This is a genomic window from Vallicoccus soli, assembly GCF_003594885.1.
GTDB lineage: Bacteria > Actinomycetota > Actinomycetes > Motilibacterales > Motilibacteraceae > Vallicoccus > Vallicoccus soli.
Genome location: NZ_QZEZ01000006.1, coordinates 222,842 through 277,343, shown reverse-complemented (window position 1 = coordinate 277,343; position 54,502 = coordinate 222,842). Strand labels below are relative to the sequence as shown.

Sequence of the window (54,502 nt, the reverse complement as noted above, 5' to 3'; positions counted from 1 at the left end):
GTCCTGGTGCGCGGGGCGACGGGCACGGCGGTGGCGGCCGGCCTGGCGCTCGTCGGGGCGGACCACCCCGGCGCGCTGGACCGGGCGATCGGCGCGGCGCTCGCCTGGGCGGCGGAGACGGGCTTCGAGGTCCTCGACCTGTTCGGCGACCGGGACGAGGTGGCGGCCGAGCTCGCCGCCGAGGAGCTCCTCAAGGGCCTCGACCTCCTCCCCGACGACTGGGCGGGCGACGGGACCTGGCCGACGCCGCCGGCGCAGGTCGCGCTGCGGTCCCTGCGCGCGTGGGCGCGCTTCCCCGCCGCTGCGGTCCCGCGCCCCGCCGTCGTCATCGGCGGGGTCGAGCACGGGCTCGACGGCGACCACCTCGTCGACGACGTCGTCCACGCCCTGCGCCGCGGCGAGGCGGACCCGTCGGTGCCGGGCGGGCGTGCGGCGCTGCTGCACGCGCTGCCCGACGGCGCGGTCCTGGAGCGCGTCCTCGTCGACGTGCTCACCGACCGTGGCCCGCGGTCGCTGCCGGGGACGCGCGTCGGCGTCCCGTGGCTGCGCGAGCCCGCCCTCGTCCTCGACGAGGCCGCCGCGCCGCTCGCCTGGCGCAGCGACGCCCTGACCCTCGCCACCGACCCGCGCGGCGCGCCGGTCCCGGCCGTCGAGGGGGTCGACGGCGACCCGCTGCGGCTGCGGGTCCCGTTCTGAGCGACGAGGGGGACGTCACCGACCACCCGTACGCGCGCGTCCACGAGAGCCCGAGCGCCGTCACGTACCGGCCCGTCGCCCTCCACCGCACCGGTCCGGACCTCATGGCGTACGGCGAGTCCCTGCGCCACGTCGACCTCGTCCTCGACCGCCCGCTCGGCGGCCGGGTCCTCCTCGACCCGCACGGCCGCGCCCTGCCCGTCCTGCCCGCCGGCGACCCGCTCCTGCAGCCTCCGGCGCCGGAGCCCCGCCGCCGGACGGCACCGCAGGCCGGCTGGCCGCGGCAGGGGGGTGCGAGCTCCGGCAGCGGCTGGTGAGCTGCGCCCGCCGCCGCGGCCTAGCGTGGCCCCCGTGGACCGACCGAGCCTCGCCGTCACCGGCGCTACCGGCCGCCTCGGCGGCCGGGTGGCGCAGCGCCTCGCCGCGCGGGGCGTCCCCCTGCGCCTGCTCGTCCGCGACGTCGAGCGCGCCCCGCGGCTGCCCGGCGCCGTGGCGGCCAGGGCCCCGTACGGCGGGCCGGAGGCCGCCCGCGGCGCGCTGCAGGGCGTGCGGACCCTGCTCATGGTGTCGGCGTCCGAGTCGGCCGACCGGCTCGCCCAGCACCGCGCGTTCGTCGACGCGGCGCGGGAGGCCGGCGTGGAGCACGTCGTCTACGTGTCCTTCCAGGGCGCCGGCCCCGACGCGACCTTCACCCTCGCCCGCGACCACGGCGCCACCGAGGAGCACCTGCGCGCGTCGGGGATGCGCTGGACGTTCCTGCGCGACAGCCTCTACGCGGACGTCCTGCCGGCCTTCGTCGGCGAGGACAACGCTCTCCGTGGGCCGGCCGCGGACGGGCGCGTCGCCGCGGTGGCCGTCGACGACGTCGCCGACGCCGCGACCGCGGTGCTGCGGGCACCGGCTGCGCACGAGGGCGCGACGTACACCCTGACCGGCCCGGAGGCGCTCACCCTGCACGAGGTGGCCGCGACCATCGGCGCCGCGACCGGCCGCCCGGCGGCCTACGTGCCCGAGACCGTCGAGGAGGCGTACGCGTCGCGCGCGGCGTACGGCGCGCCGCGCTGGCAGGTCGACGCCTGGGTGTCGACGTACACGGCGATCGCCGCCGGCGAGATGGCCACCACCACCGACGACGTCGGGCGGCTCAGCGGGCACCCCGCGACGCCGTTCGCCGAGCTGCTGCGGCGCGGCGGCGCGTACTGAGCCTGCTCAGGGCCGCGCCGTCCGCAGCCGGTCGACGAGCACGGCCCGGGCGGCCCGCCCCTCGGGCGTCGGCAGCAGCGGGTAGACGTGCAGCTGCCCCACCCCGTCGTGCAGCTCCACCGCGACGCCGGCGGCCCGCGCCCGGGCGACGAGCAGCTCGATGTCCGGCCGGGTGATGTCGCGCGTGCCGCTGAAGACCGTGAGGGGGCCCAGGCCGGCGGGGTCCCCGCAGAGCGGGCTCACGCGCGGGTCGTCCAGCGGCAGCCCGCCGCGCCAGTGCTCGATGAGCACCCGCGTCCCCTCGCGCCCCAGCCACGGGTCGCTCGGCTGCACCGCGTCGATGCCGGGGTTCGTCAGCGACAGGTCCAGCGCCGGGGCCACGAGCACCGTGCGCGGCAGCACGACCCCGTGGCGGTCGCGCAGGACGAGCGCGCTGGACAGCGCTACCTGGCCCCCGGCCGAGTCGCCCGCCAGGCACGCGCCGCCGTGCGCGTCGACCGCCCGCAGCACGAGGTCGACGACCGCGCCCACCACCTGCTCCGCCGTGCCGAACGGCACCAGCGGGTAGACCGGCACGAGCACCGTCGTCCCCGCCTCCGCCGCCACCTGGGCGCAGAGGCGCCAGTGCTGCGGGGCGATCTCCTCGACCCAGGCGCCGCCGTGCACGTACACCACGGCCCCGCGGGCAGCGCCCGACCGCGGCGCCAGCGCGTAGACGGGGACGCCGGCCGCGTGGTCCACCGACACCGCCACGTCGCGGCGCAGGAGCCGGGGCGGGCCGTACGGGCGGGGCCGCAGCGCCCGCTCGCGCACGTGCCGGCGGGCGGCCCCGGCGTCCACGAACCAGCGGTTGGCGCGGCTCGCGCGCAGGAGCGCCTCGACGGCGAGGCTCGACAGGCTCGGCACGCACGCTCCCCGGGTCCGGCGGCACGTCGGCCCCAGTCCTACCGTGCGAGCAGCTCGCGCAGCGCGGCGGCCACCTCCGCGGGCGCGGTCTCGGCCATGAAGTGGCCGCTGCGCGTCGTCCCGTGCACGAGGTCCGGCGCCCAGGCCCGCCACACCGCGGCGGCGTCGTACCCGAGGACGGCGCCCCAGTCCTGCTGCACCACGGCCACGGGCATCCGCAGCACGTCGCCCGCCGCCCGCGAGGCCAGGTCGTGCTCGAGGTCCACGCCGGCCGACGCCCGGTAGTCGGCGACGATGGACGGCACCCGCGCGGCGCAGGCGGCGAGGTACGCCGCGCGCACGTCCGGGGGCACCGCCGCGGGGTCCGCGCCCCAGGCGTCGAGGAAGTGGGCGAAGAACGCGTCCCCCGCGCCCTGCACCATCCGCTCCGGCAGCCCCGCCGGCTGGGCCATGAGGTAGAGGTGCCAGGCGACCGCGGCGGACGCGCCGTGCAGCACCTCCCACATGTCGACCGTGGGGACGACGTCGAGGCAGGCCAGGTGCGTGACGGCGTCCGGGTGGTCGAGCCCCGCGCGGAAGGCGACCAGCGCGCCCCGGTCGTGCCCGGCGAGGGCGAACCGCTCGTGCCCGAGCGCCCGGGCCAGGGCCACGACGTCCGCCGCCATGGTGCGCTTGGAGTACGCCTCCCCGTCGTCCGGCGGCGCGTCGCTCCCGCCGTACCCGCGCAGGTCGGGGCAGACGACGGTGCGCTCGGCGGCGAGGTCGACGGCGACGTGCCGCCAGGCCAGCGAGGTCTGGGGGAAGCCGTGCAGCAGCACGAGCGGGGGCCCGCTGCCGAGGACGGCGGCCTGCAGGGCCACGCCGTCGGCGACGGGGACGCGCTCGTACCGCGCGCCGGGGATGGTGGGTGCCACGGGGTCCTCCCGGTGGTGGGGTCGGGGACGTGCACCAGGCTGGGGCGGCGGATGAGCAGCGGATGAGCGGACGGCGGGAGGGCACGTGGAGGTCGGGGTGCTCGGGCCGGTCGTGGCGGCCCGCGACGGCGCGCCGGTGCCCCTCGGCGGGCCGCGGCACCGCGAGGTCCTGGCGCGGCTCGTCGCGGCGCGCGGGCGCGTGGTCGGGGTGCGGCGCCTCGTCGACGACCTGTGGGACGAGCCCGCGGACGGCTCGGTCGCGGCGCTGCGCACCTTCGTCGCCGCGCTGCGGCGCGCGCTCGAGCCCGACCGCCCGCCGCGCGCACCCGCGCGGCTGCTCGTGACCGACGGTCCCGGGTACGCCCTGCGCCTCCCGCCGTCCGCCGTCGACGCGTGGCGGTTCGCCGACGAGGTCGCCGCCGCCCCGGACGACCCGCCCGCCGCGGCGGCGCCCCGCCTCGAGGGGGCGCTGGCGCTGTGGCGCGGGCCCGCGTACGCCGACGCGGCCGAGCGCCCCTGGGCCGCGCCGGAGCGCGCGCGGCTGACCGCCCTGCGCCTGGACGCCGTCGAGCGGCTCGGCGGGGCGCGCCTCGCGCTCGGCCTCGCCGCGCGCGCCGTCCCGGACCTGGAGGCGCACGCCGCGGCGCACCCCTGGCGCGAGGAGGGGTGGCGGCTGCTGGCCCTGGCGCTCTACCGCTCCGGGCGGCAGGGGGACGCCCTGTCCGCCGTGCGCCGCGCCCGCGCCGTGCTCGCCGACCAGCTCGGCGTCGACCCCGGGCCCGCGCTGCGCCGGCTCGAGGACGACCTGCTCGCCCACGCCCCGCACCTCGACGGGCCGGTCGCGGCGGACCAGGTGTGGGAGCGGGCCGCGGCGGCGTACGAGCGCGTGGTCGCCCCCGGCGCTCCCGCGCGGCTGGAGTCCACGGTCGGGCTGCTGCGCGGCCTGGCGGTGACCGGCGGCGCCGGGCTCGTGGCCGCCCGCGAGCACCGGGTCGAGGCCGTGCTGGCCGCCGAGGCGCTGGGCGACCCCGAGCTCGCCGCGCGGGTGGTGGGGGCGTACGACGTGCCCGCGGTGTGGACCCGGACCGACGACCCCGCCGGGGCGGCCCAGGTCGTGGCCGCCGCGGAGCGCCTGCTCGCCGCGCTGCCGGACAGCGCTTCCCCGGCCGTCCGGGCGCGCCTGCTGGCCACCGTCGCGGTCGAGTCGCGGGGCACCGCGTCGGCCCGCGGCCCGCAGGCCGCCGCCCAGGCTGAGGCGCTCGCGCGCGGCCTCGACGACCCCGCCCTGCTCGCCTTCGCGCTCGACGGCGTCTGGATGCAGTCCTGCACCCGGGCCGGCCTCGCACCGGTCCGCGACGCCGTCGGCGCCGAGGTCGTCGCCCTCGCGGCGCGGCACGGCCTCGTGTCGTACGAGGTCCTCGGGCACCTCGTGCGCCTGCAGGCGCGCAGCGCGCTCGGCGACCTCGACGGCGCCGGCGGGCACGCGGCCGCCGCCGCCCGGCTCGCGTCGGCGCACGGCCGGCCGCTCGTCGACGTCTTCCTCGCCTGGTGGGACGCGCTGCGCCGCTCGCTCGACCCGTCGGCGCCGGCGGGCGAGGTCGAGCGTGCGTACGCCGGTGCCGTCGCCCGGCTCGACGGGTCGGGCATGCCGGGCCTCGCGGCCGGGCTCCCCGCGCTGGCCCGGCTGGCCCTGGCGCTGCGCGAGGGGCGGCCCGCGCCGGCGGACGAGCGGGCGTGGGGGCCGTACGAGCCCTGGGCCCTGCCCCTCGTCCTCGCCGGCGCGGGGGACGGCGCCGCCGCCCGGCGGGCGCTCGAGCGCGTCCCGGACCCGCCCCCGGACCTGCTGCTCGAGGCCATGTGGTGCCTGGTCGCCCGCGCGTCCGCGGCCTGCGGCTCCCGTGCGGCGGCCCGCCGGGCCCGCGCGGCCCTCACCCCCGCCGCCGGCGAGCTCGCGGGCGCCGGCAGCGGGCTCGTGTCCCTCGGCACCGTGGCCGAGCACCTGGCGCTGCTGGACCGGGTGCTGCAGGACTGACCCGTCCGGGCGCTCCCGCCCGGAACGCCGGACACCTGCACGTACGCGCAGGTAGCGTCGCAGGGCCGGTCGGGGGTGTCGACGCTCCCCGCACAGCCCGGCACCCGAGGAGGAGTGCAGTGCCGCGTACGCGCGTCGCCTCGGCCCTGGCCGCGGTGCTGAGCACCGTCCCGGTGGCCCTGCCCCTGCCCGCCGCGGCCGCCCCGGGCGACCTGGGCGGTGTCGTCGTCGAGGTCCTGCGGCCCGCGCCGGTGGCGCTGACCGTGCCCGAGACGTCGCTGGCCCTGCGGGCGGGCGACGACGTCGAGCTGCGGACGCGCCTCGCCACGCCCGACGGCCGCGGCGTCGCCGGCGCGCGGGTCGTCGTCCTCGGCCGCCGCGGCGCCGCCGACCCCTGGCGGGCCCTGCGGACCCTGACGACCGACCGGCAGGGCCTCGCCCGCACGGCGCTGGGGCCCGAGCGGAGCGCGGAGTACTCCGTGCGGCACGACCCCACCGTGCGGCACGCCGCCGCGGTGAGCCCCGTCGTCCGCGTCACCGTCGCCCGCACGGTGCAGCGGGTGCTCGGCCTGCGCGTCGTCCCCGTCCTGGCCGAGCCCGGCGCCGACCCGGCGACGTGCTGCCCCCTCGCGGTGGACGGCGCGCCACGGCCGGCGCGGGGGCTCCCCCTGCACCTGCTGGGGACCGCGCAGGGCGTGGCCGACGGGACGCCGGTGACCGTCGAGGCCATGGCCCGCTGGGGCGAGTGGCAGACCGTCGCCACGCCCCGGGTCGTCGACGGCCGCTTCGACGTGCCGGCGGTCGAGGGTCCCTGCTGCGGGTACTCCACGGTCCTGCGCGCCGTGGTCGCGGCCGCCGGCGCAGCCCCCGCCCTGCGGAGCCCCGACACCTGGGTGACGCCCGCCGCGCCGCGCCTGTCCGCCACCCTCCCCCCGGCCGTCGCCCGCGGTCAGGTCCTGCGGGTCGAGGGCACCTGGGCCCCGGCGAGCGCGGGACGCGTGGTCCGGCTCCAGCAGCTCAGGGACCGGGTGTGGACGACGGCGGCCGAGGCGGTCACCACCGCCGACGGGCGCTTCTCCCTCGTGGCGCGCCCCCCGCAGCCGGGGACGCACGGCTACCGCGTGGCGGCCGTGGCGCAGGGACGCCTGCCGGTGCAGGCCACCCCGCCCTCCACCGTCGTCGTCCGGGACGCGCCGCTCCCCGCGGCCTGGGCCACCGCCCTCAGCGACCTCTCCCCGGCCACGGCCGGGCCGCGCCCGCTGCCCGGCGCGGTCCGCGTCGACGGCCGGGAGCACGCGCGCTCGCTGCGGCTGCCCGCCGCAGCGAGCCTCGACCTCCCCCTCGGGGCCGACGCCGCGACCTTCCACGCGACCGTCGCCGTGGCGGCACCCGGCCCCGCCGGCGCACCCGCCGAGCTGCGGGTGCGCGTCGACGGGCGCACCGTGCTCAGCCGCACGGTGCCCGACGGCACGGCGTTCCCGCTCGCCGTGGACGTGCGCGGTGCGCGGACCCTGAGCGTCGCCGCGGGCCCGACCGGGCACGGCGGCGACGGCGCCGGCCCCCTCGTCGTGCTCGGGTCCGCCGCCGTGACGAGCGCCGTCGAGCCGCCTCGCGGCGTCGTGCCCGGCATCCTCTACCTGGCGGACCGGGCACCCGTCGCGGTGACCGGCGGCGTCCGCGTCGCCGACGACCTGCTGCTGGCGGCGGGGACCGGCCCGGCAGGCAGCGCCGGCTGGACGCTCGACGGGGGACGGACCCGGCTCACGGCGAGCGCGCGCCTCGGCGGTGGCGGCGCCGGCACCGGCTCGGTGCGCGTCGTCGGGGACGGGCGGCTGCTCGCGACGTACGAGGGGGTGGGGGCGGTGGCCGTACCGCTGGACGTCGACGTCAGGGGGGTCCGCGACCTGCGGGTCGAGCTCGCGCTCGGCGAGGGAGCGGCCGGCGAGCTGCGCGTCTCGCACGCGGCGGTGCTGCCGTGAGGGCGCGCCGGGCGGTAGCGGCCCTCGCGGCCGCCCTCCTGCTGGTCGGCGCCGCACCGGCGGCGGCGGGCGACCCCCCGCCGGAGGGCGCCTGCACGCTCGGCCTCGACCTGCCGGAGAAGATCGTCCGGACGGGGCCCCGCCAGGCCGTCGTGGTGACCCTGCGCGACCCCTGCGGCGTCACGCACCGCTCGGAGTTCGTCGTGGAGGGCCCGGGGAGCGCGTCGTACGAGGTCCTCTTCGGCCCGCAGCCGGACGGCACGGGCCAGCGCTTCGTCGTGGACTCCTCGTGGCCGGCGGGGACCTACGTCTCGCGGCTCGTCGAGGCCCTCGGCCCCGTCGTGCTGCCCCTCGAGGACCGCGCCGTCGTGAAGTTCGGCTCACGGGCGTCGCTGACGGCGTCGCGCAGCGGGTCGCGCGTGCTGCTGCGGACGTGCCTCGCCGTCTACAGCGACCGCGCGTCCCGCTGGCTCTCGTGGACGTCGGCCCGCTCGACGCTGCAGCAGCAGCGGCGCGACGGCACCTGGGCGTACGTCGGCACGACGGCCAGCGACGCCCGCGGCTGCAGCACCAGGGCGGTGGAGAACCGCTACCAGGGCACGTACCGGGCGGTGTCGTGGGACACGTACCGGGTGTTCGGCCGCACCACCCCGAGCGCCCGGGCCTGACCGGTACGCCGCTCAGCCGCCCGGTCGGTCGGCGCGGTAGACGTAGTGCAGCGGGTCGTCGCCGGGGTCCTCGGGCTCCATCGGCCCCTCGGCGACCCGGCGCAGGCCGGCCTTCTCGAGCGCGCGCCACGACGCCCGGTTGGCCGCCACGACGGCCACGAGCACGGCGGGGGCCCCGGGGTGCGCCGCCCAGGTGTCCTCCACGAGGGCCGCGACGACGCGCGGCCCGAGCCCGCGGCCGCGGTGCTCCGGGCTGCCGATGAGGTAGTCCAGCTCGACCGCCCCCTCCGGGACCTCGACGACCGCCGAGAGCTCGGCGAGGTCCTCGGGGTAGTCGGCGATCCGGGCCCGCTGCACCAGCCCCACCGGCTCGTCGTCGAGGAGCACGACGAGGTCCTCGCCGGGCTCCTCGCCGCGCACGCTGGGGCCGAAGTCGCGCTCGACGGCGGCGAGCGCGTGTTCGTGCTGCCACCACCGGTGGACCGTCGGGTCGGCCAGCCACCGCGCGAGCAGGGGCAGGTCGTCCGCGACGAGCCGGCGCCACGCCAGGCGCCCGCCGGTCATCGCGCCGGCACCCCGGTCGCCGGGCCGGGGACGAGGAAGCGCACCTCCGGCTCCCCCGCGAGCAGCGGGTCCTTGCGCCGGTGGAACTCCACGACGTGCGGCGCCTCCTCGTGAGCGCGGAACGCCGCGTCGTCGGCGTACACCTCGTAGAACACGCGCGACAGCGGCGCGCCGTCGACGGCGTGGGTGGCGTAGACGAGGGTGCCGGGCTCGTGCGCGGCGACCGCCGCCACGACCTCCTCCGCCAGCCGGTCGAAGCGCGCGGCCGACGCGGCGTCGGGCAGGTCGAAGCGGACGACGAGGGCGAGCGCCACGGGGCACCTCCTGGCGGGCAGGGCGGTGCGGAGCCTAGCCGCGGCTCCGCACCGCCGCCCGGACTACGCCGTGACCGGCTTCGAGGTCGCGCCCCAGCGGGGCGCGGTGTCCCACGAGACGACGCGGTACTGCGCGCTGCGCGGCGCCGCGTGGGCGACGACGGCCTTGCCGTCCTTCCCGACGGTCACGGACTTGACGTACGTCCAGGTCCCGCCCTGGTTCACCTGCACGGTCGCCTTGGCGCCGCCGTAGGGCACGAACCGGTACTGGAACGGGTGGTACTGCACGAGGTCGACGGTGAGCGTGACCGTCCCGCCGCTGCGGCGCGCGGACAGGCCCGCCTTGGTGCCGAACCGGACGTCCATGCTGTCGTACGCGACGGGGTAGTGCTCGTCGCCCGGCCCGAAGGCCTTGCCCCACGCCGTCCGGTAGGTGCCCGGGCGCTGCCAGTCGGAGAAGGCCCACCAGTCCGAGCGCGTGCCGTGGAAGCTGCCGGGCGCGCCCTCGCCGTCCTCGCCCCAGACGAGGAACTGGTCGCGGCCGTCCGGGCCCCACACCTCGAAGGAGGCGTACCGCGCCCCGCAGGTGTCGACGAGCCGCACGGGCACCTCCAGGTGCTCGGCGGCGATGCTCACGCGGGCCGGCAGGTCGGCGGCGACGCTGCACGTCGCGGCCTGCGCCGGGGCGGCGGAGAGCGCGGCGCCCGCCGCGGTCAGCCCGGCCACCAGTCCTGCCACGGTCTTCCTCATGCTGCCGCTCCTCGGCGCTGCGCCCCCACCGGCGGGGACGCGGACGCCAGCCCATCGGACGGGCGGCGGCGCGCCTGAGGGAACGGCGTGCACCGCGGGGCCGCGGGACCGATGAGCGCGGGCGCCCGGGCCGGTCCACCCCCCGTGGGACGACTCCTGTACTCCGCCATCTGCTCCCTCGACGGCTACGTCGCCGACCGCGAGGGCGGCTTCGCCTGGGCCGAGCCGGACGAGGAGGTCCTCGCGGCGACGGTCGAGCTCGACGGCCCGGTGGGGACGCACCTCTACGGGCGGCGGACGTACGAGCTCATGGCGGCCTGGGAGGGCGAGGAGCCGGAGACGTGGTCCGAGCAGTCGGCGGCCTTCGCCCGCTCCTGGCGCGCGCTGGACAAGGTCGTCTACTCGACGAGCCTGCAGCGGGTCGGCACCCCGCGCACCCGGCTCGAGCGGCGGTTCGACCCGGACGCCGTACGGGAGCTCGTGCGCGCCTCGCCCGCGGACGTCTCCGTCGGCGGCCCGACGCTCGGCGCCGCCGCCCTGCGCGCGGGCCTCGTCGACGAGCTGCACCTCTTCCTCGTCCCGGCCCTCGTCGGGGGCGGGCTGGCCGCGCTGCCGGACGGTGTGCGGCTGGACCTGCGCCTGCTCGAGGCGCGCCGGTTCGCCGGCGGGACGGTGCTGCTGCGGTACGCCGTCGAGGGCGCTCAGGCGCCGGTGAGCATGTCGTAGCCCAGCCGCGCGACGAGGGCGGCGACGACGACGAGGAACACGACCCGCACGAACCGGCTGCCGCGGGCGATCGCCGTACGGGCCCCCAGGAAACCGCCGGTGAGGTTGCACAGCGCCATGAGCGCGCCGACGCCCCACAGCACGGCGCCCTGGGGCACGAAGACCGCGAGGGCGCCGAGGTTCGTCGCGAGGTTCGCGATGCGGGCCTTGGCCGACGCCTGCAGGAACGAGTAGCCGAGCAGCCCGACGAGCGCGAAGACGAGGAACGACCCCGTACCGGGGCCGAAGATGCCGTCGTAGAAGCCGATGACGACCGCGGAGAGCACCGCCACGACGTGGTGCCTGCGGCCGTGGAAGCGCAGCGCCTGCGCCTCGCCGAGGGCGGGACGGGCGAGGGTGTACGCGGCCACGAGCACCAGCAGCACCAGGACGATCGGCCGGAAGGCCTCCTGCGGCAGCAGCGCCGCGCACGCCGCGCCGCCGGCCGCGCCGAGCACCGCGGCGCCGGCCATCGGCAGCGCGGTGCGCAGGTCCGGTCGGACCCGCCGGTAGTAGGTGACGGTCGCCGTCGCGGTGCCGGCGACCGACGCGAGCTTGTTGGTGGCCAGCACCTGCGCCGGCGCCGCCCCCGGGAGCAGGACGAGCAGGGCCGGCAGCTGCACCAGCCCGCCCCCGCCGACGACGGCGTCGACCCAGCCGGCCAGCAGCGCGGCGACGCAGAGCAGCACGACGACGGTCGCGTCGGGGGCCTCGAGCACGAGGGGCGACCCTACGCGCCGACGGAGCGGCTCAGGCCGCGAGGGCGGCGACCCCCGCGAGCAGCCGGTCCACGTCGTCCCCGCTCGTGTAGTGCACGACGCCGGCGCGGACCACGCCGCCGTCCCCGTGCAGCCCGAGGGCGCGCACCAGCTCGCGGGCGTAGAAGTCGCCGTCCCCCACCGCGACGCCGCGCGCGGCGAGCGCCTCGGCGACCTCGCGCGGCGACCGGCCGGCGACGCGCAGGGCCACGGTCGGGGTGCGCAGGAGGGCGGCGCCGTACGTCGTCACGCCCTCGACCCCCTCCAGACCGGCGACCAGGCGGTCGAGCAGCGCCTCCTCGTGCGCCTGCACCGCGGCCATCGACCGCAGCAGCCGCTCGCGGCGCGCGCCCCCTCCCGGCACGAGCCCGGCGAGGTGCTCCACCGCGGCGACGACCCCCGCGTGCAGCTCGAACGGCGGGGTGCCGTGCTCGAAGCGGGCGGGGACGGCGTCGCTCGACGGCAGCAGCTTGTCGGGGTGCAGCCCCTCGAGCAGCGCGGGGTCGGCGACGACGGCCCCGAGGTGCGGGCCGCTGAGCTTGTAGAGCGAGAGCGCGTAGAAGTCGGCCCCGAGCGCGGCGACGTCCACGGGGACGTGCGGGGTGAGGTGCACGCCGTCGACGTAGGCCAGCGCGCCGACCTCGTGGGCGGCGTCGGTGACGGCGCGGACGTCGGGACGCGTGCCCACGACGTTGCTGGCACCCGTGACCGCGACCAGGCGGGTCCGCTCGGACAGGACCGCGGTGTGGTCGCCGAGCAGGCACGACGCCGGGTCGACGTCGAGCCACCGCACCGCGGCGCCGGCGCGCTCGGCCGCCTGCACCCACGGGCGCACGTTGGCGTCGTGGTCGAGGCGGGTCACGACGACCTCGTCGCCCGGGCCCCACCGCTTGGCGAGGGCGCCGGCCAGCACGTACGTCAGCGCGGTCATCGACTGGCCCAGCACCACGCCGTCCGGCAGGCCGCCGACCAGGTCGGCGACGGCCGAGCGCGCGTCGGCAACCGCTTGCTCGGCGCGGGCGCTGCTGGGGAAGGGTCCCCCGCGGTTCGACACCGCGCTGCGCAGGCTCGCCGCCACGGCGTCGACGACCGCGAAGGGCACCTGCGTGCCGCCCGGGGCGTCGAAGTGGGCGGTGCCCTCCGCGAGGGCGGGGAACTGCGCGCGGACCGCGCGGACGTCGAGCGTGGGGGCCTGGCTCACCCGACCACCCTGCCACCCGTCGCCGCCCCGAGCAGCACGGGCTCCATGGAGACGTACACCGACTCCACGTCGGCCGCGTCCACCCGGTAGGTCTCGTGGAAGACGCCGACGTCGCCGGTGGCCCTGGCCCGGCGGTTGAACCGCCGCCACGCCGGCAGGTGCTCCGCGTCGGCGGAGCGGGCGTAGGCCCGCAGCTCGTCCTCCGAGCGCCAGTGCTGCACCACGAGCACCACGCGGCCCGACCAGAAGGTGCGGGCCCCGAGCATCCCCCGGTCGGCGCGGGCGAGCTCGGCGAGCATCCGGGGCATCGCCGCGAACACCGGGCCCCAGTTCCAGGGCCGGGTCCACCGGTTGATCCGCATGCCGACGAGGAACACGACGACCTCGCCGTCGACCTGGGCCACCTGCCGCGCCACCGCGACCTCCTCCACCTCGATGTTGACGGTGTCAACTTGGCAGCGGATGTGCACGCTGTCAACATGTGGCGGTGAACGAGCGCACCGCGTACCACCACGGCGACCTCCGCAACGCCCTCGTCGCGGCCGGCGTCGAGCTCGCCCGGCAGGGCGGCCCGCAGGCCGTCGTGCTGCGCGAGGCCGCTCGGGCGACCGGGGTGTCGCCCACCGCGGCGTACCGGCACTTCGCCGACCGCGAGGCGCTCGTCGCCGCGGTCGCCGGGCGCGCGCTCGGGCTCATGGCGCGGCGGATGCAGGAGGAGGCCGGCCGCACCCCCCGCCGCCGGACCCGCGCGGACCGGGCGCTGGAGCGCTTCCGCGCCGTGGGGCGGGCGTACGCGCTCTTCGCCGAGGAGGAGCCCGGCCTCTTCCGCACCGCCTTCGGCGGCCCGTCGACCGGGATCGACCAGGACCCGTACGACCAGCTCGTCGCCGCGCTCGACGAGCTCGTCGCGGCCGGCGCCCTGCCCGCCGCTCGCCGCGACGGGGCCGAGGTGCCCGCCTGGGCCGCGGTGCACGGCGCGGCGGTGCTGCTCGAGGGGCCCCTGGCCGGCCTGCCGGCGGCCGAGCGGCGGGCCTGCCTCGAGCGCGTCCTCGACACCGTCGTCGACGGGATCTGACGAACGCTCGACGCCGGCGCTGCATACCGGGTATACCTAGAAGTGCATACCCGGTATCCACGAGGAGCACCATGTCCGTCAGGAGGGGCCTGCTGGCCCTGCTCGCCGAGGGCCCGCGCTACGGCTACCAGCTGCGCGCGGAGTTCGAGGCCCGCACCGGGGCCACCTGGCCCCTCAACGTGGGGCAGGTCTACTCGACCCTGTCCCGACTCGAGCGCGACGGCCTCGTCGAGCCCGCCGGCGAGAGCGAGGAGGGCCAGGTCTTCTACGCGATCACGCCCTCCGGCCGGGACGACGTCGCCGCCTGGTTCGCCGCCCCCGTCGAGCGCGGCGCCCCGCCGCGCGACGAGCTGGCGATCAAGCTGGCGCTGGCCGTGACGGTCCCCGGCGTCGACGTCCAGGCCGTGATCCAGCGCCAGCGCAGCGCCACCCTGCGCGCTCTGCAGGACTACACGCGCGTCAAGGCCGGCGCGGGTGACCTCGCCTGGTCGCTCGTCGTCGACAGCCTCGTCTTCCAGGCCGAGGCCGAGGTCCGCTGGCTCGACCACTGCGAGGCACGGCTCGCCCGCGCCGCCCGCGACCGCGCGGCGAGCGGGTCGGGCGCAGCGCCCACCACCACCGCCACCACCACCAGCACGAGCGCCACGACGGAGGCTGCGCGATGAGCACCGCCACCACGGTCCCCACCGACAAGGTCCTGCTCCTGCGCGCGGTCACCCGCGTGCACGGCGACGGCGCGTCGGCCGTCCACGCCCTGCGCGAGATCGACCTGTCCGTCCGCGCCGGCGAGCTCGTCGCCGTCATGGGCCCCTCGGGCTCCGGCAAGTCGACCCTCCTCACGCTCGCCGGCGGCCTGGACAGCCCCACCTCCGGCGACGTCGTCGTCGAGGGGACCATCCTGTCCAGCCTCGACCGCTCCGCGCTGGCCGCCCTGCGCCGGCGCAGCGTCGGCTACGTCTTCCAGGACTTCAACCTCATCCCGGCGCTCACCGCCGCGGAGAACGTCGCGCTGCCCCGCGAGCTCGACGGGGTCAGGGCCCGCACCGCCCGGGGCGAGGCGCTCGCCGCGCTCGAGGAGGTCGGCATCGCCGACCTGGCCCAGCGCTTCCCCGACGACATGTCCGGCGGGCAGCGCCAGCGCGTGGCCATCGCCCGCGCCCTCGTGGGCGACCGCCGCCTCGTCCTCGCCGACGAGCCGACCGGCGCCCTCGACTCCGAGACCGGCGAGGCCGTGCTCGCCCTGCTCCGCCGCCGCGTCGACGCCGGCGCCGCGGGGGTGCTCGTCACCCACGAGGCCCGGCACGCGGCCTGGGCCGACCGCATCGTGTTCCTGCGCGACGGGCGCGTCGTCGACGACACCGGCCGCGCGCCGGGCGCCGAGGTCCTGCTGGGGCAGCGCTCGTGAGCGCCCTCCTCGCCCTCCTGCGCATCGCCCGGCGCGACGCGCGCCGCGCCCGCGGCCGCAGCGCGCTCGTCGTCGTCATGGTCGCCCTGCCGGTCATGGCGCTCGTCCTGGGCGACGTGACGTTCCGCAGCGGCCAGCTCGACCCCGACGAGGTCGCCGCCCGCGAGCTCGGCACCACCCAGGCCCGCGTCGAGGTCCGCGCCCCCGCCGGCGCGGGGCTCAGCCAGGAGCCCGACCTGCGCTCCTGGCTGACCCGCGACGGCGGCACCGGCGAGTACCCCGACCTCCTCGACCTCGTCCCGGCCGGCGCCCGCGCGCTGACCGCCGCGGCGTCGTCCGTACGGGTCACCACCGACGCCGGCAGCGCGACCACCGGCTGGCAGGAGGTCGACGCCGCCGACCCGGCGTTCCGCGGGCGCTGGGACGTCGAGGCGGGCGCCCGCCCCTCCGGCCCGGACGAGGTGCTCGTCACCCCCGCGCTGCTCGAGCGGCTGGGCACCGGCATCGGCGGCGCGGCGCAGGTGGTCCAGCCCGCCGAGCGGTCGTTCACCGTCTCCGGGGTCGTCCGCTACGCCGACGACCCCGGCCTCGAGGCCGTCGTCGCCCTGCCGGGCACCCTCGGGACCGTGCCCGGCGCGACGAGCCCCCAGCCCGACGCCGCGTACCTCGTCACCGACGACCCCCTCACCTGGGACGAGGTCGTCGCGCTCAACGAGCGCGGCGGCGTGGCCCTCTCGCGCGCCGTCCTGCTCGACCCGCCGCCGCAGGAGGCGGTCCCCTACTACCAGGACGGGGGCGGCGGCGGCCGCGACCTGCTCGCGTACGTGCTCGTGGCCGCGCTCGTCGGCGGGCTGGCCGCGCTCGAGGTGGTGCTGCTCGCCGGGGCCGCCTTCGCGGTCGGCGCCCGGCGCCAGGCGCACGCCCTGGCGCTGCTCGCGGCGGCGGGCGGCACCCGGCGCCAGGTGCGGCTCGTCGTCCTCGCCGGCGGGCTCGTCCTCGGCGCGGTCGCCGCCGCCGCCGGGGTCGTCACCGGGCTGCTCCTGGCCTGGGCCGCGCGCCCGCTCGTCGAGGACTGGACGGGCCAGGCCCTCGGCCGGTACGACGTCCGCCCGCTCGAGCTCGCCGCGGTGGCCCTGCTCGGGGTGGTCACCGCTGTGGTGGCGGCGGTCCTGCCCGCCCGCACCGCGGCCCGCCAGGACCCGGTGGCCGTGCTCGCCGGGCGCCGCGGGCAGGTGTCGACGCCGCGGCGCGTCCCCGCCGCCGCCGTCGTCATCACAGCCGCGGGCGCCGGGGCGGCCGCGCTCGGCAGCGCGTGGGCGCTCGCCGTCAACACCGGGGACCGCACCGCGTCCGACGTCGAGGCGTACGGGATCGCGGCGCTGGTCGCCGGCGGCTCGGGCCTCGCGCTGCTCGGCCTGGTCGTGCTGTCCCCGGCGGTCATCGGCCTGGCCGGCCGGCTCGCCGGCAGGGCCCCGCTCGCGCCGCGGCTCGCGCTGCGCGACGCCGCCCGGCACCGCGGCCGGTCGGCCCCGGCGATGGCCGCGGTCATGGCGGCCGTGGCCGGCAGCACCGCGATCACGCTCTACGTCGCCTCGCTCGACGACCACGACGAGCGGACGTACGGCTACAGCCAGCCGCTCGGGACCGCGAGCGCACCCCTGCTGGTGCAGGACTGGTCCGGCGGCGGGTCGGCGCCGCTCGTCACCGAGGTCGACCCGCAGCGCGCACGGTCGGCCCTGGAGGCGACCCTGCCGGTCGAGGCCGTCCACCAGGTGCCGACGCAGGAGGACTGCTACCCCGGGGGGTGCAGCACCAGCACCTGGATCGAGGTCCCCGAGGCGAACCTGTGCCCGGGCGGGCAGGCCCCCGAGGACTGGCGCTGCGCGATCACCTACGGCGGGCCGATGCACGCCCTCGCCGTGGGCGGCCCGGAGGTCCTGCGCTGGGCGACCGGCACGACGTCCCCCGAGGCCGAGCGCGCGCTCGCCGAGGGCGGGGTCGTGACGACCCGCCGCGCCGAGCTGCTCGACGGCCGGGTGACCTTCGTCAGCGAGGAGGTGGCGCCGGCCGACGCCACCGAGCAGGAGTACGCCGCGATCCAGGCCCGCGCCGAGCGCACCTCCCTGCCGGCGGTCCTGCTCGACGCCCCGCAGACCGCCGTCGCGGCCGTGGTCAGCCCCGAGGCGGCCGAGCGGCTCGGCCTCGAGGTCGGCCCGGGCTTCCTGCTCGCCGACCTCGAGCGGCTGCCCACCGAGGACGAGGAGGAGGCCGCCCTGGCGGCGCTCGAGCGCACCGCGGCGGGAGCCGACCTGCACGTCGAGCGGGGGTACGTCAGCCGCTACGGCGTCGGCCTGCTCGCCCTGGCCGCGGCCGCGGCCCTCGTGACCCTCGGCGCCACGGGGGTCTCGACCGGGCTCGCCCAGGCCGACGCCCGCGCCGACCACGCGACGCTCGCCGCGGTGGGCGCCACCCCCCGGCTGCGGCGCAGCCTCGCGGGGGCCCAGGCCCTCGTCGTCGCCGGGCTCGGCGGCGCGCTCGGCATCGCCGCCGGGTTCGTGCCCGCGCTCGCCTTCGTCGGCTCCGACCCGCAGATGACGGTCGTGCTGCCCTGGCCGTCGCTCGCCACGATCCTCGTCGGCGTGCCGCTGCTCGCCGCCGCCGGCGCGTGGCTGTGCACGCGCTCGCGGCTGCCGCTCGTCGCCCGCCAGGCGCTCTGAGGGGCACCCCGAGGCGGCGCGCACCCATGAGGGGCACCCCCAGGCGGCACACACCCATGAGGGGCACCCCCAGGCGGCGCACACCCATGAGGGGCACCCCCAGGCGGCGCGCACCCATGAGGGGCACCCTCAGCAGAGTCGAGTCTGCTGAGGGGCACCCTCATCCGGCGCGGGCGCCTGAGGGTGCCCCTCATGGGGAGCGGCGGGCGGGAGCGACGCCGCGAGCTCGGCGAACGCGGCGGTGAGCGCGGGCTGCTGGTAGCTCGCGTTGAGCCCGCTGGGGTTGGGCAGCACCCACAGCGGGCGGCCGGCGACGGTGGCGCCCTGCGGGCCCACCCGGGCGTCGCGCCGGCCCCAGCCGGTGCGGTAGGCGCTGATGCCGAGCACCGCCACCGCGGCCGGCGCCCACCGCCGGGCGAGCGCCTCGACGCGCGCCGGCCCGGCGCGCAGCTCGTCGTCGGTGAGCTCGTCGGCGCGCCGTCGCCCGCGGCACGAGGTTGCTGATGCCGACACCGGCCGCGAGCAGCGCCCCCGTCTCGTGCGGGGCGAGCAGCCGCGGGGTGAGCCCCGAGGCGGCGAGGGTGCGCCAGAGCCGGTTGCCCGGGCGGGCGAAGTGGTAGCCGGTGGCGCCGGACCACAGCGACGGGTTGATCCCGACGAGGAGCACGCGCAGGCCGGGGCCGACGAGGTCGGGGACCTCGGCGCCGTACGCGGCCCGCACCTGCTCGGGCGTGGGCCGCAGCGGCGGCCCCGCAGAGCCCGCCCCACCCGACCCGCCCGGACCGCCCGGACCGCCCGGACCGCCCGCCCCGCCCGGACCGCCCGCCGCGCCTCCCCCGCTCACGACGGCAGCCGGCGGCGACCGGCGAACCCCAGGTCCGTGCGGTGGTACCACGCCAGCTCCCGGTCGCCCTCGAGCCAGCACAGCAGCACCGGGACCCCGTCGAGCTCGCTCGGGAAGTCCACGAGCAGCGGCGCGATGCCCTTGAGCTCGGCGCCGGTGGCCTGCACCTGCGCCATGAGGTCGTCGAGGCGGGCGTGCGCGGCCTTGAGCTCGGGCAGCCCACCGAGCGGCGTGGCCGGGCCGCCGGCGAGCGCGGCCTGCACCTCCGCCGCCTCCGCGCGCAGCAGCACGATCTCGTCGAGCACCGGCAGCAGGCGCGCCAGCTCGGCGCGCGCCTCGTCGACCTCGAAGAGCCCCACGCCCGCAGCGTCCCCCGGAGCGGGGGCGCCCACTCAGTCCACGAGGCAGAAGGGGTGCCCGGCGGGGTCCGCGAAGACGCGGAACCCGGGGTCCCCCTCGTCCGGCAGCCGCGTCGCACCGAGCGCGAGCACCTGCCGCTCGCCCTCGTCGAGGTCGTCGACCTGCACGTCGAGGTGGACCTGCTGCGGGTGCGCGGGGTCGGGCCAGCGGGGCGGCACGTGGTCGGGGGCCCGCTGGAAGGCCAGGCAGCGCCGGGCGTCCTCGCCCACGACGACCCAGTCGTCGTCGTCGCGCGTCACGGGCTCGCCGAGCAGCGCGCTGTAGAAGCGGGCGAGGGCCCGCGGGTCGGGGCAGTCCAGGACCACGGAGTGGAGGCGTCCGATCATGGCTGCACCCTGCTCCCGGCCTCCGACAGGTCCGGCGCCCGGTCCGGCGCCCGGTCCGGCGCCCGGTCCGGCGCCCGGCCGGGCACCGCCAGCACCCGCCGCCACGCCTGCACGGACAGGACCGGCCGCATGCCGACGGACTCGTACAGCGCGAGGGCGCCGGTGCTGTTCGCGACGTCCACGTGCAGCACCGCGGCGACCCGCCCGCGGCGCTGCATGCCGCGGAAGGACTCCGTCAGCAGCGCCCGCGCGACGCCGCGCCCGCGCGCCGCGCGCAGGACGCCGAGGCGCAGCACGTACCCCGCGTCGAGCTCCTCCACGAGCTCCTCGGTCTCCTGCAGGAACCCCGCGTCGCGCCCGTCGACCTGGGCGAACCACACGGGCCCCCGGTCGTCACGGGCCTGCCAGGCGGCCCGCCAGTCCTCGTACGAGCGGGGGGCGAAGCCGAAGTGGTCGGCGAAGGAGGCCTGGTGCAGGGCGTGCGCGAGGCGCAGCTCCTCGTCGGTGGGCGGGTCCTGCGCGCGACGGACGACGACCCCCTCGGGGCGCACCCGCTCGACCGGCCGGTCCAGCTCCCGCCGCATCCGCGAGAACGAGGTCGCGGGCTCGTAGCCCGCGGCGCGCAGGGCGTCCTGCAGCGGGCGGTCGGCCTCGTACGCGTGGTGGTCCAGCACCATCTCGGCGCAGCCGCGGGCCCCGCCGCCGTCGCGCGCCACCTCGTCGACGTGCGCGAGCAGCGCCGCGAGGAGCCCCTGCGGCGCGTCCGGGTGCACCGCGACGTCGACGTCCGCGTGCCCGGTCGCCGCGTCGAACCAGACCCGCGCCATCCCCTCGAGCCGGCCCTCGCCCTCCACCACGCAGCTGCGCGGGTCGAGGTCGGGGTCGGCGAGGTCGACGCGCACGTCCTGGGCGCTGGTGTCGGCCCGCCCGAGGACCGCGACGTCGCGGGCGGTGAGCAGCGCGAGGACGGCGTCGGCGTCGTCCGGGCGCAGCGGGCGGGGGCGGGCCGGGGCGGCGGCGGTCACCCCGGGAGCGTGGCGCGGGCCGCACCGCCGCGTCCAGCCGGTTTCCGGCCGGGGGCACGGTGAGAGGATGCGCCGCATGACGCAGCCGCACGAGCAGCAGGAGCACCGGGTCCTCGTGGTGGGCCCCGACGGGCAGCCGGCGCCGGGGGCCTTCCCGGTCCCGCAGGGCGACGGCGAGGGCACGCCGCTCACCGAGCTCGTGGAGCAGCCGGCCCTCATCATGCGGGTCGGCAGCATGGTGAAGCAGCTGCTCGAGGAGGTCCGCAGCGCGCCGCTCGACGACGCCAGCCGGGCCCGGCTGCGCGAGATCCACCGCTCCTCCATCAAGGAGCTCGAGCGGGGCCTGGCGCCGGAGCTCGTCGAGGAGCTCGAGCGCATCACGCTGCCCTTCACCGACGACTCGGTGCCCACCGACGCCGAGCTGCGCATCGCCCAGGCCCAGCTCGTCGGCTGGCTCGAGGGCCTCTTCCACGGCATCCAGACGGCGATGTTCGCCCAGCAGATGGCGGCGCGCGCGCAGTTCGAGGAGATGCGCCGGCGCGCGCTGCCCCCCGGCGCCGTGCCGGCCGGGCAGGGCGGGCAGGGCGGGCAGGGCGGGCAGGTGGCGCCGGAGCGCCCCGGCGGCACGGGCAACTACCTGTGACGCGGCTCGAGCAGCTCACCCCGGTCGTCACCTTCCACGGCGAGGGCCCGGTCTGGGACCCCGCCGCGGAGCGGCTCCTGTGCGTGGACATGCTCGCCGGCGCCGTGCTGTCCGTCGACGCGGACGGCGCCGTCGCCCGGCACGCGGTGGGCGACGTGGCGGCGTGCGTGCGGCCCCGCGCCGGCGGCGGGTACGTCGTCGCCGTCGAGCGCGGCTTCGCCCTGCTGGACGCCCTCGACGACCCCGACCCGGACCTGCTGCCGCCGCTCTGGTCCGACCCCGGCGTGCGCATGAACGAGGGCGGCTGCGACCCGCAGGGCCGCTTCTGGTGCGGATCGATGGCGTACGACGCCGCCGAGGGCGCCGGCACCCTGTGGCGGCTCGACCCCGACGGCACCGTGCTGGCGGCCCTCTCGGGGGTGACGATCTCCAACGGCCTGGCGTGGCGGCCGGACGGGACCGCGCTCTACGTCGACACCCCGACGCAGCGCATCGACGTGCTCGCCTTCGACGAGGCCGGCCTCGTCGCGTCCCGCACGCCGTTCGTCGAGGTCCCCGAGGACGCCGGCAGCCCCGACGGCCTCGTGCTCGACGCCGAGGGCGGCGCGTGGGTGGCGCTGCACGGCGGCGGCGCCGTCCACCGGTACGACGCCGACGGCCGCCTGTCCGAGGTGCTGGAGGTCCCGACCCCGCAGCCCACCGCCGTCACCTTCGGCGGGCCCGACCTGCGCGACCTCTACGTCACGACGTCGCGGCAGGGCCTCGGCGACGAGGACCGGGTCGCGGGCTCGCTGCACGTCGCCCGCCCCGGGGTCGCCGGCGTCCCCGTGCTGCCCTTCGCCGGCTGAGGGGCGCCCTCAGGCGAAGAGGCGCTCCAGCACGACCGCGACGCCGTCCTCGTCGTTCGTCAGGGTGGTGCGGTCCGCGGCGGCGAGCACGTCGGGGTGCGCGTTGCCCATGGCGTACGCCGTCCCGGCCCAGGCGAGCATCGGCAGGTCGTTGGGCATGTCGCCGAAGGCGACGACCTCGGACGCGTCGACCCCGCGCTCCTCGCACATCCGCGCGAGGGTCGTCGCCTTGGACACCCCGGAGGCGCTGACCTCGAGCAGCGCCTCGCCGCTCGTGGAGGAGTGCACGACCTCTGCCAGGTCGCCGACGACCTCGCGGGCCGCCGCGAGCAGCTCGTCGACGTCGCCCTCCTCCGCACGGACGAGGAGCTTGACCAGCGGCTCGTCGAGCTCGAGCCGGTCGACGGTGGTGACGCCGGGGGCGGCGTACCGCAGGGCGTAGGCCCGCTCGTGGCGGAACCCGCCCACGGCCTCGGCGCCGAACGCGATGCCGGGCAGGGCGCGCCGCAGCCGCTCGACGAGGTCGGCCCCCACCTCGACGGACAGCTCGAACGTCTCGACGACCCGCTCGCGGTGCAGGTCCCAGACCACCGCGCCGTTGGAGCAGATGGCGAGCCCCGTGTGCCCCGTCGCGGCGGCGACCTCGCCCATCCAGCGGGTCGGCCGGCCGGTGACGAACACGACGGTCGACCCGGCGTCCTCGACGGCGCGCAGGGCGGCGACGGTGCGGTCGGAGATCGTGCCGTCGGTGCGGACGAGGGTGCCGTCGAGGTCGCTCGCGACGAGCGCGGGGCGCGCGCTCACCGGAAGAACCAGCCCAGCGCGACCGCGAGGCCGTCGTCCCCGACCTCCTCGGTGACGAGGTCGGCCGCGTCCTGCACCTCCGCGGGGGCCTGGCCCATGGCGACCCCGCGGTGCGCCCAGTCGAGCATCTCCAGGTCGTTGCGCCCGTCGCCGACGGCCATGGTCCGGTCGGCCGGCACCTCGAGCCGCTGCCGCACCACCTCGAGGGCCGAGGCCTTGGACACGCCCTTCGGGGCGATGTCGAGCCAGGCGGTGTAGCCCACGGCGTACGACACCTCGTGCAGCCCGATGCGCTCGACGAGCTCGAGGAAGTCCGCCGGCTCCTTCTCCGGGCTGCGCAGCACGACGCGGGTGACCGGCTCGGCGACGAGCTCGTCGAAGCCGACGACCCGCTGCTCGCCGGTGAGCTCGCCGTCGGGGAACGGGGCCGTGACGCGGTAGCCCACGCCCAGCTCCTCGACCGCGGCGAGGGCGTCGGGCACGTGCTCGCGCAGCAGCCGCAGCGCGGGGGCGGCGTCGAACGTCACGAGGTCGACCACCTCGCGGTCCTCGAGCCGCGCGGTGACGGCGCCGTTGGAGGCCACGACCCAGCCGTCCTCGAGGCCGAGCTGCTCGGCGACGGGCCAGGTGCCGAGGAGCGCGCGCCCGGTGGCGAGCACGACGTGCGCCCCCGCCTCCCGCGCGCGGTGGACCGCCCGGTGCACCGCCCCGGACGGCGCCGCCTCGCCGTCGACGATCGTCCCGTCGATGTCGAGCGCGACGAGCCCCGGCGCCCAGTCCTCGTCGCGGGCCCCGTGCGCCCGCGCCGCGCTCACGCGCGCACCGGCGTCAGGGCACCGCCGTCGTGGCCCTGCGCGGCGAGGTAGGGCCGCAGCACCTCGGGCACGAGCACCGAGCCGTCCTCCTGCTGGAAGTTCTCGAGGATCGCCACGAGCACCCGGGGCACGGCGACGAGGGTGCCGTTGAGCGTGGCCACGGGGTGCGTGCTGCCCTGGCCGTCCTTCGTGCGCACCCGCAGCCGCCGCGCCTGGAAGGTCGTGCAGTTCGACGTCGAGGTGACCTCGCGGTAGCGGCCCTGCGTCGGCACCCACACCTCGCAGTCGTACTTGCGCGCCGCGCTCGCGCCGAGGTCCCCCGACGCGACCGCGATGACGCGGAACGGCAGGCCGAGGGAGGCCAGGAACGCCTTCTCCAGCGCCAGGAGGCGCTGGTGCTCGGCGTCGGCCTCCTCCGGCGCGCAGAAGACGAACATCTCCACCTTGTCGAACTGGTGGACGCGGATGATCCCCCGGGTGTCGCGCCCGTGCGAGCCGGCCTCGCGGCGGAAGCACGCCGACGTGCCGGAGTAGCGCAGCGGCAGGTCGCCCGCGTCGAGGATCTCCTCCATGTGCAGGGCGGCGAGGGGCACCTCCGCGGTGCCGACGAGGTAGAGGTCGTCCTCCTCGACGCGGTAGACGTTCTCCGCCGCCTGCCCGAGGAAGCCGGTGCCCTCCATCGCCTCGGGGCGCACGAGCACCGGCGGCAGCACCGGGACGAGGCCCTCGCGCACCGCGAAGTCCTGCGCGTAGCGCACGAGCGCCGTGGACAGCGCCGCGCCGACGCCGGTGAGGAAGTAGAAGCGCGAGCCCGACACCTTGGCGCCGCGCTCGAGGTCGAGCCCGTCGAGCATGCGCCCGATCTCGACGTGGTCCCGCGGCTCGAAGGCGAAGGCGGGGACCTCGCCGACCTCCTCGAGCACGGCGAAGTCCTCCTCACCGCCCTCGGGCACGCCGTCGGCGACGACGTTGGACAGCGCCAGCAGGGCCGCGTCGAACGCGGCCGCCGCCTCGGCCTGCTCCGCCTCGGCCGCCTTGACGTCGGCGCTGAGCTGCTTGGTGCGCGCGAGCAGCGCCGCCTTCTCCTCGCCCTGCGCCTTCGCGACCTGCTTGCCCAGCCCCTTCTGCTCCGAGCGCAGCGCCTCGAAGCGGCTGATCGCGGAGCGGCGGCGCTCGTCGGCGGCGAGGGCCGCGTCGACGAGGCCCTCGTCCTCGCCTCGGGCGCGCTGCGAGGCGCGGACGGCGTCGGGGTCCTCACGCAGGAGCCGGGGGTCGATCACGGGCCCAGCCTACGGGGGGTGCCGCTGCGTACCATCGCGCGATGACGACGACGGGCGGGCAGGTCGAGCGGGAGACCCGGCGGGCGGTGCGGCTCGCCGCTGGCGCGGGGGCCGGCGCGGTGGCCGCGCTGCCGTTCCTGCTGGTCCTGGCGCTGGTGGGTGCCGGCTGGGGTCCCCTCGGCGACCTCGACCGCGGCGTCGCCGACGCCCTGAACCGGTGGGCCCTGGAGCGCCCCGGCGTGGTCGACGCGCTCGACGTTCTCGCCGAGGTGCTGCACCCGAGCGTCTTCCGCACCGCCGGCGCCGTGCTCGCCGTCACGGCCTGGCTCCGCGGGGCGCGGGTGCTCGGTTGGTGGGTCGCAGCCGTGACGGCGGTCAGCGGGGTGCTCGTCCCGGTGCTCAAGGAGCTCGTGGGCCGCGCCCGCCCGGCCTTCGAGCAGGCCGTGGCCGTCGAGACCTCGCAGAGCTTCCCGTCCGGGCACGCGACCGCGTCGTTCGTCGGCGCGGCCGTGCTCCTCGCGGTCGCGCTGCCCCTGCTCGGCCGTGCGGGCCGCGCCGTCGCGTGGGCGCTCGCGGTCGCCGTCGTGCTGGTCACGGGGTTCGACCGGGTCGCGCTCGGGGTGCACTACGTCAGCGACGTGGTCGGCGGCTGGCTGCTCGGTGCCGCCGTCGTCGTCGGCGCCACCGTCGCGCTCGGCAGCCCGCTGCTCAGCCCCCTGCTCGACCCGCTCAGGAGTCGACGAACGCCGTCGGCACCATGACCCGCAGCGCCTGCCCCGTCACCTCCACGTGGATCGGGGTGGTGCCCGAGAGCTCGCCGTCGACGTCCACGTCGAGCGGCACGTCGGTGCTCACGGTGAACTCCGTGCCCGTGAGGTAGCCCTTGCGCTCCAGCGGCAGCCACGGGGTGAGGGCCTGGTGGGCCGCGGCGCGGGCGGCCGAGAGCCGCGAGCCGCCGCCGAGGGCGTACGCGACGAGGAGCCGGTCGTCGAGGCTGGCGTCGGCCGCGATCGCGGTGCCGGCGTGCATCCGCCCGTTCGCGATGTTGAGCTGGTGGGTGCGCACCCGCCACAGCGCCGAGCCGCTGCGCACCTCGGCGCTGAAGGGCCGGTGGGTGGCGAGGGTCCGGGCGCTCGTCAGGGCGTACGCCCACCGCCCCACCCGCCGCTTGAGCTCGTGGGGGGTGCGCCCGGCCACGGCGGCGGAGATGCCGATGCTCACGAGGTTGGCGAAGTAGTCGCCGTCCACCCGGCCGAGGTCGACGTCGGCCACCTTGCCCGCGGTGACGACGTCGACCGCGTCCTCGAGGCGCAGCGGCAGGCCGAGGCTGCGCCCGAAGTTGTTCGTCGTGCCGAGCGGCAGGTAGCCGAGCACCGTCCCCGTGTGCGCGAGGTGGTCCACGACCGTCGCGATCGTGCCGTCGCCGCTGCCCACGACGAGCAGCGGCGGGCGCTCGGCGAGGACGCGCGGCAGCAGCGCCGGCAGCTGGGCGGCGGGGTCCGCGACGAGGTGCTCGGCGGTCACCGTCCAGCCGCGGCGCTCGAGCATGCGCCGGACGTCGCCGTGCAGGGCGGCGCCGCGCCGCGAGCGCACGTTGACCAGCAGCACGAGCTCGCGCTCGCGGCGCAGCCGGTCCTGGGTCTCCTGCTTGGTGGGGAGCTGCAGCACGCGCCCCAGCCTGCCGCACCGCGCGCGCCGGCGGCCGCCGCGCGGGCGGACCCGCAGGGGACGCACAGGGGACGCACAGGGGACGCCCAGGGGGCACGGGCGAGCACAGGGGCGCGCAGGGGGCCCGTCGGCTGCTCCTAGGCTCGGGCGGGTGGACCCGACGCGACCCTGCCCCTGCGGCCTCGGCGCCCCGTACGGGGAGTGCTGCGGCCGGCTGCACGCCGGCGGGGAGGCGGCGACCGCCGAGCTCCTCATGCGCTCGCGCTACACCGCCTTCGCGGTCGGCGACGACGCGTACCTGCTGCGCACCTGGCACCCGGCCACCCGCCCCGGGCGACCGGGGACCGACCCCGCGGTGCGCTGGCGGCGCCTCGAGGTGCTGGGCACGACCGGCGGCGGGCCGTTCGACGCCGAGGGCACCGTGCGCTTCCGCGCCCACCTGGTGCGCACCGGCCCGGCCGGCGGCGCCGAGCGCGGCGTCGTCGAGGAGGACAGCCGCTTCGTGCGCGAGGGCGGGCGCTGGCTGTACGTCGGGGAGGTCCCGGACCCGCGGGCGGGCCGCTGAGGGGCACCCTCAGAGCAGGTCGGCCTCGTGGGCGAGGATCGCGACCTGCACCCGGTTGTCGACCTCGAGCTTCGCGAGCAGCCGCGACACGTGCGCCTTGACCGTGGCGACGCTCATGAACAGCTCGGCGGCGATCTCCGCGTTGGCCTTGCCCCGCCCGAGGGCCAGGGCGACCTCGCGCTCGCGCTCGCTGAGCCGCGCGAAGAGCCCCACGGCCCGCTCCCGGCGCGGGTCGGTGCGCCCGCCGGGCGGGTCGAGGGCGACGACGCGGTCGATGACGTGGCGGGTCACCGCGGGCGAGAGCATGGCCTCGCCGTCGGCGACCCGGCGCACCGCCTGGACGATCTCCTGCGGCGGGGTGTCCTTGAGCAGGAAGCCGCTCGCGCCGGCCCGCAGGGCGCGCATCACCTGCTCGTCGGCGCTGAACGTCGTCAGCACGACGACGTGCGGGCCGCCCGGGCCGCGGGCGCGCAGCCGCTCGGTGGCGGTGATGCCGTCGGTGCGCGGCATGCGGATGTCCATGAGCACGACGTCGGGGCGCAGCCGGTCCACCGCGTCGGGCACCTCGGCCCCGTCGGCGACCTCGCCCACGAGCTCGACGCCGTCCGCGCCGCCGAGCATGAGGGCCAGCGCGGAGCGCACCAGGGCGTCGTCGTCGGCGACGAGGACGCGCACCGCACCGGTCACGACGGCACCGCCGTGACGGGCGCGGGCCACGGCAGGTGGGCCGAGAGCCGGAACCGCCCGTCGGCCCCGACCTCGTGCTCCAGGCGCCCCCCGGCGAGCGCGGCGCGCTCGGCGAGCCCGACGAGGCCCGTACCCCCGCCGGGCACCCCGAGCGGCGCGGAGACCGCGGGCGGGTTGCTGACCCGGACCCGCAGCCCCTCGCCCGGCGCGCCCGCGACGACCAGGTCCACGGCCGCGCCGGGGGCGTGCTTGCGGGCGTTGGTCAGGGCCTCCTGCACGATCCGGTACGCGTTGCGCCCCGTCGCGAGCGGCAGCGCCGACGGGTCCGCGACCCGCACGTCGCTGCGGATCCGGGTGCCGGCCCGGCGGCACTCCTCGAGCAGCGCCGGCAGGTCGGCGAGCGTCGGCTGCGGCCGCCCGGCCGCGTCCTCGGGCCCCGCCCGCAGCACGCCGATGACCTCGCGCAGCTCCTGCAGCGCCTGGCGCGCGCTCTCCCGGATCACCCCCGCTGCCCGGGCGACCTCGTCCGGCGGGGCGTCGGGGCGGAACTCCAGCGCGCCGGCGTGCAGGCTCAGCAGGGTGATCCGGTGCGCGAGGACGTCGTGCATCTCGCGGGCGATGCGGGTGCGCTCGGTCTCGCGGGCCTGCTCGACGCGCTGCGCCTGCTCGGCCTCCGCCCGCTGCGCCCGCTCGCGCAGCGACTGGATGAGCTGGCGCCGGGCGCGCACGAACATGCCCCACGCGACGACGGCGGCCACGACCGACGCGGCCACGGTGGCCGCGGCGACGTAGCCGAGGTCGGGGTCGGGCCGCGCCCGGTAGTAGACGAGGACGCTCACCAGGTTGACCGCCACGACGCCCGCGACGACCTGCCAGCGCCGGTGGACGGCGACGGTGAACAGCGCGACCAGCCCGGCGCCGGAGGCCATGTCCGAGTACGCGCCGAAGAGCCCGGTCAGCAGGGCGAGCGCCGCGGGGAAGCGGCGGCGCCACCAGAGCAGGGCGCAGCAGACCAGGCCACCAACGAGGTCGAGCGTCGCGAGCCCGTCGGGCACGCCACCGGGCTGCGCCAGCCGGCTCCCGAACGCGAAGGCGCCGAAGCCCAGGGCGAGGACGAAGGCCGCGACGTCGACGGTCCAGTCCCGCGCCGTGCGCCGCCCGCTCTCCCCCGGTGCCCAGCGCTCGAGGACGGGACGGCCCGCGCCGGCGGGGGTCGGGGCGCTGGGCTGGCTCACGCCCCGAGCCTAGGCGCCCGTACGGCGCCCGCCCAGCCGTCCGCCGGCCGGTCCGCCGCCCTCCCGGGACCGACCGACGGCCAGGCCGGCATGGCCGTCCGGCCGATGCGGCGCGACCCGCAGGACGTCCAGGCTGGGCCCATGATCTCCGCCGAGCACCTCACCAAGCGGTACGGCTCGCAGGCCGCCGTCTCGGACGTCTCCTTCCGCTGCGGACCGGGCACCGTCACCGGCTTCCTCGGTCCCAACGGCGCCGGGAAGTCGACGACCCTGCGGATGCTCTGCGGGCTGACGGAGCCGACGAGCGGGCGCGCGACGGTGGCCGGGACGGCGTACCGCGACCTGCCGAACCCCGGGCGCGTCGTGGGCGTCCTGCTCGACGCGGGCGCGCAGCACCCCGGCCGGTCGGGGCGCGAGGTGCTGACCCTCGCCGCCCGGGTGCTGGGCGTCGAGCGGCGCCGGGTCGGCGAGGTCCTCGACCTCGTCGGGCTCACGGGCCGCGCGCCGGGCAAGCGCACCGGGCAGTACAGCCTCGGGATGCGCCAGCGGCTGGGCATCGCCCAGGCCCTGCTCGGCGAGCCCGAGGTGCTCGTGCTCGACGAGCCCGCGAACGGCCTGGACCCCGAGGGCATCTTCTGGATGCGCGGCCTGCTGCGCGAGTTCGCCGACCGCGGCGGCACCGTCCTGCTCTCCTCGCACCTGCTGCACGAGGTCGAGGCGGTCGCCGACCACCTCGTCGTCATCGGCGGCGGCAGCGTCGTGGCCGACGGCTCCAAGGAGGAGCTCCTCGCCGGCAGCGGCACCCTGGTGCGCGGCCTCGACGGGGAAGCGTTGTCCGGCGCGCTCGCCCGGGCAGGGCTCGACACCACCCCGACCTCCGACGGCGCGCTGCTCGTCGACGGCAGCACCGAGGCCGTCGGCCGCGCTGCTGCGGCGGCCGGCGTCGTGCTCCTCGAGCTGCGCCAGGCCGAGGGCGCCGGCCTCGAGCAGCTGTTCCTCACCCTGACCCACGCCGGCGCCGCCGACGTGCACCACGCCGCCCCCGTCGAGGAGGTCGCCCGATGAGCACCACCACCACGGCCCCCGGGGGCCCGACCGGGGCCGCCGCGGCCGCCCGCCGGCACACCGGGCCCTCCCTGGCCACGCTCGCCGGCGTGGAGCTGCGCAAGACCGTCGACACCCGCGCCGGCCGGTGGCTCCTCGTCGTCACCGGGCTGCTCGTCGTCGCAGCGGTCGCCGTGATGCTGTTCGCCGCGGAACCGCAGGAGCTCACCTTCGAGGACTTCGCGTCGATCGCGCAGCTGCCGCTGGCCCTGCTGCTGCCGGTCATCGGCATCCTCGGCGTGACCAGCGAGTGGTCGCAGCGCACCGCCCTGACGACCTTCGCCCTGGTGCCGCGGCGCCTGCGCGTCGTCGGCGCGAAGGTGCTCGCCGCCGTCGCGCTGGCGGTGCTGGCGTGGGCGTTCTCGCTGCTCGCAGCCGCGGTCGGCAACGCCCTCGCACCCGCCGTCGACGGGGACGGCAGCTGGGACGTGGGCAGCGGCCTGCTGTGGCGGGTCCTGCTGCTGCAGGTGGTCAACGTCCTCGTCGGTGTGGGCTTCGGCCTCCTGCTGCAGAACTCGGCCGTCGCGATCGTGTCGTTCTTCCTCATCCCGACGCTGGTGACGGTCGTCGCGAGCCTCGTCGGGCCCTTCGAGGACATCGCCCCCTGGGTCGACTTCAACCAGGCCAGCACGCCGATCGCCGCGACCGGGGAGCCCAGCGGGGAGCAGTGGGCGCAGTTCGGCACGGCCAGCCTGCTCTGGGCCGGCGCCACCCTCGTCCTCGGGGCGCTGCGCGTGCAGCGGCGCGAGGTCAGCTGACCGCCCCGCCGGCACCGGCCCCCCTCCTCCCACCGCACCGCACCGCACCCGCCGCCCGCCCCGCCGCCGCTACCGTGGCGGCGGAGGTGGGCGGCATGGCGCTGCAGGAGGAGTTCGACGCGGCCGTGGCCGCGGTCGGCGGGCTCGCCCGCGACCCCGGGAACGACGTCAAGCTGCGGCTCTACGCGCTCTACAAGCAGGCCACGGCGGGCGACCCGACCGGCCGGCGCCCCGGCCTGCTCGACCCGGTCGGGCGGGCCAAGCACGACGCGTGGGCCGGGGCCGCCGGCACCTCGCGCGAGGACGCGCAGCGGGCGTACGTCGACCTCGTCGCGGACCTCACCGGCGGCTGAGCGGGAGTGGGCGAGCACCTGCGAACGTACCGGCCGGAGGACCTGCCGGGGCTGTACGACGTGTGCCTGCGCACCGGCGACGGCGGCCGCGACGCCACCGCGCTGAGCGCCTCGCCCACCCTCCTCGGCGACGTCTACGCGGCCCCGTACGCGGTGCTGGAGCCGGAGCACGTCCACGTGCTCGACGACGGCGCGGGCGGCGTGGCGGGCTACGTGCTCGGCACGGCGGACACCGCGCGGTTCGTCCGCCGCTACCGCGCCGAGTGGCTCCCCGCGGCGCGCGCCCGTCACCGGGCGGCGCCGCCGGACCCGCGCACCTTCGACGAGCTGCTGCTCGCCGCCCTCGAGCGGCCGGAGCGGCTGCTGCACCCGGAGCTCGCGGCCTGGCCCGCGCACCTGCACATCGACCTGCTGCCCGCGGCCCAGGGGCGCGGCTGGGGCCGCCGGCTCATGGAGCGCTTCCTCGCGGGGCTGCACGCGGCCGGGGTCCCCGCGGTGCACCTGGCCATGGCGTCGGCGAACACCGCCGCCCGCGCCTTCTACGACCGGCTCGGCTTCGTCGAGCTGACCGTCGACGGTCCGGCCGCCACCACCTGGCTCGGGCGTCCGACCGGCTGAGTGGAAGCGGTCCCACCGCGCGGGCGGTACCCCGCACGGGCCCGCGGTGGTACACCGGTCCGGTGGAGCACCGCGGGGTCACGCTGGAGCACGTCGCGCGCGCGGCGGGGGTGTCGCGCGCGACCGCCTCGCGCGCGGTGACCGGGCAGGGCCCGGTGTCGGCGTCGGCCCGCGACCGGGTGCTCGCCGCGGCGCGGGCGCTCGGCTACGTCCCGGACCCGCTGGCCCGCGCGCTCGTCGCCGGCACGGGCACGCGCCTCGTCGTCGCGGTCGGCGGGACCTCGGCGGCGGTCCTGCACGACCCGTACGTCGCCCGCGTCCTCGCCGCGGCCGCCGCCGTCGGGGAGCCGGCCGGCCTCGGCGCGTCGCTGGTGCACCTGCCGCTGGCGGGCAGCCGCGTCCTCGACGGGCTGGCCCGCGACCGGGGCGTCGCGGGCCTCGTGCTCGTCAACACGACGCACGCGGTGCTCGGCGCCCTGCCGCCCCGCCTGGCCGGCCGGGTCGCCTCGATCGGGACCGGCAGCGCCGGGGTGGCGGGGGTCGACGTCGACACCGGCAGCGGCACCGCGGCGGTCGTCGAGCACCTGCTCGCCTCCGGCCGCCGCCAGGTCGCGATGGTCACCGGCCCCGCCTGGCTGCCCTGCACGCGGCGGGCCCAGCAGGGGTACGAGCGCGCCGTCCGGGCCGCGGGCCTCGCGCCGCGCCTCGTCCCGGGCGACTTCACGGTCGCCGCCGGCGAGGAGGCCGTACGGGCCGTGCTCGCCCGCTGGCCCGGGACGGACGCGGTGCACGCGGTGAGCGACGCGCCCGCGCTCGGGGCCCTGCGCGCCCTGCGGGCCGCGGGCCGGCGGGTGCCGGACGACGTGGCCGTGAGCGGCTTCGACGACTCGGCGGCGGCCGGGCTCGTCGAGCCCGGCCTCACCACCGCGACGCACCCCGTCGAGGAGGTCGCGGCCGCGGCGGCGCGTACGGCCCTCGGCCTCGCCCCCGCTCCCGGCGCGCTGTTCCCCTCGGTGCCGGTGCTGCGCGGCAGCACGGGCGCGCGGCTCGCCGGCTGACCCCGCCCCCTCCCGCCGTGATCATGCGCTGATGGTGCTGCGGGCGGCGGGCCCGGCGTCGTCCGCGCCCCCGGGTCCCGCCGGGCGCCCGCGCCGCGGCACCTCGCACAGGTACATCGCGGCCAGGACGAGCAGCCCGCCGACCAGCGTCCGCCACCCGAGCACCTCGCCCGCGAACGCCACGGCGAAGCCCGCGGCCCACACCGGCTCCAGCGTCATGACGACCGCGGCGCGGGTCGGCGGCAGGTGCGCTTGCGCCCAGGTCTGCACCACCAGGGCGAAGGCGCCGGCCACGAGGGCGACGTAGAGCAGCGCCACCCAGTCGCCCGTGCGGTCCGGCACCGCGATGCCGCCGGGCACCGCGGCCACGGTGCACACGGCGCTGACGACCGCCATCTGCACGACCGCGAGGCCCCACGCGTCGCGCGCGGTCGCCCAGGCGCCGAGCCCGACGATGTGCACGGCGTAGAGCAGCGCGCCGAGCAGGGTCAGGAGCTCGCCCGGGCCCACCGCGAACCCCTGCAGCGAGAGCACCGCCAGCCCGAGCGTCGCCAGCGCGACGGCCAGCCGGACCCGCGGCGCGACCCGCTGGCGCAGCAGCAGGGCGGACAGGACGGGGGTCAGGACGACGTACATCCCGGTCACGAAGCCGGACACCGACGCCGACGTGTGCTGCAGGCCGACGGTCTGCACCAGCTGGGCGGCGCCGTACGCGAGCCCCAGCCAGACCGCGCGCCGGCGCACCTCCGGCGCCATCCGCGCCACCGCGCGCGGAGCCAGCAGGTGCAGCACCACCGCGGCGACCGCGAACCGCACCGCCAGGAAGTCCGGCACCGGCACCCGCTCGTTGACGTCCTTGAGCAGCGGGAAGGTGGAGCCCCAGCTCGCGGTGACGAGCACGAGGCCGAGGGCGGCGGCGAGGGCCGGCGAGGCGCGGCGGGCGGGCACGGTGGTCACGAGGTACGAGGAGACCCGGCCGGGCTGGGACGATGCAAGGCGTGAGCGCGACGCCCGTGAGCAACCGCCGCCCCGACGCGACGGACGAGAGGATCCTCCGCCTGCTCGTGAGGAACGCCCGCGCCTCGTACCGCGACCTCGGCGCCGCCGTCGGGCTCTCCGCCAACGCCGTCGCCCAGCGCATGCGCCGCCTCGAGGCCGAGGGGGTGCTGCGCGGCTACACGGCCGTGCTCGAGCCCTCCCGCCAGGCGGCGCTGTCCGCCCTCGTCCACCTGCGCGTCGCCGCCGACGCCGACGCGGACGCCTGCGAGGCCGCGCTCGCCGCCGTCCCCGCCGTCGTCGAGGTCCTCGACCTCGCCGGCTCCGTCGACTACGAGGTGCGCCTGGAGTGCGCGACCCAGCAGGAGCTGTACGCCGCCGTCCAGGCCGTCCGCCTCGCCCCCGGCGTCACCGGCCTCGAGACCCGCACCGTCCTGCGCCACGTCCTCGACCGCCGCGACCGCCACGCCTGACCCCGCCGCGATCATGCGCTCGTGGTGGGGGTCGAGGGGCCGGCCGCCTCCTCGTACGCCTGGCGGAGCAGCCCAGCCGCGCGGGACGTGCCGCCCCCGGCCGCGCCACGACCACCAGCGCATGATCGCGGCGGGAGGTCGTGCCCCACCCCTCGCTCCGCCGCCACCACCAGCGCATGATCACGGCGGGGCTTCCCGGCGGCGATCACGCGCCCGTGGCGGCCGGGGGTCAGCGGCGGACGAGGCGGCGCCAGAAGCCGCGGGGCTCGTCGTCGGCGTCGTCGGCGGGCGGGCCCGGGGGGCGGGAGTCCTCGGTGAGCACGTCGCCGGTCTCGGTGTCGAAGGGGACGACGCCGACGGCGCGGCAGACGGCGAGGACGACGGGGACCGCGCCGTCGCCGCCGTTGACGTAGAGCGTGAGGTCGCGGACCTCGACGCCCTTGCCGAGGGCGACGTCGACGTCGTGGTCGGGGCCGCGCAGCGCGAGCCAGCCGCCGCTGCCCGGCTCGGCGTGCGGCGCGGCCTCGCGCACCCGGGCGGCGACCGCCCCGGGGTCGCCGACGACCGGGGGGAGCCAGCCCTCGGGCAGGTCCTCGAGCCGGCGCACGCCGTGCGGCGGGCGGAGCGCGTACACGTCCCAGGTCATGCCCGCAGTGTCGTCCCCCGGAGGGCCCGTGGCCATCCGCCTCCTTGACAGGTTCTCCTGTCAAGAGCACCGTGGTGCCCGTGCCCGACGTCGCCGTGCTCGAGGACCCCGCCGCCGCGCTCGCCGCGCTCGACCCGCGGCGCTCGCGGCTGCTCGCCGCGCTGGCCGCCGAGCCCGCGTCGGCGGCCGCCGTCGCCGCGCGCGTCGGCCTGCCGCGCCAGCAGGTGGGCCACCACCTGCGCGCGCTGGAGGAGCAGGGGCTCGTCGTGGAGGTGGGCCGGCGCCGGCACGGCGGGATCGTCGAGCGGGTGCTCGCGGCGAGCGCGGCGTCGTACGTCGTGTCGCCCGGCGTCCTCGGCGGTGCCGCGGCCGACCCGGCGCGGGTGCCCGACCGGCTCTCGGCGGCGTACCTCGTGGCGCTGGCCGGGCGCGCGGTGCGCGAGGTGGGCGGGCTGCTGCGCGGGGCGCAGCGGGCCGGGCAGCGGCTGCCGACCCTGAGCCTCGACGTGGACGTCCGCTTCGCCTCGGCCGCCGACCGCTCGGCGTTCGCGGCGGAGCTCGCCGGGGCCGTGCGCGACCTGGCCGCCCGCTACCACGACGAGGGCGCGGCGGGCGGGCGGACGTACCGCGTCGTCGTGCTCGCCCACCCGCGCCCGCAGGAGCAGCAGGACCCGCAGGACCCGCAGGACCCGCAGGACCACCACCACGACGAGGGGACCGCCCATGACTGACGCCCGTCACGACGAGGACCGCGACCACCGGGACCGCACCGGCGGGGGCCGCACCATCGACCTGTCCGTCGAGGTGCCCGGCACGCCCGAGGAGGTGTGGGAGGCCGTGGCGACCGGGCCGGGCATCTCGTCCTGGTTCGTGCCGCACGAGGTCGACGAGCGCGCCGGGGGCGGGGTGCGCATGGACTTCGGCGAGGGGTTCGGGGAGGAGACCGGGACCGTGACGGCGTGGGACCCGCCGCGACGGGTCGTCTTCGAGGGGACGGGCGAGCGGGCGCTCGCGTACGAGTGGCTCGTCGAGGCCCGCGACGGCGGGACGTGCGTCGTGCGCCTGGTCAACACCGGCTTCGGCCCGGGCGAGGACTGGGACGCGGACTACCACGGCATGAGCGAGGGCTGGCGGATCTTCCTGGCCAACCTGCGCCTGCACCTCACCCACCACCGGGGGCAGCGGGCGCGAGCGGTCATCCCGACGGTCATGCTGCCCGGGCCGCTGGACGACGCCTTCTCCCGGCTGTGCGCCGCGCTCGGGGTGCGGGACGACCTCGGCGCCGGCGACCGCCTCGAGGTGGCCGCTCCCGGCGCCCCCGCGCTGGCCGGGACCGTCCAGGAGCGGGTCGCCACCGGCGCGTCGGCGACGTACTTCCTCGTCCTCGACGCACCCGCACCCGGCACGGCCTTCGTCGGCGTCGAGGGCATGGGCGACCAGGTCGGCGCCAGCCTCTACCTCTACCTGTACGGACCCGATGCCGACGCGGCGGCGCAGGAGGCGGCCGGGTGGCGCGCGTTCCTCGAGCAGCGGGTGGCGGCCCCGGCCTGACCCGTCGGGCCCCGTCAGGCGGGGGCGGGCCGGCGCGGGCGCAGCGGCGCCCGCGCCGGCCCCACCTCGAAGCGCGGCAGGGCGATCTGCACGAGCGGGCCGATGGCGAGGGCGTACAGCACGGTGGCCGCGCCGAACGTGCCGCCGAGCACCCACCCGAGCGCCACGACGGCGACCTCGATGGAGGTCCGGACGAGCCGCACCGAGCCGCCGGTGCGCCGCACGAGCCCGGTCATGAGCCCGTCGCGGGGGCCGGGGCCGAGGCGCACGCCGATGTACGCCGCCGTGGCGACGGCGTTGAGCAGCGTCCCCGCGACGGCGAGCACGACCCGCAGGGCGAGCCCGTCGACCTCGGGCAGCACCCGCAGCACCGCGTCGACGGCGAGGCCGATGACGAGCACGTTGCTCACCGTCCCGAGGCCCGGCCGCTCGCGCAGCGGGACCCACAGCAGCAGGACGAGCGCCCCGACGGCGATCGTCACCGTCCCGAGGGACCAGCCGAGGATCCCGGCGAGGCCCTGGTGCAGCACGTCCCAGGGCATGACGCCGAGCTCGGCGCGCACGAGCAGCGCCATGGAGGCGCCGTACAGCACGAGGCCGGCGTAGAGCTGGACGAGGCGGCGGGGCAGGCGTTGCGGCACCCGCCCATCGTGGCCCAGCATTGGCGGGTCGGCAGCAGGCCAATCGGCGGGAGTGGCATGGACGCGGTGGGCGCAGCCCGGCTGGCGGGCCTCGTCGGCGACCTCGGCGCGGAGCGCGGCCCGCGCTACGCCGCGCTCGCCGCGCGCCTGCGCCTGCTCGTGGCCGACGGCCGGCTGCCCGTCGGGGCGCGGCTCCCCGCCGAGCGCGAGCTCGCCCCCGCGCTCGGGCTCAGCCGCGACACCGTGACCTCGGCCTACCGCCGCCTGCGCGACGACGGCTGGGCGCTCGCCCGCCAGGGCGCCGGCACCTGGACGGCGCTGCCCGCCGGCCCGGTGCGGGCGGGCTGGGTCCCGGGCCCGGTCGGCGAGGGCGTCCTCGACCTCGCGCACGCCGCGCCGGCCGCGCCGCCGCAGGTGCCGGCCGCGTACGCCGCCGCCCTCGACGAGCTTCCCCGGCTGCTGCCCGGGCACGGCTACCACCCCGGCGGGCTGCCGGGGCTGCGGGCCCGCATCGCCGAGCGGTACGCCCGCCGCGGCCTGCCGACGACCCCGGAGCAGGTCCTCGTCACCTCGGGCGCGCTGCACGGCCTGAGCGCCTGCCTCGACGTGCTGCTGCGCCGCGGGCAGCGGGTGGTCGTCGAGGACCCGGGCTACCCCAACGCCCTCGACGCGCTCGCCGCCGGCGGCGCCCGGCCCGCCCGCGTCCCCGTCGCGCTCGGCGACGGGGACGGCGCGGTCGCCGCGCTGTCGGCGGCGGCCCGCGCGACGGGCGCCCCGCTCGCGTACCTCGTGCCCGACGCCCAGAACCCGACCGGCCTCACCCTCGACGCCGCCCAGCGGCGCCGGCTCGCCGCCGGGCTCCAGGGGGCCGGGACGCTGGCCCTCGTCGACGAGACCTTCGCCGAGCTCGCGCTCGACGGCGAGCCCCCGCCCCCGCTGGCCGCCGCGCTCGCGCCGGGCCGCTCGGTGTCCGTCGGCACGCTGAGCAAGGCGGTGTGGGGCGGGCTGCGGGTCGGCTGGCTGCGCGCCGACCCCCCGCTCGTGCACCGGCTCGCCGCGGCCCTCGCCCGGCGCGAGCTCAGCGGCCCCGTCGTGGAGCAGCTCGCGGCCTGCCACCTGCTCGACGGGCTGGACGCGGTGCTCGCCGAGCGCCGCCCGGCCCTGCGCGCCTCACGCGCCGCGCTCGTCGCCGCCCTCGGCGAGCACCTGCCCTCCTGGGAGGTCCCGGTGCCCTCCGGGGGCCTGTTCCTCTGGTGCCGGCTGCCCGCCCCGACGTCGAGCGCGCTCGTGGCCGCCGCCGCGCGGCGCGGGCTGCACCTCGCCGCCGGGCCCCGCTTCGGCGCCGGGCACGCGTTCGAGGACCGGCTCCGCCTGCCGTACACCCACCCGGCGCCCGTGCTGCGCCGGGCCGTCGCCGACCTCGCCGCGGCGGCGGCCGACGTGGCGCCGCAGGACGGTCCGGCGCCGGCGGCGTACGTGGTCTGACGCGCCTGCGGACCGGCGCGGGAACCGCTCCGCCCGCCGCTGCGTCGCAGGCCCATGGGGACCCGACGCACGCGCGCGCTGACGACGAGCCTGCTGGTCACCGCGGCCCTGGCCGCGGGCTGCGGGAGCACCACGACGACGTCCGGGGCCTCCCCGGGCGCTGGCGAGGAGCCTGCACCGGGCCCCGTCCTGCGCGTCGACGCCACGGGCGGGTTCACGAGCCCGCAGGAGCTGGCCGCACGGCTGCCCCTCCTCGTCGTGGAGGCCGACGGCACGGCGCACACCTCCGCTGCGGTCCCCGCCGTCTACCCGGGCCCCGCGCTGCGGCCGGTGGCCACGGGGACGCTCCCGGCGGAGCAGGTCGACCGGCTGGTGCAGGCGCTCCTCGACGCCGGGGTCGGCGGGGACCCGGACCTCGGCGAGCCGCCGGTGGCCGACGCGACGACGACGCGGGTCACCCTCCGGCACGAGGGCCGGGAGCACGTCCTCGAGGCGTACGCCCTCGCCGAGGCCGTCGCCCCCGACCCCGCGCTCACCGCGGAGCAGCAGGACGCCCGGGCGCGCCTCGCGGCGGCCGTGGAGGAGGCCGCCGCGGCCGTGCAGGGCGCCGCGACCTCGCCGTACGAGCCCGCGGCGGTCGCCGCCCTCGTCGCCCCCGTGCCGCCCGGCCCGGCCGACCCCGCGGTCGGTGCGCGGACCCCCGTGCCGTGGCCCGGCCCCGCCCTGCCGGGCGAGCCCCTCGGCGAGGGGGTCGAGGGCGGCTGCGTCGTCGCCCGGGGGGCGCAGGCCGACGCGGTGCTCGACGCGGCCGCGGACGCCGACGCGCTAACCCCCTGGACCTCCGGCGGCGCGGAGTGGTCCGTCGTCCTGCGCCCGCTCCTGCCCGGTGAGGAGGGGTGCGCGGACCTGACCGGCCGGGCGCGGTGACGCGCCGCACCCGTCGCGGGCTGCGACCATGGGTGGCGTGACACCGATCCACCTGCCGCCGCCCGCCGGCCCCCGCAGCACCCCGCGCACGGTCGAGCGGAGCGCGTCCTGAGCGGCACCGCCGCCCCCGCCGTCGACCTCGCCGCCGCCGACGCGCGGCGCGGGGCACGGGCCGGGGCGACGTCCGGGGGGAGGCACCGGGGGGACATCGAGGGCCTGCGCGCGGTGGCGGTCGGCCTCGTCGTCGCCTTCCACGCGGGGGTCGGCGCCCTGGCCGGGGGGTACGTCGGCGTCGACGTCTTCTTCGTGCTGTCCGGCTTCCTCATCACCGGCCTGCTGCTGCACGAGCTGCGGACCACCGGCACCGTCTCGCTGCGCCGCTTCTGGGCGCGCCGCGCCCGCCGGCTGCTGCCGATGTCCACGCTCGTCCTCGTGGTCACGGCCGTGGTGTCGTACCTCGTCCTGCCGCCGCTGGACCACGGCGGACTGGCGGGCGACGTGCGGGCGGCGGCGCTCTACGTCGCCAACTGGCAGTTCGCGGCCGAGTCGACCGAGTACATGGCCGACACCGACAAGAGCCCGGTGCTGCACTACTGGTCGCTCGCGGTGGAGGAGCAGTTCTACGTCGCCTGGCCGCTGCTGCTCCTCCTCGTGGCGGGCGCCGGCCTGGCGCGGCGCAGCCCGCGGGTCGCGGTCACCCGCGTCGCCCTGCTGCTCGCCGTGGTCGGCGGCCTGTCCTTCGCCGTGTCCGCGCTGACCACCCGCACCGCCGGGCCCGTCGCCTACTACGGCCTGCACACCCGGGCCTGGGAGCTCGCCGTCGGCGCCGCGCTGGCGCTCGCCGCGCCGCTCGTGGCGCGGGTGCCGCGCCCCGCCGCCCTCGCCGCCGGCTGGGCCGGCCTGCTCGCCGTCGTCGTCGCCGCCCTGGCGTACGACAGCACCACCGTCTTCCCCGGGGCCGCCGCGGCCGTGCCGGTGCTCGGCACCGCGCTCGTCGTCCTCGCCGGCGGCACCGCCGCCGTCGGGACCTCCGCCGGCGTACCCCGCCTGCTCGACAACCGGGCCCTGCGCTACGTCGGGCGGATCTCCTACGGCTGGTACCTCTGGCACTGGCCGTGCCTCGTCCTCGCCGGGGCGCTCAGCGGCGGCACGGCGGGCGGCGACGCCCTCGTCGGCGGCGCCGGCGGAGCGGCCCGGGGCAGCACCCTCGCCACGCTGGCGGCGGTCGTCGTCTCGTTCGGCCTGGCCGCCCTGACCCACCGGCTCGTCGAGGAGCCGGTGCGGCACGCGCGGGGCCTGGCCCTGCGCGACGGGCGCTCGCTGGCCCTCGGCGCCGGCCTGACCGCCGTCGCCGTCGTCGCCTCGCTCGGCGCGGGCGTCGTCGGCACCGGCGGCACCGCGCCCCGGGGCACCGAGAGCGGCCCGCCGCTCGCCTCGGCCGCGGTCCTGCCGCTGGAGCCGGGCGGCGCCGTCCCGGGCGGTACGCCCGCCGTCGGCTCGGCCGTCCTCACCGGACCCGACGCGACGAGCACCACCCTGAGCCCGGAGGAGGCCCGCGCCGACCGGCCGGAGGGCACCGACGGCTGCCACGTGGACTACCCGACGACCACCGCCGGCACCGAGTGCCGCTTCGGCGCGGAGGACGGCTCGCGGGTCGTCGCGCTGTGGGGCGACTCGCACGCCGAGCAGTGGTTCCCCGCCTTCGAGCAGCTCGCGCGGGAGCGCGGCTGGACCCTGTGGTTCTGGGGCAAGGCCGGCTGCGCGCCGCACGGGGTCCACCAGCTCCAGCGCGGGCGGGTGCCCTACACCCAGTGCGAGGAGTGGCGGGCGCACGTGCTGGAGCGCATGGCGGGGCTGCCCCGCCTCGACCTCGTCGCCGTCGGCCGGGTCGGCGGGCACTTCCCCAACGCGGTCGACGCCTCGTACGAGGACATCGCCCCCGAGGAGCGCCACGCGGCCTGGGTCGAGGGGTCCGAGGAGATGTTCGACGCGCTCGACGACGTCGCCTCGCGGGTGGTCGTGCTGCGCGACACGCCGAAGCCCACGGTCGACGTGCCCGCCTGCCTCTCGGAGGACCCGGGCGACCTGCGCGGCTGCGACTTCCCCCGCGACGGCCAGGTCGTGTCCGACGAGGAGATCGCCGCGGCCGAGCAGGAGGCCGCGCGCGCCCACCCCTCGGTCGGCTCCGTGCGCCTGACGCTCGACGTCTGCCCCACCGACCCGTGCCCCGCGGTCACCCGCGACGGCGTCGTCATGTACCGCGACGACGACCACCTCACCGCGTCCTTCAGCGCCCGGCTCTCGGGCGCCCTGGGCCGGGAGCTGACGCGGGAGGCGCAGGCCGGCTGAGCCGGGTCGGCCCGCCCCGGCCGGGGCGGGCCTCAGGCGGTGCGCTCGGCCAGCGCCCGGACGGTGCCCCAGTTCCGGGCGGTGGCGACGAGGGGCACGCCCCGCAGGAGCCCGGCGCTCATCCGGCTGCGGCCCGAGCCGCCGGCGTACGCCGCGTAGACCTCCCGCCCGGCGACGGCGAACCGGTCGGGCAGCCACGCGGCGGGGTCGAGCCCCGCGGCGACCTCCGGGGCGAGCGGCGCGCCGAGGAAGACCACGTGCAGCCAGGACGGCTGCGCGAGGGCGTCGGGGAACGGGTTCGCCGCGACGACGGCGGCCAGCTCCTCGCCGGTGCGCGCGAGGACGTCGGTGCGGACCCCCGCCACGTCCGCCAGCGCCGCCTCGACGCGGACGGCCAGGGCGTCCGGGGCGAGGTCGGTGCCGCAGACGGCGTTGCCGCTCTGCAGGTACGTCGCGACCTGCGTCCCGCCGGCCGCCTCGACCGCGCGCCGCAGGTCGGCCGAGGGCAGCCGGCTGCGGCCGCCGACGTTGACGGCGCGCACGAGCAGGGCGCAGCGCACGGCCCGGATCCTGCCACCGCCGGGCGCGCACGGCGAGGGGCCGCCCGGTCGCCCGGACGGCCCCTCGTCGTCGGCCCCGCGCGCTCAGGCGCAGGGGTTGGTGTCGCGCAGGGCGAGGCTCTCGGCCTGGTCGTTGAAGCCGTACCAGCCGAGGTTCGCCACCATGGCGCCCGGGCGCAGGCAGACCTTCTTGCCGCGCTGGCCGTCGTCGGCGTAGAGGACGAGCCACTTGCCCGTCATGTTCTTCACCGAGCTGATCTCGTTGTCGCCGTCCCACCAGTGGATCTCGACCTCGTCGGCGTCGGAGCTGCCCTGGGCGTAGTCGATGTACTTGCTGCCGGTGTAGCTGTAGTCCTCCCACAGCGTCACGTCGCCGGGTCCCTCCGCGGCCGCCCCCGTGGCGGTCGCGGCGAGGACGAGGCCGGCGAGGACGGTGACGGCGGGGACGCGCTTCGTCATGCTCATGCTGGTGGTCTCTCCGTAGGGTGTCGTGGGGTGCGGTCAGCTGGCGGGCTTGGCGGCGTTGAGCCGGTTCACGAGGTCGACGACCGGCGAGGCGGTGTCGACGGCGTACGCGACGATCTCCTTGAGCCGCACCTTGCCGGCGTGGCTGTGGACGACGCGCACCGAGGCGACGTCGGCCATCCACGGCCCGTCGACGTGCTCCTCCCAGTAGTCGGTGCGGTCGTACCGCCCGATCCACGTGCCGTCGACGCCGTAGGTGCGCACGCCGCCGGCACCGATGACGCGGTCGTTCGCGTCGAGGAAGACCAGCTGCACGGCGCCGGTGAAGCCCGTGAGCGCCACGCCGTTCCAGGTGCGGGTGAGGGCCGTGACGCGCCGCTCGGCGATGTGGAACGTCGCCTGGGTGCGCATGCGGCGCGCGCCCGAGCGGGTGACGCCGTCCTCGACGTCGCTCCAGAGCTGGTGCGACGGGACCTCGGCGGTGGCCGCGAGGGCCTGCGCCGGGGCGGCCCCCGCCGCCGAGGCGGGGCCGGCCAGCAGCAGCGGGGTGACCGCCAGCGCCGTGGCCGTGGCGAGCGCGACGCGCCGCCGGGTGGTCGTCGCCGGGTGGGCGGACGTGGTCATGCAGAGGCTCCTTCGCTCAGGGCTGCGCCCTACGGGATCTGTGGGTGGGCGCCCGCTGCGGGCGCCACCGGGTCAGAGCCGCAGGGGAAGCTGCTGATACGCCCCGTGCACGGAAGTTCGCCGCGGGTCGCTCAGACGCTGCGGCGGTACTGGCCGCCCACCTCGAAGAACGCCTCGGTGATCTGCCCCAGCGAGCAGCAGCGCACGGCCTCCATGAGCGCGTCGAAGACGTTGCCGCCGGACGTCGCGACCTCGCGCAGCCTCGCGAGCGCCGCCGGCGCCTCGTGGCGGTGCCGCTCGTGGAACTCCGCGAGCCGGCGCAGCTGCGAGCGCTTCTCCTCCTCGGTGGCGCGGGCCAGCTCGACCGGGGCCGGCTCCTCGCGGTCCCCCTCCGGCGCCAGGAAGGTGTTGACGCCGATGATCGGGAGGCTGCCGTCGTGCTTGCGGTGCTCGTAGAGCATCGACTCGTCCTGGATGCGCCCTCGCTGGTAACCGGTTTCCATGGCGCCGAGGACCCCGCCGCGCTCGGCGATCCGGTCGAACTCCTCGAGCACCGCCTGCTCGACGAGCTCGGTGAGCTCCTCCACGACGAAGCTGCCCTGCAGCGGGTTCTCGTTGTCGGCGATCCCCCACTCGCGGTCGATGACCATCTGGATCGCGAGGGCGCGGCGCACCGACTCCGCCGTCGGCGTGGTGACCGCCTCGTCGTACGCGTTGGTGTGCAGGCTGTTGGCGCTGTCGTAGACCGCGCACAGCGCCTGCAGCGTCGTGCGGATGTCGTTGAACGACATCTCCTGCGCGTGCAGCGACCGCCCCGACGTCTGCACGTGGTACTTCAGCTTCTGCGAGCGCTCGTCGGCGCCGTAGCGGTCCCGCATCGCCACCGCCCAGATGCGCCGGGCGACCCGGCCGAGCACGGTGTACTCCGCGTCCATCCCGTTGCTGAAGAAGAACGAGAGGTTCGGCGCGAAGTCGTCGACCGCCATGCCGCGGGCGAGGTACGCCTCGACGTACGTGAAGCCGTTCGCCAGGGTGAAGGCGAGCTGGCTGATCGGGTTCGCCCCGGCCTCGGCGATGTGGTAGCCGCTGATGCTCACCGAGTAGAAGTTGCGGACCCCGTGCTCGACGAACCACTCCTGCACGTCGGCCATGCACCGCAGGGCGAACTCGGTGGAGAAGATGCAGGTGTTCTGCCCCTGGTCCTCCTTGAGGATGTCGGCCTGCACCGTCCCCCGGACCGTGGACAACGCTCTCCTGCGCACCTCCTCCGCCTCGTCCGCGCTCGGCTCGCGGCCGTGCTCCTCGCGGAAGCGGTCGAGCTGCTGGTCGACGGCGGTGCACAGGAACATCGCCAGCACGGCGGGCGCGGGCCCGTTGATCGTCATCGACACCGACGTCGTCGGCGAGCAGAGGTCGAACCCGGAGTAGAGCACGGCCACGTCGTCGAGCGTGGCGACCGAGACGCCGGAGGTGCCGACCTTGCCGTACACGTCGGGCCGGTCGGACGGGTCGCGCCCGTAGAGGGTCACCGAGTCGAACGCGGTGGACAGCCGGGTCGCGGGCTGCCCCTCGCTGAGCAGGTGGAACCGCCGGTTCGTGCGCGCCGGGTCGCCCTCGCCGGCGAACATGCGCGCCGGCGCCTCGCCGCTGCGCCGCAGCGGGAACACGCCCGCCGTGTAGGGGAAGGACCCGGGCAGGCCCTCCCCGCGCAGGAACGCCACGAGCTCGCCGTGGTCCCGCGTGCGGGGCAGGGCCACCCGCGGCAGCCGCGACCCCGACAGCGTCTCCACGCGCAGCGGCGCGCGCACCTCCCGCCCCCGCACGCGGTACACCAGCTCGTCCGCGGAGTACGCCTCCACCACCTGCGGCCAGCGCTCGAGCCCGCTGCGCACGTCGCCGTCGAGCTCGGCCTCCGCCGCGTCGCGCAGCGCGGCCACCGCGCGGGCCGTCTCCTCCTCGCCCGCCGCGAGCAGGGCGTCGTACGTCGCCGCGTGCTGCTGCCGGCGCCGTGCCGCGTCGGCCTGCTGGCGGGTCCGCTGGTGGTGGGCGCGCACCGTGTCGGCCACCTCGGCGAGGTAGCGCACCCGCGAGGGCGGCAGCACGCTGGTCAGCCCGGTGGACACCCGCGTGGCGACCCGCGGCAGCGCCCCGGTCGGCGCGGTGAGGCCCTTGCCCCGCAGCAGGTCCACGACGTGGTGGTAGAGGGCCGTGACCCCGTCGTCGTCGAACCGGGCCGCGCTCGTGCCGAAGACCGGCATCTCCTCCCAGGGCGTCCCGAAGGCCTCCCGGTTGCGGACCACCTGGCGGGCCACGTCGCGGCGGGCGTCCTCGGCGCCGCGGCGCTCGAACTTGTTGACCGCGACCACGTCGGCGAGGTCGAGCATGTCGATCTTCTCGAGCTGGCTGGCGGCGCCGTAGTCCGGCGTCATGACGTAGAGCGCGACGTCGGAGAACGGGACGACCGCGGCGTCGCCCTGACCGATGCCCGGCGTCTCCAGGACGACGAGGTCGACGCCGGCCGCGGCGCAGGCGGCGATGCAGTCCCCGAGGTGCTCGGGCACCTGGGCCCCGGGGCTGCGGGTGGCGAGGGAGCGGAAGAACACGGTCCCGGCGGCGATGCTGCCCATCCGGATGCGGTCGCCGAGCAGGGCGCCCCCGCCGCGACGGCGCGAGGGGTCCACGGCGAGCACCGCGACGCGCACCTCGTCCTCGGTGTCGCGGCGCAGCCGGCGGACCAGCTCGTCGGTCAGGGAGGACTTCCCCGAGCCGCCCGTGCCGGTGATGCCGAGCACGGGGACGGGCGGGGCGGAGCGCACGCGCTCGGCCAGGGCCGGGTCGGCCCCCGCCTCGAGCACGGTGACGGCGCGCGCGAGCGCGGCCTCGTCCCCGGCCAGCAGCGCGTCGACGTCGGGCCCGTCGGCGGCGAGGTCGACGTCGCACTCGCGCACGAGGGTGTTGACCATGCCGGGCAGACCGAGCCGCTGGCCGTCCTGCGGGCTGAAGATGCGCACCCCGCGCCCGGCGAGCAGGGCGATCTCCTCCGGCACGATGACGCCGCCGCCGCCGCCGTACACCCTGACGTGCCCGGCCCCGCGCTCGCGCAGCCGCTCGACCAGGTAGCCGAAGTACTCGACGTGCCCGCCCTGGTACGACGACACGGCCACGCCCTGCACGTCCTCCTGCACCGCCGCGGTGACGACGTCCTCGACCGAGCGGTCGTGCCCCAGGTGGACCACCTCCGCGCCCTGGGCCTGCAGCAGCCGGCGCATGACGTTGATGGCGGCGTCGTGGCCGTCGAAGAGGCTCGCCGCGGTCACGAGCCGGACCGGCCGCGAGGGGACGTGCAGGGCCGGGGCGTCGCTCACGGCGGTGCTCCTCGTCGTCGAGGGTGCCCCGGGTGCCGGGACCCCCCGATGCTAGGACGTCCTACCGACGGACGTCCACGGGCGTACGATCGGCGCCGTGCCGGACACGCCCGCCCTCGCCCTGGACCCCGTCGCCGAGGCGCACCGGCAGTGGGTCGCGCACGGCTGGGGCGAGGCGGCCGACGGCATGGCCGCCGTCACCTCGCTCATGCGCGCCCAGCAGATCGTGCTGGCGCGCGTCGAGGCGGTGCTGCGCCCGCTGGGCGTCACCTTCGCGCGCTACGAGCTCCTCGTCCTGCTGCACTTCAGCCGCGCCGGCTCCCTGCCCATGGCGAAGATCGGCGCGCGGCTGCAGGTGCACCCGACGAGCGTCACGAACGCCGTCGACCGGCTCGAGGCCGCCGGTCTCGTGCGCCGCGAGCAGCACCCCAGCGACCGCCGCACCACCCTCGTCGCGCTGACGCCCGCGGGGCGCGACCTCGCCCTCGCCGCCACGGCCCGGCTCAACGCCGAGGTGTTCGCCGCGCCCGGCCTCGACGCCGAGCGGGCGCGGCGCCTCGTCGACGTCCTCGCCGACCTGCGCCGCGACGCCGGCGACTTCTGACGGGCGCTAGACGTCGAGCGCGGCCGCCAGGCGGGCGGGTGCCTCGACCATGCTCGGGCCGTACCAGGTGAGGGAGCGCCCGTCGACGAGGGCGGCGGGGACGCCGGGGAAGGCCTCCGGGCCGTCGTCGGCGGTGAAGGCGTACGGCTCGTCGGGCAGCACGACGAGGTCGAGCGGGCCGAGCGCCGCCGGGTCGAACCGGGGGTAGCGCTCCGGGTGGTCCGCGAGCACGTGGTCGACGCCGAGCCGGCGCAGGACGTCGCCGGCGAAGGTGTCGCGGCCCAGCGCCATCCACGGCCGCCGCCACACGGGCACGACCGCCCGGCGCCGCACGGCCGGCTCCGGCACCGCGGCCCAGGCCGCGGCCGCCGCGTCCAGCCAGCCCGGTCGGCCGAGCCCGCAGGCGCCGAGCGCGCGGCCGAGCGAGGCGAGGGCGCCGTCGACCGTACGGACGTCGGTCACCCACACCGCGAGCCCGGCGGCGCGCAGGGCGTCGAGGTCGGCGGCGCGGTTCTCCTCCTGGTTGGCCAGGACGAGGTCGGGCGCGAGGTCGACGACCGCGGCGACGTCGGGGTTCTTCGTGCCCCGCACCCTGCGCACCGCGAGGTCCGGCGGGTGGCTGCACCAGTCCGTCGCGCCCACGAGCAGCCCGCGCCCGGTGGCGGCGACCGCCTCGGTCAGCGAAGGCACGAGGCTCACCACCCGCCGCACATCCGCCGGCACCGCCACGTCGAGGCCGAGGTCGTCGCGCACTCCCCCACCCTCGCACCCGCAGGGGTGGACCGGGACCGCGTGGGCATGCCGGTGCTCGTCGGCACCATCGAGCGGGAGGAGGCCCATGGACGGGCTGCGGGCGGGGCTGGTCGGGGCGGGCGGGGTCGGGGCGCGGCACGCGCAGGTGCTGGCGGGGCTCGAGGGGGTGTCGCTCGTCGCGGTGACCGACACCGACGCCGGGCGGGCCCGCGCGCTGGCGGACGAGCACGGGGCGACGGCGTACCCGGACCTCGACGCGCTCCTCGCCGCGCCCGGGCTCGACGCGGTGTGGCTCTGCCTGCCGCCGTTCGCCCACGGCGACGCCGAGCGGGCGGTCGTCGCGGCGGGCCTGCCGTTCCTCGTGGAGAAGCCGCTGGCCGCGGACCTGGCGACGGCCGAGGCGGTCGCGGCGGAGGTCGCGGCGGCCGGGCTGGTCACCGCGACCGGCTACCACTGGCGCGGGATGCCCGGGGTCGAGCGGGCGCGCGAGGCGCTGGACGGCACCCCCGTACGACTCGCCCACGGCGCCTGGCTCGACAAGGTGCCCCCGGTCGCGTGGTGGCCGCGGCGCGACCTGTCCGGCGGGCAGCTCGTGGAGCAGGCGACGCACCTGCTCGACGTGCTGCGCCTGCTCGCCGGCGAGCCCGTGCGGGTCAGCGCGCACGCCGCGGCCCTGCCGGACCGCGACCCCGCCCTGGTGGACGCGGCGACCGCGGCGACGCTCGTCCTCGACGGCGGCGCCGTCGCGACGCTGGTCGCCACCTCGCTGCTCGACCGCAAGCACGCGGCGTCCCTGACGCTGGTCGGCGAGCGCACCCTCGTCGAGGTCGGGGAGCTCGAGACCCGCCTCGAGGTCGACGGGCGCAGCGAGCGCGTCCCCGACGACGGGGTGTCCAAGCAGCGGGTCGACGCCGAGTTCTGCGCGGCGGTGCGCACCGGCGACCCCTCGCTCGTCCGCGTGCCCTACGCCGAGGCGCTGCGCACGCACCGGGTGGGCTGGGCGCTCGCCGAGTCCGCGCGCACCGGCGCCCCGGTCGAGGTGCCGCGGTGACCCGCACCGTCGAGGTGCTCCAGGTGACCGGGCCCGGCGAGGTCGCGTGGGTGCCGGTCGGGCAGGGGCCGCTCGCCGAGGGGTCCGTACGGGTCGACACCCTCGCCTCGGGCGTCTCGGCCGGGACCGAGCTGACGTTCCTCAAGGGCACGAACCCGGCCCTGACCCGCACCTGGGACGGCACCCTCGGGCTGTTCCGCGACGGCGGGGGCGCGCCCGCGTACCCGGTCCGCAAGCTCGGCTACATGCAGGTCGGGCGGGTGGTGGAGAGCCGCAGCCCGCACCTGCCGGAGGGCGCGGCGGTCGCGGCGACGTACGGGCACGCGACGGGCCACGACCTCGACCCGCTCGCCGAGCGGGCGGTCGTGCTGCCGGAGGGGCTCGACCCGGTCCTCGGCACGTACGTCGCCCACATGGGCCCGATCTGCGCCAACGGGCTGCTGCACGCGGCGGAGGACCTGCTCGGCGCGGGCGCCGCGGCGGCCGACCTCGGCGCCGGGGTGCGCGGCCGGCGCGTCGTCGTCACCGGGGCCGGCGTCGTCGGCCTGCTCACGGGGCTGCTCGCCGCGCACCACGGGGCGGCCGAGGTGGCGGTCGCGGACCCCACGCCGGAGCGCCTCGCGGCCGCCGCCGGCCTCGGGCTCGTCCCCGTGGACACCTCATCGACCGACCTCGGCACCTGGGCCAAGGAGCGCTGGCGGCACGCCGCCGGCGACCGGGGCGCGGACCTCGTGCTGCAGGGCCGCGGGCAGGCGGCGGCGCTGCACGACGCGCTGCGCGCGCTCCGGCCGCAGGGCACCGTCGTCGACCTGGCCTTCTACCCCGGCGGCGCCGGTGAGCTCCGGCTCGGCGAGGAGTTCCACCACAACGGGCTGCGCCTGGTCTGCGCGCAGATCGGCCGGGTGCCGCGCGGGCTCGGGCACGCGTGGGACCGCGAGCGGCTGTCGGCGGCCACGGTCGACCTGCTCCTCGCCCGCGGGGCCGCGGTGCGCGAGCACCTCGTGAGCGACCTCGTCCCGCTGGCGGAGGCGCCCGCGCTCTACGCCGACCTGGCCGCGCGGCGGCGGCACGTGCTGCAGGCGGTGCTCGTCGCGCCCGGGGTGCCGGGCCTCAGCGCGACGACGCCGTGAGGTCCTCGCGGCGCGGGCCGGCGAGCGCCAGCACCCGGCGGTAGAGCGCGAGGTAGCTGCGGGCCATCGCCTCGGGCGTCCAGCGGTCCGCGGACGCCCGCACCCGGGCCGGGTCCAGGGAGCCCACCCGGCGCAGCGCTGCGGCGAGCCCCTCCTCGTCGTCGGCGAGGAAGCCGTTGACGCCGTCCTCGACCAGCGAGGGCAGCACCCCGAGCGGCGTCGCCACCACGGGGACCCCGCGCACCAGCGCCTCGACCACGCCCGTCGCGCCCGGCTCGGCCCAGCGGACCGGGGTCAGCAGGGCGTCGGCGCCCTGGAGCAGCCGCTCCTTCTCCTCGCCGGCGACGCCGCCCACCCAGCGCACCCGGTCGCCGTCGACGAGCGGGGCGACCTCCTCCCGCCAGTACGCCGCGTCCGGGTCGCCCTGCAGCGGGTCGGCGGGGTCGGCGAGCCGCCGCGCGAGCTCCGCGGGGTCGTCGACCCCCGCCACCGGTCCGGCGAGCACGAGGCGGCGCCCGGCGCGCCGGCACGCGCGGGCCGCCAGGTCCTGGCCCTTGTCGCGCGTGACGCGGGCGAGCACGAGCGCGTACGGCTCCCCCGACCGCCGCGGCGCGGGCAGGGGCAGCGGCGGCGGCACCGCCAGCGGCACGCTGGCCAGCACCTGGCGGCGCAGGTTGAGCGGCGCCCGCTCGACCTGGCTGTCGGACACCCCGGCGAAGAACACCCGCCCGCGCCCGTCGAAGGTCTCGTAGAACTCGCGGTGCTTGCGCAGGTCCCAGTGCAGCGTCTGCAGCACCGGCGGCGCGGCCTCGCCCATCGCGGCGAGCACGGCCGGGCCCACGACCTCGAGGTGGTCGTGCACGAGGTCGATGGACGGGTCGGCCCGCAGCGCGGCGACGACGGCCTGCATGTGCGCGTGCGCGACGCCCGAGCTGCGGTTGTACGGCGCCGTGACCCGCTCGAGCTGCCCGTGCGGCAGCGTGGTCACCCGACCGTCCGCCTCCAGCGCGCTGCCGCCCACCGCGGCGAGGACGACCCGCACCCCGAGCCGGCGCAGCTCGGGCACCAGGGTCGCGACGACGGTCTCGATCCCGCCGTACCCCGCCGGGGGGACGGGCAGCCACGGCCCCGCGTCCACGAGCACCGTGAGCGGGCGGCCCACCCCCGCCGCGCCGCCCTCCTGCCGGTCCTGCCGGTCCTGCCGGTCCTGTCCGTGCACGCGCCCTCCCGCCGGTCCGTCGGCCGAGGGGGAGCATGCACCACGGGAGGGGTTCCTGTCGCGCACGAGTGATCTCCGGCCGGGGCGGGGACGCTGGCCGGCATGACCGACCAGACCCCGCCCCTGCGCGCCGTCGCCCTGTCCTGCACCCTCACCCCCTCGCCCGACGCCTCGAGCAGCGTCCTCATCGCCCAGCAGGTCCTCGAGGCGCTGGGCGAGCACGGGGTCACGTACGGCGAGGTGGTGCGCGTCGTCGACCACGACGTCAAGCCCGGCGTCGAGGCGGACATGGGCGACGGCGACGCCTGGCCCGCGATCCGCCGGCAGGTCCTCGAGGCCGACGTGCTCGTGCTCGCGACGCCCACCTGGATGGGCCAGCACTCCAGCGTCTGCCAGCGCGTGCTCGAGCGGCTCGACGCCGAGCTGTCGTACACCGACGACCAGGGCCGCCTCGAGACCTTCGGCAAGGTCGCCGTCGGCGCCGTCGTGGGCAACGAGGACGGCGCCCACCACATCACCGGGATCCTCTACCAGGGCCTCAACGACGTCGGCTTCAGCCTCGCGGCGAACGCGGTGACGTACTGGAACGACGAGGCCATGGGCGAGGCGCGGGACTACAAGGACCTGCCGCGGACGCCGGACGGCGTCGCCTCCACCACCGCCACGGTCGCGGCGAACGCCGCGCACCTCGCCCGGCTGCTCAAGGCCTCGCCCTACCCGCCGGCCTCCTGAGCGGCGCGGCCGCCCGACCGCCGGCGCCTCAGGCGGCCGCGGCGGCGTCGCGCGGCACGTGCTCGCCCGAGCCCGTGACCTCGTAGTCCGCCGCGCGCCCGGGCGAGGCGGCGATCGCCCGCAGCGCCTCGCCGAGCCGCACCACGTCGCCCACGTCGCTGCCGTGGCCGGTGCTCGCCCGCACCGCGCCCGGCAGGTCGTGGTGGTCCCCGCGGCGCACCTGCTCGCGGAACAGCGCGGTGCGCTCGGCGTCGAGGCCGAGCAGCCGGGTGACGAGCGGGTGGGCGCAGAAGCAGCCGCTGCGCACGCCGATGCCGTGCTCGTACGACAGCCGGGCCGCCACCAGCCCGTGCGGCACGCCCTCGAGGTTGAAGGTGGCGAGGGCCAGGGCGTCGGCGTCGCGGGGGCCGTAGCGGACCAGGCCCGGGACGGTCGCGAGCTGGCGGTCGAGCTCGGCGGCGAGCCGGCGCTCGTGGCGCAGCGTCGCCGCCCAGCCGCGCATCCCGAGCTCCTGCACCGCCGCGTCGAGCGCGACCACGCCGACGACGTTCGGCGAGCCGGCCTCGTCCCGGTCGGGGGCCGGTCCCCACTGCACGTCGTGCAGCCCGACCGCGCTCACCGCGCCGCCGCCGACGAGCAGCGGCTCGCCCTGCGCGAGCAGGCGGCGGGGGGCGACGAGCGCCCCGGCGCCGTACGGGGCGTGCATCTTGTGCCCGCTGAGCGCCAGCACGTCGATGCCCAGCTCGGCCATGCGCACCGGGCGGTGCGGGGCGAGCTGCGCGCCGTCGACGACGACGAGGACCCCGCGGGCGCGGGCGGCCGCGGCGATCTCCGCGAGCGGCGGCACCCAGCCGGTGACGTTGGACGCGCCGGTGAGCGCGAGGACCTTCGGGCGCGGGGACGCGTCGAGCCCCGCGACCACGTCGTCGACGGTGAAGGTGCCGTCCACGTCCACGTCGACGTAGCGGACCGCCGCGTGGCGCCGCCACGGCAGGAGGTTGGAGTGGTGCTCCGCGACCGTCGTGAGGACGACGTCGTCGCGGGTGAGCCCGAGGCGGGCGGCGGCGACGTTGAGGGCCTCGGTGGTGCCGCGCACGAAGACCGCCTGGTGCTCCACCGGGTCGGCGCCCACGAAGCGCAGGACGGTGTCGCGCGCCTGCTCGAACCGCTCGCTCGACACGCGCGACTTCAGCCCGGCCCCGCGGTGCACGCTCGAGCACCAGGGCAGGAAGTCCGCGACCGCCGCCGCCACGCGCACCGACGGCGACGTGCTCGCCGCCGCGTCGAGGTCCACGTACGGGCGCGGCGGCCCCCCCGCCACGGGCACCAGCACCCCGTCCCCCACCAGCGGCATCCTCACGGTCCACCCCTCCTCGGCTCCGCCCCCGTCCCCCCGGACGGGAGAGGACTCGGCAGCCCGGGCCCCGGCCTCAAGCCCCCGGACGGCCGCTCAAGGCGCGGGCCGGACGTGCCGAAGGGGTCGGCATGGCACCTCACGGGGACGATCGCCCGGACGGGGGACGGCGGCGGGTCGCCGCCCTCCTCACCCGGCCGGTGACCGACCGGGTCTTCACCGACCTGGCCATCTGGATGGTGGGGTTGGGGCTGGTGGTCGGCCTCGCCTTCCCGCCCTTCGTCGCCCTGCTGCGGGTGAGCGACGACGGGCCGTACGACCCCCTCTTCGTCGGGTCGTGCCTCGCCGCCGGGTTCATCGTGGGCGCCCTGAACCACGGCCTGTCCCGCCTCGTCGTCGGGCGCCGCCTCGCCGAGCTCAGCCGCCACCTGCGCCTCGCCGCGGACACCGTGCTGCGCGCCGGCGCCACCGGCGACTGGGGCGGCGTCGCGACCGGACCGGCGCACATCGCGGTGGACTCCGACGACGAGCTCGGGCGCACGGCGCGCGCCTTCAACGACCTGCTCGACGCGCTGGCCG

Annotated in this window: 58 protein-coding genes and 1 pseudogene (2 of these 59 cut by a window edge); 31 read left to right on the top strand and 28 right to left on the bottom strand. The window is 78.1% G+C overall.

Features of this window, described 5'->3' with window-relative positions; translation table 11 throughout:
• From D5H78_RS14135 to D5H78_RS14125, 3 genes are all read left to right on the top strand, one after another.
• Positions 1–696: the 3' portion of a hypothetical protein gene (locus D5H78_RS14135; protein ID WP_119951106.1), read on the top strand. The gene continues 186 nt to the left of window position 1, outside the view; only the last 696 of its 882 coding nucleotides appear in the window; its start codon lies off the left edge, out of view; it ends in the stop codon at positions 694–696.
• 104 nt (positions 697–800) lie between these two features.
• A complete protein-coding gene (locus D5H78_RS14130) occupies positions 801–1,013 on the top strand; it encodes a hypothetical protein (protein ID WP_119951105.1) in 213 nt (70 codons plus the stop codon).
• Positions 1,014–1,038: 25 nt separating this feature from the next.
• The gene (locus D5H78_RS14125; RefSeq protein WP_119951104.1) at positions 1,039–1,899 is read left to right on the top strand and encodes an SDR family oxidoreductase; all 861 of its coding nucleotides are present in this window, start codon (positions 1,039–1,041) and stop codon (positions 1,897–1,899) included.
• Positions 1,900–1,905: 6 nt separating this feature from the next.
• Here D5H78_RS14125 and D5H78_RS14120 read toward each other — a convergent pair whose 3' ends face one another.
• Both D5H78_RS14120 and D5H78_RS14115 read right to left on the bottom strand, forming a co-directional pair.
• Positions 1,906–2,805 carry an alpha/beta hydrolase fold domain-containing protein gene (locus D5H78_RS14120; RefSeq protein ID WP_119951103.1) on the bottom strand — a complete coding sequence of 300 codons (900 nt, stop codon included), beginning with the start codon at positions 2,803–2,805 and terminating at the stop codon, positions 1,906–1,908.
• 38 nt (positions 2,806–2,843) lie between these two features.
• Entirely contained in the window at positions 2,844–3,719 is an 876-nt protein-coding gene (locus D5H78_RS14115; RefSeq protein ID WP_119951102.1) for an alpha/beta fold hydrolase, read from the bottom strand.
• Positions 3,720–3,804: 85 nt separating this feature from the next.
• Between D5H78_RS14115 and D5H78_RS14110 the strand changes: the two genes are divergently transcribed.
• The 3 genes from D5H78_RS14110 to D5H78_RS14100 all read left to right on the top strand — a co-directional run bounded on the left by D5H78_RS14110 (position 3,805) and on the right by D5H78_RS14100 (position 8,398).
• On the top strand, positions 3,805–5,751 hold the full coding sequence (locus D5H78_RS14110) for an AfsR/SARP family transcriptional regulator (RefSeq protein ID WP_119951101.1): 1,947 nt from the start codon (positions 3,805–3,807) through the stop codon (positions 5,749–5,751).
• Positions 5,752–5,870: 119 nt separating this feature from the next.
• A complete protein-coding gene (locus tag D5H78_RS14105; RefSeq protein ID WP_119951100.1) occupies positions 5,871–7,730 on the top strand; it encodes an NPCBM/NEW2 domain-containing protein in 1,860 nt (619 codons plus the stop codon).
• Entirely contained in the window at positions 7,727–8,398 is a 672-nt protein-coding gene (locus D5H78_RS14100; RefSeq protein ID WP_119951099.1) for a hypothetical protein, read from the top strand. Before D5H78_RS14105 ends, D5H78_RS14100 begins: the two co-directional genes overlap by 4 nt.
• Positions 8,399–8,410: 12 nt before the next feature.
• Here D5H78_RS14100 and D5H78_RS14095 read toward each other — a convergent pair whose 3' ends face one another.
• The 3 genes from D5H78_RS14095 to D5H78_RS14085 all read right to left on the bottom strand — a co-directional run bounded on the left by D5H78_RS14095 (position 8,411) and on the right by D5H78_RS14085 (position 10,026).
• Positions 8,411–8,962, bottom strand: coding sequence for a GNAT family N-acetyltransferase (locus tag D5H78_RS14095; protein WP_119951098.1), 552 nt, complete (start codon positions 8,960–8,962; stop codon positions 8,411–8,413).
• A complete protein-coding gene (locus D5H78_RS14090) occupies positions 8,959–9,276 on the bottom strand; it encodes a putative quinol monooxygenase (protein WP_119951097.1) in 318 nt (105 codons plus the stop codon). Before D5H78_RS14090 ends, D5H78_RS14095 begins: the two co-directional genes overlap by 4 nt.
• 63 nt (positions 9,277–9,339) lie before the next feature.
• A complete protein-coding gene (locus D5H78_RS14085; protein ID WP_133412067.1) occupies positions 9,340–10,026 on the bottom strand; it encodes a hypothetical protein in 687 nt (228 codons plus the stop codon).
• Between the two features lie 144 nt (positions 10,027–10,170).
• Between D5H78_RS14085 and D5H78_RS14080 the strand changes: the two genes are divergently transcribed.
• The gene (locus tag D5H78_RS14080) at positions 10,171–10,752 is read left to right on the top strand and encodes a dihydrofolate reductase family protein (protein ID WP_119951095.1); all 582 of its coding nucleotides are present in this window, start codon (positions 10,171–10,173) and stop codon (positions 10,750–10,752) included.
• Here the strand turns inward: D5H78_RS14080 and D5H78_RS14075 are convergent.
• The 3 genes from D5H78_RS14075 to D5H78_RS14065 are packed head-to-tail and all read right to left on the bottom strand — an operon-like array spanning position 10,728 to position 13,220.
• On the bottom strand, positions 10,728–11,510 hold the full coding sequence (locus D5H78_RS14075; protein WP_119951094.1) for a TSUP family transporter: 783 nt from the start codon (positions 11,508–11,510) through the stop codon (positions 10,728–10,730). The genes D5H78_RS14080 and D5H78_RS14075 overlap by 25 nt on opposite strands.
• A 31-nt stretch (positions 11,511–11,541) precedes the next feature.
• Positions 11,542–12,750, bottom strand: a complete 1,209-nt coding sequence (locus D5H78_RS14070) for a cysteine desulfurase-like protein (protein WP_119951093.1) — start codon at positions 12,748–12,750, stop codon at positions 11,542–11,544.
• A complete protein-coding gene (locus tag D5H78_RS14065; RefSeq protein ID WP_218566620.1) occupies positions 12,747–13,220 on the bottom strand; it encodes a DUF4188 domain-containing protein in 474 nt (157 codons plus the stop codon). The genes D5H78_RS14070 and D5H78_RS14065 overlap by 4 nt, the downstream gene beginning before the upstream one ends.
• A 17-nt stretch (positions 13,221–13,237) precedes the next feature.
• Here D5H78_RS14065 and D5H78_RS14060 point away from each other — a divergent pair, with 17 nt between their 5' ends.
• The 4 genes from D5H78_RS14060 (at position 13,238) to D5H78_RS14045 (ending at position 17,947) form a co-directional block, all read left to right on the top strand.
• Complete coding sequence (locus D5H78_RS14060; RefSeq protein WP_218566619.1) at positions 13,238–13,825, top strand: TetR/AcrR family transcriptional regulator; 588 nt, start codon at positions 13,238–13,240, stop codon at positions 13,823–13,825.
• A 71-nt stretch (positions 13,826–13,896) separates the two neighbouring features.
• A complete protein-coding gene (locus tag D5H78_RS14055; RefSeq protein ID WP_119951091.1) occupies positions 13,897–14,490 on the top strand; it encodes a PadR family transcriptional regulator in 594 nt (197 codons plus the stop codon).
• Positions 14,487–15,230 (top strand): ABC transporter ATP-binding protein, encoded by a 744-nt coding sequence (locus D5H78_RS14050; RefSeq protein ID WP_119951090.1) that lies wholly within the window; start codon positions 14,487–14,489, stop codon positions 15,228–15,230. The genes D5H78_RS14055 and D5H78_RS14050 overlap by 4 nt, the downstream gene beginning before the upstream one ends.
• A complete protein-coding gene (locus D5H78_RS14045; RefSeq protein WP_119951089.1) occupies positions 15,227–17,947 on the top strand; it encodes an FtsX-like permease family protein in 2,721 nt (906 codons plus the stop codon). Before D5H78_RS14050 ends, D5H78_RS14045 begins: the two co-directional genes overlap by 4 nt.
• Positions 17,948–18,076: 129 nt before the next feature.
• Here D5H78_RS14045 and D5H78_RS20560 read toward each other — a convergent pair.
• The 4 genes and pseudogenes from D5H78_RS20560 to D5H78_RS14025 form a co-directional block, all read right to left on the bottom strand.
• Positions 18,077–18,689 (bottom strand): annotated as a pseudogene (locus D5H78_RS20560) (mismatch-specific DNA-glycosylase).
• Positions 18,690–18,787: 98 nt separating this feature from the next.
• The gene (locus D5H78_RS14035; RefSeq protein WP_119951088.1) at positions 18,788–19,150 is read right to left on the bottom strand and encodes a DUF2203 domain-containing protein; all 363 of its coding nucleotides are present in this window, start codon (positions 19,148–19,150) and stop codon (positions 18,788–18,790) included.
• A gap of 33 nt (positions 19,151–19,183) precedes the next feature.
• Complete coding sequence (locus D5H78_RS14030) at positions 19,184–19,537, bottom strand: VOC family protein (protein ID WP_119951087.1); 354 nt, start codon at positions 19,535–19,537, stop codon at positions 19,184–19,186.
• Entirely contained in the window at positions 19,534–20,562 is a 1,029-nt protein-coding gene (locus D5H78_RS14025; protein WP_165865743.1) for a GNAT family N-acetyltransferase, read from the bottom strand. The genes D5H78_RS14030 and D5H78_RS14025 overlap by 4 nt, the downstream gene beginning before the upstream one ends.
• Positions 20,563–20,638: 76 nt before the next feature.
• Between D5H78_RS14025 and D5H78_RS14020 the strand changes: the two genes are divergently transcribed.
• Both D5H78_RS14020 and D5H78_RS14015 read left to right on the top strand, forming a co-directional pair.
• Positions 20,639–21,205, top strand: a complete 567-nt coding sequence (locus tag D5H78_RS14020; protein WP_119951085.1) for a bacterial proteasome activator family protein — start codon at positions 20,639–20,641, stop codon at positions 21,203–21,205.
• Positions 21,202–22,053: an SMP-30/gluconolactonase/LRE family protein gene (locus D5H78_RS14015; RefSeq protein ID WP_119951084.1), complete on the top strand. Its 852-nt coding sequence runs from the start codon at positions 21,202–21,204 to the stop codon at positions 22,051–22,053. The genes D5H78_RS14020 and D5H78_RS14015 overlap by 4 nt, the downstream gene beginning before the upstream one ends.
• A gap of 9 nt (positions 22,054–22,062) precedes the next feature.
• On the opposite strand, the gene D5H78_RS14010 is transcribed toward D5H78_RS14015, so the two are convergent.
• Genes D5H78_RS14010 through serS form a run of 3 tightly spaced genes read right to left on the bottom strand, consistent with a single transcriptional unit; the run spans position 22,063 to position 24,952 of the window.
• Complete coding sequence (locus D5H78_RS14010; protein ID WP_119951083.1) at positions 22,063–22,857, bottom strand: Cof-type HAD-IIB family hydrolase; 795 nt, start codon at positions 22,855–22,857, stop codon at positions 22,063–22,065.
• Positions 22,854–23,672 carry an HAD family hydrolase gene (locus tag D5H78_RS14005; RefSeq protein ID WP_119951082.1) on the bottom strand — a complete coding sequence of 273 codons (819 nt, stop codon included), beginning with the start codon at positions 23,670–23,672 and terminating at the stop codon, positions 22,854–22,856. Before D5H78_RS14005 ends, D5H78_RS14010 begins: the two co-directional genes overlap by 4 nt.
• On the bottom strand, positions 23,669–24,952 hold the full coding sequence (gene serS, locus D5H78_RS14000) for a serine--tRNA ligase (protein ID WP_119951081.1): 1,284 nt from the start codon (positions 24,950–24,952) through the stop codon (positions 23,669–23,671). The genes D5H78_RS14005 and serS overlap by 4 nt, the downstream gene beginning before the upstream one ends.
• Positions 24,953–24,993: 41 nt before the next feature.
• Between serS and D5H78_RS13995 the strand changes: the two genes are divergently transcribed.
• Entirely contained in the window at positions 24,994–25,713 is a 720-nt protein-coding gene (locus D5H78_RS13995) for a phosphatase PAP2 family protein (protein ID WP_119951080.1), read from the top strand.
• On the opposite strand, the gene D5H78_RS13990 is transcribed toward D5H78_RS13995, so the two are convergent.
• Entirely contained in the window at positions 25,682–26,620 is a 939-nt protein-coding gene (locus D5H78_RS13990) for a diacylglycerol/lipid kinase family protein (RefSeq protein WP_218566617.1), read from the bottom strand. The genes D5H78_RS13995 and D5H78_RS13990 overlap by 32 nt on opposite strands.
• 151 nt (positions 26,621–26,771) lie before the next feature.
• Here D5H78_RS13990 and D5H78_RS19815 point away from each other — a divergent pair, with 151 nt between their 5' ends.
• The gene (locus D5H78_RS19815; protein ID WP_119951079.1) at positions 26,772–27,185 is read left to right on the top strand and encodes a YchJ family protein; all 414 of its coding nucleotides are present in this window, start codon (positions 26,772–26,774) and stop codon (positions 27,183–27,185) included.
• Between the two features lie 9 nt (positions 27,186–27,194).
• Here D5H78_RS19815 and D5H78_RS13980 read toward each other — a convergent pair whose 3' ends face one another.
• Both D5H78_RS13980 and D5H78_RS13975 read right to left on the bottom strand, forming a co-directional pair.
• Entirely contained in the window at positions 27,195–27,872 is a 678-nt protein-coding gene (locus tag D5H78_RS13980) for a response regulator transcription factor (protein ID WP_119951160.1), read from the bottom strand.
• Positions 27,869–29,107 (bottom strand): sensor histidine kinase, encoded by a 1,239-nt coding sequence (locus D5H78_RS13975; protein ID WP_119951078.1) that lies wholly within the window; start codon positions 29,105–29,107, stop codon positions 27,869–27,871. Before D5H78_RS13975 ends, D5H78_RS13980 begins: the two co-directional genes overlap by 4 nt.
• 141 nt (positions 29,108–29,248) lie before the next feature.
• On the opposite strand from D5H78_RS13975, the gene D5H78_RS13970 reads away from it, so the two are divergent.
• The 5 genes from D5H78_RS13970 (at position 29,249) to D5H78_RS13950 (ending at position 32,998) form a co-directional block, all read left to right on the top strand.
• Entirely contained in the window at positions 29,249–30,172 is a 924-nt protein-coding gene (locus tag D5H78_RS13970) for an ABC transporter ATP-binding protein (protein ID WP_119951159.1), read from the top strand.
• A complete protein-coding gene (locus D5H78_RS13965) occupies positions 30,169–30,969 on the top strand; it encodes an ABC transporter permease (RefSeq protein WP_119951077.1) in 801 nt (266 codons plus the stop codon). Before D5H78_RS13970 ends, D5H78_RS13965 begins: the two co-directional genes overlap by 4 nt.
• A gap of 95 nt (positions 30,970–31,064) precedes the next feature.
• A complete protein-coding gene (locus D5H78_RS13960) occupies positions 31,065–31,322 on the top strand; it encodes an acyl-CoA-binding protein (protein ID WP_119951076.1) in 258 nt (85 codons plus the stop codon).
• A 6-nt stretch (positions 31,323–31,328) separates the two neighbouring features.
• Positions 31,329–31,940, top strand: coding sequence for a GNAT family N-acetyltransferase (locus tag D5H78_RS13955; RefSeq protein WP_119951075.1), 612 nt, complete (start codon positions 31,329–31,331; stop codon positions 31,938–31,940).
• 62 nt (positions 31,941–32,002) lie between these two features.
• Positions 32,003–32,998 carry a LacI family DNA-binding transcriptional regulator gene (locus tag D5H78_RS13950; protein WP_218566616.1) on the top strand — a complete coding sequence of 332 codons (996 nt, stop codon included), beginning with the start codon at positions 32,003–32,005 and terminating at the stop codon, positions 32,996–32,998.
• Between the two features lie 21 nt (positions 32,999–33,019).
• On the opposite strand, the gene D5H78_RS13945 is transcribed toward D5H78_RS13950, so the two are convergent.
• Positions 33,020–33,955, bottom strand: coding sequence for a DMT family transporter (locus tag D5H78_RS13945; RefSeq protein ID WP_119951074.1), 936 nt, complete (start codon positions 33,953–33,955; stop codon positions 33,020–33,022).
• A gap of 41 nt (positions 33,956–33,996) precedes the next feature.
• Here D5H78_RS13945 and D5H78_RS13940 point away from each other — a divergent pair, with 41 nt between their 5' ends.
• The gene (locus D5H78_RS13940) at positions 33,997–34,467 is read left to right on the top strand and encodes an Lrp/AsnC family transcriptional regulator (RefSeq protein WP_165865741.1); all 471 of its coding nucleotides are present in this window, start codon (positions 33,997–33,999) and stop codon (positions 34,465–34,467) included.
• A gap of 229 nt (positions 34,468–34,696) precedes the next feature.
• Here the strand turns inward: D5H78_RS13940 and D5H78_RS13935 are convergent, their stop codons facing one another.
• The gene (locus tag D5H78_RS13935) at positions 34,697–35,113 is read right to left on the bottom strand and encodes a hypothetical protein (RefSeq protein WP_119951072.1); all 417 of its coding nucleotides are present in this window, start codon (positions 35,111–35,113) and stop codon (positions 34,697–34,699) included.
• A gap of 80 nt (positions 35,114–35,193) precedes the next feature.
• Here D5H78_RS13935 and D5H78_RS13930 point away from each other — a divergent pair, with 80 nt between their 5' ends.
• Entirely contained in the window at positions 35,194–35,844 is a 651-nt protein-coding gene (locus D5H78_RS13930; RefSeq protein ID WP_119951157.1) for a helix-turn-helix domain-containing protein, read from the top strand.
• Entirely contained in the window at positions 35,837–36,664 is an 828-nt protein-coding gene (locus D5H78_RS13925; RefSeq protein ID WP_119951071.1) for an SRPBCC family protein, read from the top strand. The genes D5H78_RS13930 and D5H78_RS13925 overlap by 8 nt, the downstream gene beginning before the upstream one ends.
• A gap of 14 nt (positions 36,665–36,678) precedes the next feature.
• Here D5H78_RS13925 and yczE read toward each other — a convergent pair whose 3' ends face one another.
• Entirely contained in the window at positions 36,679–37,326 is a 648-nt protein-coding gene (gene yczE / locus D5H78_RS13920) for a membrane protein YczE (RefSeq protein ID WP_119951070.1), read from the bottom strand.
• 36 nt (positions 37,327–37,362) lie between these two features.
• Here yczE and yczR point away from each other — a divergent pair, with 36 nt between their 5' ends.
• The 3 genes from yczR to D5H78_RS13905 all read left to right on the top strand — a co-directional run bounded on the left by yczR (position 37,363) and on the right by D5H78_RS13905 (position 42,066).
• The gene (yczR, locus tag D5H78_RS13915) at positions 37,363–38,790 is read left to right on the top strand and encodes a MocR-like transcription factor YczR (RefSeq protein WP_119951069.1); all 1,428 of its coding nucleotides are present in this window, start codon (positions 37,363–37,365) and stop codon (positions 38,788–38,790) included.
• 54 nt (positions 38,791–38,844) lie between these two features.
• On the top strand, positions 38,845–39,717 hold the full coding sequence (locus D5H78_RS13910; protein WP_119951068.1) for a hypothetical protein: 873 nt from the start codon (positions 38,845–38,847) through the stop codon (positions 39,715–39,717).
• Between the two features lie 108 nt (positions 39,718–39,825).
• Positions 39,826–42,066: an acyltransferase family protein gene (locus D5H78_RS13905; RefSeq protein ID WP_119951067.1), complete on the top strand. Its 2,241-nt coding sequence runs from the start codon at positions 39,826–39,828 to the stop codon at positions 42,064–42,066.
• 32 nt (positions 42,067–42,098) lie between these two features.
• On the opposite strand, the gene D5H78_RS13900 is transcribed toward D5H78_RS13905, so the two are convergent.
• From D5H78_RS13900 to icmF, 4 genes are all read right to left on the bottom strand, one after another.
• On the bottom strand, positions 42,099–42,626 hold the full coding sequence (locus D5H78_RS13900) for a DUF1697 domain-containing protein (protein WP_165865739.1): 528 nt from the start codon (positions 42,624–42,626) through the stop codon (positions 42,099–42,101).
• 84 nt (positions 42,627–42,710) lie between these two features.
• Entirely contained in the window at positions 42,711–43,085 is a 375-nt protein-coding gene (locus tag D5H78_RS13895; RefSeq protein ID WP_165865738.1) for a peptidase inhibitor family I36 protein, read from the bottom strand.
• A gap of 42 nt (positions 43,086–43,127) precedes the next feature.
• Entirely contained in the window at positions 43,128–43,715 is a 588-nt protein-coding gene (locus tag D5H78_RS13890; protein WP_119951064.1) for a hypothetical protein, read from the bottom strand.
• Positions 43,716–43,846: 131 nt separating this feature from the next.
• Positions 43,847–47,080, bottom strand: coding sequence for a fused isobutyryl-CoA mutase/GTPase IcmF (gene icmF / locus D5H78_RS13885; RefSeq protein ID WP_119951063.1), 3,234 nt, complete (start codon positions 47,078–47,080; stop codon positions 43,847–43,849).
• A gap of 97 nt (positions 47,081–47,177) precedes the next feature.
• Here icmF and D5H78_RS13880 point away from each other — a divergent pair, with 97 nt between their 5' ends.
• Entirely contained in the window at positions 47,178–47,684 is a 507-nt protein-coding gene (locus D5H78_RS13880) for a MarR family winged helix-turn-helix transcriptional regulator (protein WP_245941664.1), read from the top strand.
• 6 nt (positions 47,685–47,690) lie between these two features.
• Here D5H78_RS13880 and D5H78_RS13875 read toward each other — a convergent pair whose 3' ends face one another.
• A complete protein-coding gene (locus tag D5H78_RS13875) occupies positions 47,691–48,437 on the bottom strand; it encodes a helical backbone metal receptor (protein WP_119951062.1) in 747 nt (248 codons plus the stop codon).
• An 85-nt stretch (positions 48,438–48,522) separates the two neighbouring features.
• Here D5H78_RS13875 and D5H78_RS19810 point away from each other — a divergent pair, with 85 nt between their 5' ends.
• On the top strand, positions 48,523–49,488 hold the full coding sequence (locus D5H78_RS19810) for a Gfo/Idh/MocA family protein (protein WP_218566613.1): 966 nt from the start codon (positions 48,523–48,525) through the stop codon (positions 49,486–49,488).
• Positions 49,485–50,618, top strand: coding sequence for a zinc-dependent alcohol dehydrogenase (locus D5H78_RS19805; protein ID WP_218566612.1), 1,134 nt, complete (start codon positions 49,485–49,487; stop codon positions 50,616–50,618). The genes D5H78_RS19810 and D5H78_RS19805 overlap by 4 nt, the downstream gene beginning before the upstream one ends.
• Here the strand turns inward: D5H78_RS19805 and D5H78_RS13865 are convergent.
• Positions 50,599–51,837: a glycosyltransferase gene (locus tag D5H78_RS13865; RefSeq protein WP_218566611.1), complete on the bottom strand. Its 1,239-nt coding sequence runs from the start codon at positions 51,835–51,837 to the stop codon at positions 50,599–50,601. The two genes, D5H78_RS19805 and D5H78_RS13865, sit on opposite strands and share 20 nt — an antisense overlap.
• A gap of 102 nt (positions 51,838–51,939) precedes the next feature.
• On the opposite strand from D5H78_RS13865, the gene D5H78_RS13860 reads away from it, so the two are divergent.
• Positions 51,940–52,569: a flavodoxin family protein gene (locus D5H78_RS13860; protein ID WP_119951061.1), complete on the top strand. Its 630-nt coding sequence runs from the start codon at positions 51,940–51,942 to the stop codon at positions 52,567–52,569.
• A gap of 28 nt (positions 52,570–52,597) precedes the next feature.
• Here the strand turns inward: D5H78_RS13860 and D5H78_RS13855 are convergent, their stop codons facing one another.
• Positions 52,598–53,923, bottom strand: a complete 1,326-nt coding sequence (locus tag D5H78_RS13855) for an aminotransferase class V-fold PLP-dependent enzyme (protein ID WP_119951060.1) — start codon at positions 53,921–53,923, stop codon at positions 52,598–52,600.
• Between the two features lie 131 nt (positions 53,924–54,054).
• On the opposite strand from D5H78_RS13855, the gene D5H78_RS13850 reads away from it, so the two are divergent.
• A protein-coding gene (locus D5H78_RS13850; protein ID WP_133412065.1) for a putative bifunctional diguanylate cyclase/phosphodiesterase crosses the window boundary here: on the top strand, positions 54,055–54,502 show its 5' end (the start). The gene runs 1,724 nt beyond the window's last position; the window shows 448 of its 2,172 coding nt (coding positions 1–448); its start codon is at positions 54,055–54,057; its stop codon lies beyond the right edge, outside the window.

Bases quoted from the DNA above. Each gene is read 5' to 3' on its own strand.
- D5H78_RS14130 (WP_119951105.1), top strand. From the start codon at position 801: ATGGCGTACGGCGAGTCCCTGCGCCACGTCGACCTCGTCCTCGACCGC.
- D5H78_RS14095 (WP_119951098.1), bottom strand. From the start codon at position 8,962: ATGACCGGCGGGCGCCTGGCGTGGCGCCGGCTCGTCGCGGACGACCTG.
- D5H78_RS14085 (WP_133412067.1), bottom strand. From the start codon at position 10,026: ATGAGGAAGACCGTGGCAGGACTGGTGGCCGGGCTGACCGCGGCGGGC.
- D5H78_RS14055 (WP_119951091.1), top strand. From the start codon at position 13,897: ATGTCCGTCAGGAGGGGCCTGCTGGCCCTGCTCGCCGAGGGCCCGCGC.
- D5H78_RS14050 (WP_119951090.1), top strand. From the start codon at position 14,487: ATGAGCACCGCCACCACGGTCCCCACCGACAAGGTCCTGCTCCTGCGC.
- D5H78_RS14030 (WP_119951087.1), bottom strand. From the start codon at position 19,537: ATGATCGGACGCCTCCACTCCGTGGTCCTGGACTGCCCCGACCCGCGG.
- D5H78_RS14020 (WP_119951085.1), top strand. From the start codon at position 20,639: ATGACGCAGCCGCACGAGCAGCAGGAGCACCGGGTCCTCGTGGTGGGC.
- D5H78_RS13995 (WP_119951080.1), top strand. From the start codon at position 24,994: ATGACGACGACGGGCGGGCAGGTCGAGCGGGAGACCCGGCGGGCGGTG.
- D5H78_RS13970 (WP_119951159.1), top strand. From the start codon at position 29,249: ATGATCTCCGCCGAGCACCTCACCAAGCGGTACGGCTCGCAGGCCGCC.
- D5H78_RS13965 (WP_119951077.1), top strand. From the start codon at position 30,169: ATGAGCACCACCACCACGGCCCCCGGGGGCCCGACCGGGGCCGCCGCG.
- D5H78_RS13960 (WP_119951076.1), top strand. From the start codon at position 31,065: ATGGCGCTGCAGGAGGAGTTCGACGCGGCCGTGGCCGCGGTCGGCGGG.
- D5H78_RS13935 (WP_119951072.1), bottom strand. From the start codon at position 35,113: ATGACCTGGGACGTGTACGCGCTCCGCCCGCCGCACGGCGTGCGCCGG.
- D5H78_RS13925 (WP_119951071.1), top strand. From the start codon at position 35,837: ATGACTGACGCCCGTCACGACGAGGACCGCGACCACCGGGACCGCACC.
- yczE (WP_119951070.1), bottom strand. From the start codon at position 37,326: ATGCTGGGCCACGATGGGCGGGTGCCGCAACGCCTGCCCCGCCGCCTC.
- yczR (WP_119951069.1), top strand. From the start codon at position 37,363: ATGGACGCGGTGGGCGCAGCCCGGCTGGCGGGCCTCGTCGGCGACCTC.
- D5H78_RS13910 (WP_119951068.1), top strand. From the start codon at position 38,845: ATGGGGACCCGACGCACGCGCGCGCTGACGACGAGCCTGCTGGTCACC.
- D5H78_RS13895 (WP_165865738.1), bottom strand. From the start codon at position 43,085: ATGACGAAGCGCGTCCCCGCCGTCACCGTCCTCGCCGGCCTCGTCCTC.
- D5H78_RS13890 (WP_119951064.1), bottom strand. From the start codon at position 43,715: ATGACCACGTCCGCCCACCCGGCGACGACCACCCGGCGGCGCGTCGCG.
- D5H78_RS19810 (WP_218566613.1), top strand. From the start codon at position 48,523: ATGGACGGGCTGCGGGCGGGGCTGGTCGGGGCGGGCGGGGTCGGGGCG.
- D5H78_RS13860 (WP_119951061.1), top strand. From the start codon at position 51,940: ATGACCGACCAGACCCCGCCCCTGCGCGCCGTCGCCCTGTCCTGCACC.
- D5H78_RS13855 (WP_119951060.1), bottom strand. From the start codon at position 53,923: ATGCCGCTGGTGGGGGACGGGGTGCTGGTGCCCGTGGCGGGGGGGCCG.